General features: G+C 68.1%; 53 protein-coding genes (2 of these 53 cut by a window edge). 33 read left to right on the forward strand and 20 right to left on the reverse strand.

Going from position 1 to position 56,095, the window contains the following annotated elements; genetic code table 11:
* From HEP74_RS08115 to HEP74_RS08125, 3 genes are all read left to right on the forward strand, one after another.
* Positions 1-63 carry the end of an FdhF/YdeP family oxidoreductase gene (locus tag HEP74_RS08115; RefSeq protein ID WP_185815991.1) on the forward strand. It extends 2,286 nt beyond the left edge of the window, so only the last 63 of its 2,349 coding nucleotides appear in the window; its start codon lies off the left edge, out of view; it ends in the stop codon at positions 61-63.
* Positions 53-301: a hypothetical protein gene (locus tag HEP74_RS08120; RefSeq protein WP_185815992.1), complete on the forward strand. Its 249-nt coding sequence runs from the start codon at positions 53-55 to the stop codon at positions 299-301. The genes HEP74_RS08115 and HEP74_RS08120 overlap by 11 nt, the downstream gene beginning before the upstream one ends.
* Positions 302-376: 75 nt before the next feature.
* Complete coding sequence (locus tag HEP74_RS08125) at positions 377-1,657, forward strand: MFS transporter (RefSeq protein ID WP_185815993.1); 1,281 nt, start codon at positions 377-379, stop codon at positions 1,655-1,657.
* Positions 1,658-1,672: 15 nt separating this feature from the next.
* On the opposite strand, the gene HEP74_RS08130 is transcribed toward HEP74_RS08125, so the two are convergent.
* The 3 genes from HEP74_RS08130 to HEP74_RS08140 all read right to left on the reverse strand — a co-directional run bounded on the left by HEP74_RS08130 (position 1,673) and on the right by HEP74_RS08140 (position 5,866).
* A complete protein-coding gene (locus tag HEP74_RS08130; protein WP_185815994.1) occupies positions 1,673-2,977 on the reverse strand; it encodes a diguanylate cyclase in 1,305 nt (434 codons plus the stop codon).
* Between the two features lie 105 nt (positions 2,978-3,082).
* Positions 3,083-4,387: an NAD(P)/FAD-dependent oxidoreductase gene (locus HEP74_RS08135; RefSeq protein ID WP_185815995.1), complete on the reverse strand. Its 1,305-nt coding sequence runs from the start codon at positions 4,385-4,387 to the stop codon at positions 3,083-3,085.
* Positions 4,388-4,486: 99 nt separating this feature from the next.
* Positions 4,487-5,866, reverse strand: a complete 1,380-nt coding sequence (locus HEP74_RS08140; RefSeq protein ID WP_185815996.1) for a glutamine synthetase family protein — start codon at positions 5,864-5,866, stop codon at positions 4,487-4,489.
* Between the two features lie 258 nt (positions 5,867-6,124).
* On the opposite strand from HEP74_RS08140, the gene HEP74_RS08145 reads away from it, so the two are divergent.
* The 12 genes from HEP74_RS08145 (at position 6,125) to HEP74_RS08200 (ending at position 22,364) form a co-directional block, all read left to right on the forward strand.
* Positions 6,125-6,880 (forward strand): gamma-glutamyl-gamma-aminobutyrate hydrolase family protein, encoded by a 756-nt coding sequence (locus HEP74_RS08145; RefSeq protein WP_185815997.1) that lies wholly within the window; start codon positions 6,125-6,127, stop codon positions 6,878-6,880.
* A gap of 13 nt (positions 6,881-6,893) precedes the next feature.
* Positions 6,894-8,273 (forward strand): glutamine synthetase family protein, encoded by a 1,380-nt coding sequence (locus tag HEP74_RS08150; RefSeq protein ID WP_185815998.1) that lies wholly within the window; start codon positions 6,894-6,896, stop codon positions 8,271-8,273.
* A 729-nt stretch (positions 8,274-9,002) separates the two neighbouring features.
* Positions 9,003-10,367, forward strand: a complete 1,365-nt coding sequence (locus tag HEP74_RS08155) for an aspartate aminotransferase family protein (RefSeq protein WP_185815999.1) — start codon at positions 9,003-9,005, stop codon at positions 10,365-10,367.
* A gap of 98 nt (positions 10,368-10,465) precedes the next feature.
* Complete coding sequence (locus tag HEP74_RS08160; RefSeq protein ID WP_185816000.1) at positions 10,466-11,590, forward strand: polyamine ABC transporter substrate-binding protein; 1,125 nt, start codon at positions 10,466-10,468, stop codon at positions 11,588-11,590.
* Positions 11,591-11,749: 159 nt separating this feature from the next.
* Positions 11,750-12,880: an extracellular solute-binding protein gene (locus HEP74_RS08165; protein ID WP_185816001.1), complete on the forward strand. Its 1,131-nt coding sequence runs from the start codon at positions 11,750-11,752 to the stop codon at positions 12,878-12,880.
* A 534-nt stretch (positions 12,881-13,414) separates the two neighbouring features.
* Positions 13,415-14,629 carry an HlyD family secretion protein gene (locus tag HEP74_RS08170; RefSeq protein WP_185816002.1) on the forward strand — a complete coding sequence of 405 codons (1,215 nt, stop codon included), beginning with the start codon at positions 13,415-13,417 and terminating at the stop codon, positions 14,627-14,629.
* Positions 14,626-16,209: a DHA2 family efflux MFS transporter permease subunit gene (locus tag HEP74_RS08175; protein ID WP_185816003.1), complete on the forward strand. Its 1,584-nt coding sequence runs from the start codon at positions 14,626-14,628 to the stop codon at positions 16,207-16,209. Before HEP74_RS08170 ends, HEP74_RS08175 begins: the two co-directional genes overlap by 4 nt.
* Positions 16,210-16,216: 7 nt before the next feature.
* Positions 16,217-17,731 carry an efflux transporter outer membrane subunit gene (locus HEP74_RS08180; RefSeq protein WP_185816004.1) on the forward strand — a complete coding sequence of 505 codons (1,515 nt, stop codon included), beginning with the start codon at positions 16,217-16,219 and terminating at the stop codon, positions 17,729-17,731.
* Positions 17,732-17,845: 114 nt separating this feature from the next.
* Positions 17,846-19,006: an ABC transporter ATP-binding protein gene (locus HEP74_RS08185; protein WP_185816005.1), complete on the forward strand. Its 1,161-nt coding sequence runs from the start codon at positions 17,846-17,848 to the stop codon at positions 19,004-19,006.
* Complete coding sequence (locus HEP74_RS08190; protein WP_185816006.1) at positions 19,003-19,962, forward strand: ABC transporter permease subunit; 960 nt, start codon at positions 19,003-19,005, stop codon at positions 19,960-19,962. Before HEP74_RS08185 ends, HEP74_RS08190 begins: the two co-directional genes overlap by 4 nt.
* Positions 19,959-20,804 (forward strand): ABC transporter permease subunit, encoded by an 846-nt coding sequence (locus HEP74_RS08195; RefSeq protein ID WP_185816007.1) that lies wholly within the window; start codon positions 19,959-19,961, stop codon positions 20,802-20,804. Before HEP74_RS08190 ends, HEP74_RS08195 begins: the two co-directional genes overlap by 4 nt.
* Before the next feature lie 195 nt (positions 20,805-20,999).
* Complete coding sequence (locus HEP74_RS08200; protein ID WP_185816008.1) at positions 21,000-22,364, forward strand: NAD-dependent succinate-semialdehyde dehydrogenase; 1,365 nt, start codon at positions 21,000-21,002, stop codon at positions 22,362-22,364.
* A gap of 204 nt (positions 22,365-22,568) precedes the next feature.
* On the opposite strand, the gene HEP74_RS08205 is transcribed toward HEP74_RS08200, so the two are convergent.
* The 11 genes from HEP74_RS08205 to HEP74_RS08255 form a co-directional block, all read right to left on the reverse strand.
* Positions 22,569-23,561 carry a magnesium and cobalt transport protein CorA gene (locus HEP74_RS08205; protein ID WP_185816009.1) on the reverse strand — a complete coding sequence of 331 codons (993 nt, stop codon included), beginning with the start codon at positions 23,559-23,561 and terminating at the stop codon, positions 22,569-22,571.
* A gap of 25 nt (positions 23,562-23,586) precedes the next feature.
* A complete protein-coding gene (locus HEP74_RS08210) occupies positions 23,587-24,891 on the reverse strand; it encodes a DUF4105 domain-containing protein (protein WP_524540776.1) in 1,305 nt (434 codons plus the stop codon).
* Positions 24,888-25,769, reverse strand: a complete 882-nt coding sequence (locus HEP74_RS08215; protein WP_184410344.1) for a CorC family transporter — start codon at positions 25,767-25,769, stop codon at positions 24,888-24,890. Before HEP74_RS08215 ends, HEP74_RS08210 begins: the two co-directional genes overlap by 4 nt.
* Positions 25,770-25,881: 112 nt before the next feature.
* Positions 25,882-26,484 carry a hypothetical protein gene (locus tag HEP74_RS08220; protein ID WP_185816010.1) on the reverse strand — a complete coding sequence of 201 codons (603 nt, stop codon included), beginning with the start codon at positions 26,482-26,484 and terminating at the stop codon, positions 25,882-25,884.
* A 58-nt stretch (positions 26,485-26,542) separates the two neighbouring features.
* Positions 26,543-27,013, reverse strand: coding sequence for a hypothetical protein (locus tag HEP74_RS08225; RefSeq protein ID WP_185816011.1), 471 nt, complete (start codon positions 27,011-27,013; stop codon positions 26,543-26,545).
* Between the two features lie 49 nt (positions 27,014-27,062).
* The gene (gene ybeY, locus HEP74_RS08230) at positions 27,063-27,548 is read right to left on the reverse strand and encodes an rRNA maturation RNase YbeY (RefSeq protein WP_185816012.1); all 486 of its coding nucleotides are present in this window, start codon (positions 27,546-27,548) and stop codon (positions 27,063-27,065) included.
* Positions 27,549-27,603: 55 nt separating this feature from the next.
* A complete protein-coding gene (locus HEP74_RS08235) occupies positions 27,604-27,741 on the reverse strand; it encodes a hypothetical protein (protein ID WP_185816013.1) in 138 nt (45 codons plus the stop codon).
* 25 nt (positions 27,742-27,766) lie between these two features.
* Entirely contained in the window at positions 27,767-28,753 is a 987-nt protein-coding gene (locus HEP74_RS08240; RefSeq protein WP_185816014.1) for a PhoH family protein, read from the reverse strand.
* Between the two features lie 135 nt (positions 28,754-28,888).
* Complete coding sequence (gene miaB / locus HEP74_RS08245) at positions 28,889-30,343, reverse strand: tRNA (N6-isopentenyl adenosine(37)-C2)-methylthiotransferase MiaB (protein WP_185816015.1); 1,455 nt, start codon at positions 30,341-30,343, stop codon at positions 28,889-28,891.
* Between the two features lie 188 nt (positions 30,344-30,531).
* Positions 30,532-31,602 carry a DUF4344 domain-containing metallopeptidase gene (locus tag HEP74_RS08250; protein ID WP_185816016.1) on the reverse strand — a complete coding sequence of 357 codons (1,071 nt, stop codon included), beginning with the start codon at positions 31,600-31,602 and terminating at the stop codon, positions 30,532-30,534.
* A 98-nt stretch (positions 31,603-31,700) separates the two neighbouring features.
* Positions 31,701-32,321, reverse strand: a complete 621-nt coding sequence (locus HEP74_RS08255; protein WP_185816017.1) for a glutathione S-transferase family protein — start codon at positions 32,319-32,321, stop codon at positions 31,701-31,703.
* 75 nt (positions 32,322-32,396) lie between these two features.
* Here HEP74_RS08255 and HEP74_RS08260 point away from each other — a divergent pair, with 75 nt between their 5' ends.
* From HEP74_RS08260 to HEP74_RS08295, 8 genes are all read left to right on the forward strand, one after another.
* Entirely contained in the window at positions 32,397-33,362 is a 966-nt protein-coding gene (locus HEP74_RS08260; protein WP_185816018.1) for a helix-turn-helix transcriptional regulator, read from the forward strand.
* Positions 33,363-33,465: 103 nt separating this feature from the next.
* Positions 33,466-34,422 (forward strand): lytic transglycosylase domain-containing protein, encoded by a 957-nt coding sequence (locus HEP74_RS08265; RefSeq protein ID WP_185816019.1) that lies wholly within the window; start codon positions 33,466-33,468, stop codon positions 34,420-34,422.
* A gap of 137 nt (positions 34,423-34,559) precedes the next feature.
* Positions 34,560-35,183, forward strand: a complete 624-nt coding sequence (gene petA, locus HEP74_RS08270; RefSeq protein ID WP_009598116.1) for a ubiquinol-cytochrome c reductase iron-sulfur subunit — start codon at positions 34,560-34,562, stop codon at positions 35,181-35,183.
* Between the two features lie 3 nt (positions 35,184-35,186).
* Complete coding sequence (locus tag HEP74_RS08275; RefSeq protein WP_185816020.1) at positions 35,187-36,449, forward strand: cytochrome b; 1,263 nt, start codon at positions 35,187-35,189, stop codon at positions 36,447-36,449.
* Positions 36,442-36,594, forward strand: a complete 153-nt coding sequence (locus tag HEP74_RS08280) for a hypothetical protein (RefSeq protein WP_185816021.1) — start codon at positions 36,442-36,444, stop codon at positions 36,592-36,594. The genes HEP74_RS08275 and HEP74_RS08280 overlap by 8 nt, the downstream gene beginning before the upstream one ends.
* An 11-nt stretch (positions 36,595-36,605) precedes the next feature.
* Positions 36,606-37,337 (forward strand): cytochrome c1, encoded by a 732-nt coding sequence (locus HEP74_RS08285; RefSeq protein ID WP_524540791.1) that lies wholly within the window; start codon positions 36,606-36,608, stop codon positions 37,335-37,337.
* Positions 37,338-37,507: 170 nt separating this feature from the next.
* Positions 37,508-38,143 carry a glutathione S-transferase N-terminal domain-containing protein gene (locus HEP74_RS08290; RefSeq protein WP_009598113.1) on the forward strand — a complete coding sequence of 212 codons (636 nt, stop codon included), beginning with the start codon at positions 37,508-37,510 and terminating at the stop codon, positions 38,141-38,143.
* Positions 38,144-38,222: 79 nt separating this feature from the next.
* The gene (locus HEP74_RS08295; RefSeq protein ID WP_185816023.1) at positions 38,223-38,657 is read left to right on the forward strand and encodes a ClpXP protease specificity-enhancing factor; all 435 of its coding nucleotides are present in this window, start codon (positions 38,223-38,225) and stop codon (positions 38,655-38,657) included.
* Between the two features lie 258 nt (positions 38,658-38,915).
* Here the strand turns inward: HEP74_RS08295 and HEP74_RS08300 are convergent, their stop codons facing one another.
* From HEP74_RS08300 to HEP74_RS08315, 4 genes are all read right to left on the reverse strand, one after another.
* Complete coding sequence (locus HEP74_RS08300; RefSeq protein ID WP_184410328.1) at positions 38,916-39,260, reverse strand: DUF3301 domain-containing protein; 345 nt, start codon at positions 39,258-39,260, stop codon at positions 38,916-38,918.
* 260 nt (positions 39,261-39,520) lie between these two features.
* Positions 39,521-40,612, reverse strand: a complete 1,092-nt coding sequence (locus HEP74_RS08305; protein WP_185816024.1) for a DUF2272 domain-containing protein — start codon at positions 40,610-40,612, stop codon at positions 39,521-39,523.
* A gap of 65 nt (positions 40,613-40,677) precedes the next feature.
* Entirely contained in the window at positions 40,678-41,556 is an 879-nt protein-coding gene (nadC, locus tag HEP74_RS08310; protein ID WP_185816025.1) for a carboxylating nicotinate-nucleotide diphosphorylase, read from the reverse strand.
* Positions 41,553-41,822: a Trm112 family protein gene (locus tag HEP74_RS08315; RefSeq protein ID WP_039005221.1), complete on the reverse strand. Its 270-nt coding sequence runs from the start codon at positions 41,820-41,822 to the stop codon at positions 41,553-41,555. Before HEP74_RS08315 ends, nadC begins: the two co-directional genes overlap by 4 nt.
* Positions 41,823-41,880: 58 nt before the next feature.
* On the opposite strand from HEP74_RS08315, the gene purE reads away from it, so the two are divergent.
* Positions 41,881-42,384: a 5-(carboxyamino)imidazole ribonucleotide mutase gene (gene purE, locus HEP74_RS08320; protein WP_185816026.1), complete on the forward strand. Its 504-nt coding sequence runs from the start codon at positions 41,881-41,883 to the stop codon at positions 42,382-42,384.
* Positions 42,381-43,529, forward strand: a complete 1,149-nt coding sequence (locus tag HEP74_RS08325; protein ID WP_185816027.1) for a 5-(carboxyamino)imidazole ribonucleotide synthase — start codon at positions 42,381-42,383, stop codon at positions 43,527-43,529. Before purE ends, HEP74_RS08325 begins: the two co-directional genes overlap by 4 nt.
* A gap of 139 nt (positions 43,530-43,668) precedes the next feature.
* Here HEP74_RS08325 and HEP74_RS08330 read toward each other — a convergent pair whose 3' ends face one another.
* The gene (locus tag HEP74_RS08330; RefSeq protein WP_185816028.1) at positions 43,669-44,247 is read right to left on the reverse strand and encodes a superoxide dismutase; all 579 of its coding nucleotides are present in this window, start codon (positions 44,245-44,247) and stop codon (positions 43,669-43,671) included.
* Positions 44,248-44,375: 128 nt separating this feature from the next.
* On the opposite strand from HEP74_RS08330, the gene grxD reads away from it, so the two are divergent.
* The 6 genes from grxD to ppnN all read left to right on the forward strand — a co-directional run bounded on the left by grxD (position 44,376) and on the right by ppnN (position 54,205).
* Positions 44,376-44,696, forward strand: coding sequence for a Grx4 family monothiol glutaredoxin (gene grxD / locus HEP74_RS08335; protein ID WP_179565437.1), 321 nt, complete (start codon positions 44,376-44,378; stop codon positions 44,694-44,696).
* A gap of 89 nt (positions 44,697-44,785) precedes the next feature.
* A complete protein-coding gene (locus HEP74_RS08340; RefSeq protein ID WP_255427964.1) occupies positions 44,786-45,433 on the forward strand; it encodes an SDR family NAD(P)-dependent oxidoreductase in 648 nt (215 codons plus the stop codon).
* Complete coding sequence (locus HEP74_RS08345; protein ID WP_185816030.1) at positions 45,430-46,029, forward strand: MarC family protein; 600 nt, start codon at positions 45,430-45,432, stop codon at positions 46,027-46,029. Before HEP74_RS08340 ends, HEP74_RS08345 begins: the two co-directional genes overlap by 4 nt.
* 319 nt (positions 46,030-46,348) lie before the next feature.
* On the forward strand, positions 46,349-48,730 hold the full coding sequence (locus HEP74_RS08350; RefSeq protein WP_185816031.1) for a TonB-dependent receptor: 2,382 nt from the start codon (positions 46,349-46,351) through the stop codon (positions 48,728-48,730).
* A gap of 763 nt (positions 48,731-49,493) precedes the next feature.
* A complete protein-coding gene (locus HEP74_RS08355) occupies positions 49,494-52,706 on the forward strand; it encodes a TonB-dependent receptor (protein WP_185816032.1) in 3,213 nt (1,070 codons plus the stop codon).
* A gap of 110 nt (positions 52,707-52,816) precedes the next feature.
* On the forward strand, positions 52,817-54,205 hold the full coding sequence (ppnN, locus tag HEP74_RS08360) for a nucleotide 5'-monophosphate nucleosidase PpnN (protein WP_185816033.1): 1,389 nt from the start codon (positions 52,817-52,819) through the stop codon (positions 54,203-54,205).
* Here the strand turns inward: ppnN and HEP74_RS08365 are convergent.
* A complete protein-coding gene (locus tag HEP74_RS08365; RefSeq protein WP_185816034.1) occupies positions 54,195-55,229 on the reverse strand; it encodes a sensor histidine kinase in 1,035 nt (344 codons plus the stop codon). The genes ppnN and HEP74_RS08365 overlap by 11 nt on opposite strands.
* 156 nt (positions 55,230-55,385) lie before the next feature.
* On the opposite strand from HEP74_RS08365, the gene HEP74_RS08370 reads away from it, so the two are divergent.
* Both HEP74_RS08370 and pilV read left to right on the forward strand, forming a co-directional pair.
* Positions 55,386-55,955 (forward strand): GspH/FimT family pseudopilin, encoded by a 570-nt coding sequence (locus HEP74_RS08370; RefSeq protein WP_185816035.1) that lies wholly within the window; start codon positions 55,386-55,388, stop codon positions 55,953-55,955.
* 14 nt (positions 55,956-55,969) lie between these two features.
* On the forward strand, positions 55,970-56,095 hold the start of the coding sequence (gene pilV, locus HEP74_RS08375) for a type IV pilus modification protein PilV (protein ID WP_185816036.1). Its footprint extends 339 nt past the window's final position; 126 of the gene's 465 nt are visible here — the first part of the coding sequence; the start codon lies at positions 55,970-55,972; the stop codon falls past the right edge of the window.

Raw genomic sequence — 56,095 nt, forward strand, 5'->3', positions numbered from 1 at the left:
CCGCACCTGGCCGACGCCGCCGACGCGGCCCCGCGCGACATCGGCGTGGCGCTTGTCCGCTGATCCAGCGCTGACCCAGGCGCTGTTCGAGGCATTGGCGCCGGAGCCGGAGGGGGTCGCCCTGGCGCGGCTGTGCAAGCGCCTCGGCGTGCGCATGAGCGTGCTGCTGCGCACCCTGGCCTGGCTGGGCGAGGCCACCCTGGACGGGCGTGCGGGACCGGGCTGGATCCGGGTGGAGACGCGCGGCGAGCGCGAGGTGGCGGTGCTGACCGCCGCCGGCCGCGCGCAACTGCCGCGCTGAACGCCATGCGGCGTGGCGCTGCGGCGCCGCGGCCGATCTGCCAGAATCGGGCGGTTTTCCATCGATGCCGCTTCCATGACCGCTGCCGCGCTTCCCGCTTCGCCCGTCAATTCGCCGCGCCGCGTGCTGTTGGCCAGCCTGGTCGGCACCACCATCGAGTTCTTCGATTTCTACATCTACGCCACCGCCGCGGTGCTGGTGTTCCCGAAGCTGTTCTTCCCCGAGGGCGACGCCGACGCGGCGCGGCTGCAGTCGCTGGCCACGTTCGCGGTGGCGTTCGTGGCGCGGCCGGTCGGCTCGGCACTGTTCGGCCATTTCGGCGACCGCATCGGGCGCAAGGCGACGCTGGTGGCGGCGCTGCTGACCATGGGCCTGTCCACGGTGGTGATCGGCCTGTTGCCCGGCTACGCCAGCATCGGCATGTGGGCGCCGGCGCTGCTGGCGCTGTGCCGCTTCGGCCAGGGCCTGGGCCTGGGCGGCGAATGGGGCGGGGCGGTGTTGCTGGCCACCGAGAACGCGCCGCCGGGCAAGCGCGCCTGGTATGGCATGTTCCCGCAACTGGGCGCGCCGCTGGGTTTCCTGCTGTCCTCCGGGATCTTCCTGCTGCTCGGCGCGGTGCTCGACGATGCGCAGTTCATGCGCTGGGGCTGGCGCATCCCGTTCGTGGCCAGTGCGCTGCTGGTGGTGACCGGGCTGTGGGTGCGCCTGCGCATCCACGAAACCCCGGATTTCCAGAAGGCGCTGGAACGCAACGTGCGGGTGGCGCTGCCGATGTGGACGGTGCTGTCGCGGCACGCCGGCGCGCTGCTGCTCGGCACCTTGGGCGTGTTCGCGACCTTCATGCTGTTCTATCTGATGACGGTGTTCGCGCTGGGCTACGGCACCGCGGTGCTCGGCTATGGCCGCGAGCAGTTCCTGCTGCTGCAGATGGTCGGCATCCTGTTCTTCGCCGCCGGAATTCCGCTGTCGGCGCACTACGGCGACCGCTTCGGCACGCACCGCGCGATGATCGCGGCCGGCGTCGTCATCGTCCTGTTCGGGCTGGGCTTCGCGCCGCTGTTCAGCGCCGCGCATCCCTGGCAGCTGCTGGCGTTCCTGTCGCTGGGTTCGTTCTTCATGGGCCTGACCTACGGGCCGTGCGGCACCTTGCTGGCCGAGCTGTATCCGGTGCAGGTGCGTTACACCGGCGCCTCGATGTCGTTCAACCTGGCCGGCATCATCGGTGCGGCGCCGGCGCCGTACGTGGCCAGCTGGCTGGCCAAGCACTATGGCCTGCCATGGGTCGGCTACTACCTCAGTGCCGGCGCGGCGCTGAGCCTGCTGGCGCTGCTGGTGATCGGCGCCAGGCGCCGCTGAGGCGCACGCGCGCGTTCAGGCGGCGTGCTCGACCCGGTTGCGGCCGCCGGCCTTGGCCAGGTACAGGTGCTTGTCGGCCTCGGCCAGCAGCGGATGCAGCGCATCGCGGCGCGCGTCGCTGCTGCACACGCCGATGCTGATGGTGATGCGCAGGGTCTGCCCACCCGCCTGCACCTGCAGCGTATCGATGCGCTGGCGCAGGGTCTCGAAATAGGCGCCGGCCGCCGCCGTGTCCAGGCCCGGCACCAGCATGCAGAATTCCTCGCCGCCGAAGCGCGCCACCAGGTCCTGCGGGCGCGCATGCGCGGCCACCGTCGTCGCCACCGCGCGCAGCGCGTCGTCGCCGGCCTCGTGGCCCCAGCTGTCGTTGATGTGCTTGAAGTGGTCGATGTCGAGCATCGCCACGCTGACCGTGTCGCTGCGCGCCAGCCATTGCGGCAGCAGGCGCTGGCTCTGTTCCAGGAAATGCCGGCGGTTGGGCAGGCCGGTGAGGAAGTCGCGCGTGGCCAGGTCCTGCAGCGTGCCGATCAGTTCCAGCTGGTCCACGTTCTGCGATACGCGGCAGAAGAATTCCTCGCGCGAAAAGGGTTTACGCAGGAAATCGTTGGCGCCGTTCTTGAGGAAGCGCGGCACCAGCGACGGGTCGCCGTTGCCGGACAGGCCGATCACCGCCAGCTTGTCGCGGGCGCGGATCGCGCGCAGCCGGCGGGTGAATTCCACGCCTTCCATGCCCGGCATTTCCTGGTCCACCACCGCCAGGCGGATCGCCGGATTGGCTTCCACCGCCTTCAGTCCGGCAGCGCCGTCGGCGGCTTCCACCACCTGGTAGCCGTACATCGACAGCAGGCTCGCGGCGTAGGCGCGGGCCGAGCGCGAATCGTCCACCACCAGCGCGGCGATGCTGCGGTTGCGCGCCAGCCGCTGCACCAGCCAGGCCAGGTAATCGATGCTGCCCGGCGCGTTCTTCAATACGAAGTCGATGATCTGCTGGGTCAGCACGCGCTTGCGCAGGCTTTCGTCGTAGACCCCGCTGACCACCACCGTGGGCAGGCCGCGGGCGACGAAGAAATCCACCACCGTGTCGCGGTCGCCGTCGGCCAGCACCAGCCCGGTCAGGGCAAGGAACCAGGAGCCGCCGTCGTCCAGCGCGTGCGCCGCTTCGGCCAGGGTCGAAACCACGGTGACCGGCAGTTCCACCCGCTGCTCGATCGCCTCGCGCAGCAGGCCGGTGAACGTGCGCGAATTCTCCACCAGCAGGATGCGCTGCTGCGTAGCCGCGCTTTCGCTGGCGATCGGGTAGGCCGGCAACGGTTGCAGCATGCGAGCCGCGCAAGGCGCCCTTGGGGAGTAGACCTCAGTTAGCGGCCGTGCCGCCGGCAACTTTAGGCCGTCCGGCGGCGGGCGCACGCCGCCGGTGCGGCGCGCTCACCACAGCGCGTCGCGCAGCTTGTACCAGGACATCGCCGCCACCAGCAGCGGCGTGCGCAGCGCACGGCCGCCGGGGAACGGCGCGTGCGGAATCCTGGCGAACAGGTCCAGGCGCTGCGACTGCCCGGCGATGGCCGCGGCGATGGCGTCGCCGGCCAGGCCGGTGGCGGCCACGCCATGGCCGGAAAAGCCCTGCGCGAAGTACACGTTCGGGGTCAGCCGGCCCCAGTGCGGGGCGCGGTTGCGGGTGATGTCGACATAGCCGCCCCACACGTAGTCCAACTCGACCTGGCGCAGCTGCGGGAACACCCGGCGCATGCGCCGGGTCATCACCCCGCGCAGGCCCGGCGGCGGCAGCGAGGAGTAGCTGGCGCGGCCGCCGAACAGCAGGCGGTGGTCGCGGCTGAGGCGGAAATAGTCCAGCGCCCAGTTCACGTCGGCCACCGCCATGTCGTTGCCGATCAGCTCGTGGGCCAGCGCCGCGCCCAACGGCGCGCTGGCGCCGATGTAGGTGCCGACCGGCATGATCCGCGACTCCAGCTCCGGCGCGATGCCGCGCAGCCAGGCGTTGCCGGCCAGCACCGCGAAATCGGCCTGCACCTCGCCATGCGCGCTGCGCAGGATCGGCTGCGCGCCGCGTACCAGCGCGGTCACCGGCGAGTGCTCGTAGATGCGCACGCCGGCGGCCAGCGCCGCGCGTGCCAGCCCGTGCGCGTATTCGAGCGGATGCAGATGGCCGCTGGCCGGGTCGTACATCGCGCCCAGGTAACGCTCGCTGCGCAGGTGTTGGCGCAACTGGTCGCGGTCCCACCACTGCAGCGGATAGTCGTAGCGCTGCGCCATCTCGACGATACCGGCCTGCAACGCACGCACCTGGCGCGGCTTGATCGCCACGTGCGCATGACCGTCGCGCCAGTCGCAGGCGATGGCGTGGCGCTCGATGCGGTCGCGCAGCAGCCGCATGCCGTCGCGCGAGAAATCGAACAGCAGCCGCGCCTCGGCGTGGCCGAGCAGCGTTTCCAGCGTGTGCTGCTCGCAACCGTAGCCGACGATGGCCTGGCCGCCGTTGCGCCCGGACGCGCCCCAGCCCACGCGCTGCGCTTCCACGATCGCGACCTGGTAACCGGCCTCGGCCAGCGCCAGCGCCGCGCTCAACCCGGTATAGCCGGCGCCAAGGATGCACACGTCGGTCCGCACCTGGCCGCGCAGCGGCGGCTGCGGCGGCAGCGGGGTGGCGCTGTCGGTGTACCAGGAGCCGGGAATCGGGAGTCGGGAATCGGGAATCGTGGAAGAGCGGGTCATGGTGGCGAGTTGTGCGGAAGGGGGATCATGGGGTCAGCCTCCGGATGCTTGGCGTTTGCTTTTTCGATTCCCCATTCCCGATTCCCCATTCCCGGCTTTTCACACCGTGCGCAAATACCACCGGTAATCCAGATCGCTCACCTGCGCATGGAAATCCAGCATCTCGCGGTGTTTCTGCTGGCCGTAGACGTGGCGAAAGCGGGTGCCGAACCGGTCGGCGACGAAGTCGCTGGCGAGGAAGCCGGCGATCGCGCCGCGCCAGTCCGGATGGCGGATCTCGGTCTGTTCGTAGGCGTTGCCCTGCACCGGCGGGCCGGGGTCGAAGCCATGTTGCAGGCCGTGTTCGATGCCGGCCAGCACCGCCGCGGCGACCAGGTACGGATTGGCGTCGGCGCCGGCGATGCGGTGTTCGATGCGGGTATTGGCCGGATCGCTGTACGGCACCCGCATCGCCACGGTGCGGTTGTTGAAGCCCCAGCTGTCGTTGAGCGGCACGAACGCATTGGGCACGAAGCGGCGGTAGCTGTTGGCGTGCGGGGCGAACAGCAGCAGGCAGTCGTCGGCGCTGCGCTGCAGGCCGCCGATGGCGTGGCGCAGCGCGTCGGCCGGCGCCTGCGCGGTGCCGGCGAAGACGTTGTCGCCGGCTTCGTCGAGCAGGCTCACGTGCAGGTGCAGGCCGCTGCCGGACTGCGCGGCGAATGGCTTGGCCATGAAGCTGGCGAGCAGGCCCTGCTGCTGCGCGATCGCCTTGATCGCGCGCTTGAGCATCAGCGCGTCGTCGCAGGCGGCCAGCGCGTCGCCGCGGTGCTTGAGGTTGATCTCGAACTGGCCGGGCGCGTACTCGGCGACCGCGGTATCGGCGGGAATGCCCTGCGCGCGGCAGGCCTGCGCGACCGCGTCGGTGAAGCCGCGCTGGTCGTCCAGCTCCTGCATGTAATAGACCTGGGTGCTGTCGTTGCGCAGCCCGGTGTGCGCCTGCAGCGGCGGCTGCGGCCGGCCGTTGGCGTCGGCGCGCGGATCGAACAGGTAGAACTCCAGTTCCACCGCGATCACCGGGGTCAGCCCGCGCGCGCGCAGCCGCGCCAGCACCCGTGCCAGCACTTCGCGCGGCGCGAACTCCAGCGGGCTGCCAGCGTCGTCTTGCATCGCCAGCAGCAGCTGCGCCGAGGGCACCGGTGCCCACGGCACCGGCTGCAGCGTGCCGGGGACCGGGAAGCACAGCCGGTCCTCGTCGCCGATGTCGTAGCCCAGGCCGGTTTCCTCGACCGTATTGCCGGTGATGTCGGTGGCGATCAGCGACATCGGCAGGCACACGCCATCGCGATAGACCTTTTCCAGCGCGTCGCGGGTGATGCGCTTGCCGCGCAGCAGGCCATTGCTGTCCGGCAGCAGCAGGTCGATCTGTTCGCAGCCGGGGATGCGCTGCAGGGCTTGGGCGGCGTCCGGGGGCAGGGGCGGAGCGTCGTGGGTGCGGGTCATGAGGGCGGCCTGCGGGAGTGCGACGAGCTTAGCAGAGCCGGGTTCGCGTCAAGAATACTCAACAGGCGCGATGCGCCGGACGGGGAGTGCATGACGCGCGCTGTGTGGGCGTACCTGCTACTTCGTCCTGTAATAAAGCGCGCTGTGCCCGATGCGGCGCAGCCGGCATGCGCTCGTCGGTCGCTGTGCACCGTCGCGACGTGTTGTAAAAATAAAACGCCCGGGGTAACTTGCGGCGACGCCACACGAGTTCTTCGCATGGCTGTATCGCCACTGGTCGGCCTGTCGACCGATCGCAAGCTCATCGGCCAGCATCCGTTCCTGGCCGCTGGCGAAAAGTATCTGCGCGCCGCGGTCGATGGCGCCGGGGTGACGCCGGTGCTGCTGCCGTCGCTGCAGCCGCCGGTCGCGCCGTGCGACTGGCTGGCGCGGCTGGACGGCTTGCTGCTGACCGGTGCGGTCAGCAACATCGAACCGCATCACTACGGCGACGAACCCAGCTGGCTCGGCAATCCGCACGATCCGGCGCGCGACGCCAACATGCTGGATCTGATCCCGCAGGCGATCGCGCTCGGCCTGCCGATCCTGGCGATCTGCCGCGGCTTCCAGGAAGTCAACGTGGCCCTGGGCGGCAGCCTGCACCAGAAAGTGCATGCGGTGCCCGGGCTGTCCGATCATCGCGAGGACACCCAGGCGGCGCTGGATCTGCAGTACGCGCCGGTGCACGAGGTGACCCTGAGCGAGGGCGGCTGGCTGGCGGAAATCGCCGGCAGGGAGCGGGTGCGGGTCAACTCGCTGCACGGGCAGGGCGTGGCCCGGCTCGGCGGCGACCTGATCGTGGAGGCGCGCGCGCCGGACGGATTGATCGAGGCGTTCCGCGGTATCGGTCCCGGCTTCCTGCTGGGCGTACAGTGGCATCCGGAATGGCGCGTGCTCGACGACCCGTTCTATCTGGGCATCTTCCAATCCTTCGGCGATGCCTGTCGCCACTACGCGGCTCGCCGCACGCACTGAATCGAATTCCCCCATGGCCAGACCGCGCTCGCGCAAGAACACCCCCGAACAGCAGGAAAGCTCGCTGCGCCGTTGGCTGAAAGATCGCCACATCACCGAGGTCGAATGCCTGGTGCCGGACATCACCGGTAATGCGCGCGGCAAGATCATTCCCGCCGCCAAGTTCTCCCACGACTACGGCACGCGCCTGCCCGAGGGCATCTTCGCCACCACCGTCACCGGCGAGTATCCCGACGACTATTACGACCTGACCTCGCCGTCGGACTCGGACATGCAACTGCGCCCGGACCCGGACACGGTGCGGATGGTGCCGTGGGCCACCGACCCGACCGCGCAGGTGATCCACGACTGCTACACCAAGGACGGCCAGCCGCACGACCTGGCGCCGCGCAACGTGCTGCGCGGCGTGCTGCAGGCCTATGCGGAGCTCGGCCTGAAGCCGGTGGTCGCCCCGGAGCTGGAATTCTTCCTGGTGCAGAAGAACACCGATCCGGACTTCCCGCTGCTGCCGCCGGCCGGCCGTTCGGGGCGGCCGGAGACGGCGCGGCAGTCGTACTCGATCGACGCGGTCAACGAGTTCGATCCGATCCTGGATCTGATGTACGACTACTGCGACGCGATGGAACTGGACGTGGACACCTTGATCCACGAATCCGGCGCGGCGCAGCTGGAGGTCAACTTCACCCATTCCGATGCGCTGTCGCGCGCCGACCAGGTGTTCCTGTTCAAGCGCACGATGCGCGAGGCGGCGATGCGCCACGGCGTCTACGCCACGTTCCTAGCCAAGCCGATGGAGAACGAGCCGGGCAGTGCGATGCACATCCATCAGAGCCTGGTCGACAAGAACGGCAAGAACGTGTTCAGCGGACGCCGCGCCGGCGAGTACAGCCGCACCTTCGGGCATTACCTGGCCGGCCTGCAGAAGTACGTGCCGATGGCGATGGCGGTGCTGGCGCCGAACGTCAATTCCTACCGCCGGCTGATGTTCGGCGAGGTGTCGCCGAGCAATGTGCTGTGGGGCTTCGACAACCGCACCTGTGGGCTGCGGGTGCCGATCGACACGATCGAGAACATGCGGGTGGAGAGCCGCTTCGCCGGTTCCGACGCCAATCCGTATCTGGCGATGGCGGCGACGCTGGCCTGCGGGTTGCTGGGCATCCGCGAGAAGCTGGAGCCGACCGCGCCGATCAGCGGCAACGGCAAGGAGATGGGCTATCAGTTGCCGCGTTCGCTGGGCGAGGCGCTGGACGAGCTGGAGCGGTGCACGCCGCTGCAGGAGATGCTGGGACCGCGCTTCGTGCGCGCCTACATTTCGGTCAAGCGCAAGGAATACGAGACGTTCTTCCGGGTGATCAGTTCGTGGGAGCGGGAGTTCTTGTTGTTGAACGTGTGAGTTCGCTCTTGCTTGCGATGGCGTATCGAGAAGGCATGCAATTGCATGCTGTTGCTGTTGCTGTTGCTTTGCTTTTGATCTACCGGGTCCCCTCAGCGCGGCAGACCCGGCGGGCGAATACCCGAAGGGCGGCGCGCAGGATGCGCGACGTTTTTCGTTGGCACATGGATGTGCCATCGAAAAATGCCCGTCGGGGCTGCGGACCCGGAGCGCGTAGCGCGGAGGGCGCGCTGCGGGGTGTGCTTTCTTTTGGTTACTTTTCTTTGCACAAGCAAAGAAAAGTGACCCGCGCCAGCGGAAGCTGTTGCTCTCGCTTTGCTTGTAGGGCTTAAGCAGTAGCAACGCAGGAGCAGGAGCAGGAGCAAAGCTTTCGCCTTACGGCGAGTCACTTTTCTTTGCTCGCGCAAAGAAAAGTAACCAAAAGAAAGCGCGCCCTGCCTTGCGCCTTCCGCGCTGCGCGCTCCAGGTCCGCGTCCATAGCGGGGATTCGCGGAAGGGGCATCCTGCCCCTGCCGCGAACGGCGCACATCCATGTGCGCCGCCCCTCGGGGTTTTTCCCCGCCATGGCCGCCGCTGCGGAAGGGAACCCGGTAAGTCAAAAGCAATTGCAAAGGCAACAGCCAAAGCCAAAGCCAAAGCGACAGCAAGAGCAGGAATAGCAAGAGCAAGAAGAGCAGCAGCCACAACAACAGCGGTAGCAACAGGCACAGCCACGAGCATGGAGTGGACATGGATCGGATAGAGACGCGGGCCCTGCAGGATCTGGATGCGGCGCATCACCTGCACCCGTTCAACGACAACGCCGCGCTTGCACAGAAAGGCACGCGCATCCTTACCCGCGGCGACGGCGCCTATGTCTGGGATGCCGACGGCAACAAGCTGCTCGACGCCTTCGCCGGGCTGTGGTGCGTCAACGTCGGCTACGGGCGCAAGGAACTCGGCCAGGCCGCCGCGCGGCAGATGGAACAGCTGGCGTACTACAACAGCTTCTTCCAGTGCACCACCGAACCGACCATCCGCCTCGCCGCCAAACTCGCCGAACTCACCCCCGGCGACCTCGACCATGCCTTCTTCACCAACTCCGGCTCCGAGGCCAACGACACCATCCTGCGCCTGGTGCGGCACTTCTGGGCCGTGCAGGACCAGCCGCAGAAGAGCATCTTCATCGGCCGCCACGACGGCTACCACGGCACCACCATGGCTGGCGCCAGTCTCGGCGGCATGAAGGGCATGCACCGCCAGGGCGGGCTGCCCATTCCCGACATCCACCATATCGACCCGCCATACCCGTTCGGCGACGGCGGCGACATGGACCCGGAGGAATACGGCCTGCTGGCCGCGCGCCGGCTCGAGGACAAGATCCTGGAACTGGGGCCGCAGCGCGTGGCCGCGTTCATCGGCGAGCCGATCATGGGCGCGATCGGCGTCTACATCCCGCCGCGCAGCTACTGGCCGGAGATCGAACGCATCTGCCGCCGCTACGACGTGCTGCTGGTCGCCGACGAAGTGATCTGCGGTTTCGGCCGCACCGGCGAATGGTTCGGCGCGCAGCACTTCGGCTTCCAGCCGGACGTGATGACCATCGCCAAGGGCATCACCTCCGGCTACATCCCGCTCGGCGCGGCGATGTTCGGCAAGCGTGTGGCCACGGTGCTGAAGGAGCAGGGCGGCGAACTGGCGCACGGTTGCACCTATTCGGGGCATCCGGTGTGCGCGGCGGTGGCGCTGGAGAACCTGCGCCTGCTGCAGGACGAGGGCATCGTCGAACGCGCGCGCAGCGAGATCGCGCCGTACCTGGCGCAGCGCTGGGCCGAGCTGGGCGAGCACCGGCTGGTCGGCGAGGCGCGCATCGTCGGCATGATCGGCGCGCTGGAACTGGTGCCGGACAAGCCGCGCCGGCACTATTTCCCCGACCGCGGCAAGGTCGGCGCGCTGTGCCGCGACCATGCGCTGCGCCGTGGCCTGATCCTGCGCGCGACCAACGATGCGATGCTGCTGTCGCCGCCGCTGATCCTCAGCCGCGCCCAGGTCGACGAACTGTTCGACAAGACCTGGCTGGCGCTGGAGGACACCGCGCAGGCGCTGGGCAAATAGCCCGGCGCTGGTTAGTCTGGGCCGGCCAGTCTGGACCCCTCCGCGCGACGCCGCGGCGTGTATCTTCGATCTTCCCCATGGACCTGCGGAGACCTGCAATGAAGCTGCGACTGCTCACCCTTTCCCTTTCCGCGGCGCTGCTCGCCTCCTGTGGCGGTTCCGGCGGCGGCGAAGGCGGCAAGCCCGCGGCGGGCGAGGATCAGGTCCTCAACGTCTACAACTATTCGGACTACATCGCCGAGAACACCGTGCCCGCGTTCGAGAAGGCCAGCGGGGTCAAGGTCACCTACGACGTGTTCGACAGCGACGAGATGGTCGAGACCAAGTTGCTGGCCGGCGGCAGCGGCTACGACGTGGTGGTGCCGACGCTGAACTTCTTCGGCCGGCAGATCCAGGCCGGCGTGTTCCTGCCGCTGGACAAGAGCAAGATCCCGAACCTGGCCAACCTGGACCCGGAGATCATGCAGCGCATCGCGCAGCAGGATCCGGGCAACAAGTACGGCGTGCCGTACATGGTCGGCACCACCGGCATCGGCTACAACGTGGACAAGGTCAAAGCCGCGTTCGGCAGCACCGACATCGCCAACAGCTGGGACCTGGTGTTCAAGCCGGAAAACATCGCCAAGCTCAAGGATTGCGGCGTCACCATCCTCGACACGCCGTCGGACCTGATCCCGATCGCGCTGCACTACCAGGGCGAGGATCCGCACACCACCGATACCGCCAAGATCGAGAAGGCCGCGGCGCTGATCAAGAGCATCCGCCCGTACGTGCAGAACTTCCACTCCTCGCAGTACGTGACCTCGCTGGCCAACGGCAGCACCTGCCTGGCGGTGGGCTGGTCGGGCGACATCATCCAGGCGCGCGACCGCGCCGAGGAAGCCAAGAACGGCGTGAAGGTGGCCTATTCGATCCCGAAGGAAGGCGCGCCGCAGTGGTTCGACATGCTGGCGATCCCGAAGGATGCCAAGCATCCGGAGAACGCCTACAAATTCATCAACTACCTGCTGACGCCGGACGTGGCCGCGGCCAATTCCAACTTCATCCACTACGCCAATCCGGTGCCGAAGGCGACGCCGCTGGTGGATGCGGCGATCCGCAACGACCCGACCATCTACCCGCCGCCGGAGGTGGCGGCGAAGATGTTCACTTATTCGATCAACCCGCCCGAGGTGGACAAGCTGTATACCCGCCTGTGGACGGAGATCAAGACCGGCCGCTGAGCCGGTCGCGTCCGTGGTCCATGGCGCGGCGCTTCGGCGCGGCGCCTGCACGCAGTACGGCCGCGCCGCGCGCGGCCGCCAAAGGGGAGGACCACCGGGACGCGCGCCAGCGCGGCGTTCCGCCAACCGCTGCCCGCAACGGGCGGCATGGAGACGACGATGAAGCGGCGAGCGATAGCGGGGATGGTGGCGGTGCTGGGCCTGGCGGGCTGCGGCGGATCGGGCCAGGGGGACGGCGCGACGGATGCGGCCGACGCCGGCGAAGCGAAGCAGTTGAACGTCTACAACTGGTCGGACTACATCGCCGAAGGCACCGTGCCCGGCTTCGAGCGGCATAGCGGTGTCCACGTCACCTACGACGTGTTCGACAGCAACGAGGTGCTGGAAGCCAAGCTGCTGGCCGGCGGCAGCGGCTACGACGTGGTGGTGCCGTCGCTGAGTTTCCTCGGCAGGCAGATCCAGGCCGGCGTGTTCCTGCCGCTGGACAAGCGCAAGATCCCCAACCTGGCCAATCTGGACCCGGCGATGATGCAGCGCATCGCGCAACAGGATCCGGGCAACACCTACGCGGTGCCGTACCTGTGGGGCACCACCGGCATCGGCTACAACGTCGACAAGATCCAGGCCGCGTTCGGCACGACTGATGTGGTCGCCAGCTGGGACTTGGTGTTCAAGCCGGAGAACCTGGCCAAGCTCAAGGACTGCGGGGTGACCTTCCTCGACACCGCCTCGGAGATCGTGCCGACCGTGCTGCACTACCTGGGCGAGGACCCGAACAGCACCGACCCGAAGGTGATCGAGAAGGCCGCGGCCAAGCTCAAGGAAATCCGCCCGTACATCCAGAATTTCCATTCCTCGCAGTACATCGACGCGCTGGCCAAGGGCAGCACCTGCCTGGTGGTGGGCTGGTCCGGCGACATCCTGCAGGCGCGCGACCGCGCCGAGGAAGCCAAGAACGGCGTGCACATCGCCTATTCGATTCCGAAGGAGGGCGCGCTGCAGTTCTTCGACATGCTGGCCATTCCCAAGGACGCCAAGCATCCGGAGCAGGCCTACCAGTTCATCAACTACCTGCTGACCCCGGAAGTGGCCGCGGCCAACACCAACTTCGTCAGCTATCCGAATGCGGTGCCCAAGTCGCTGCCGCTGATCGATGCGGCGATCAGCGGCGACCGCACCATCTACCCACCGGCGGAGGTGCAGGCCAAGCTGTTCGCGTTGGCGGTGATGCCGCCGGAAGTGGACCGCCAGTACACGCGGTTGTGGACGGAGTTGAAGACTGGGCGCTGAGCGGCGTCGCAGCGAGTGATTCCCCTCTCCCGTCGGGAGAGGGGTAGGGGTGAGGGTACGGCGGGCCGAGAAGGCACGGAGATGCACGCTGTTGCCGTCAGGAAATCACGCGGTCGGATGCCATGGCCGGTACCCGGACCCTCATCCGCCCTTCGGGCACCTTCCCCCGAAAAGGGGGCCATGGTCCCGATGGGAGAAGGGAGGTGATGTTCCCCTCTCCCCCCGGGAGAGGGGTAGGGGTGAGGGTACGGCGCAAGCGCAAGGCCTGAACACCACGCTGCGCTCGATGCGCCCGCCCGCACACCATCGGCCATCGCTGTGTGGGCAAGGATCGGCATGGGGAGCCGCTCACGGCATACGCCTGAACGTCGCTGCCGACCGGCACTCACACAATCTGGACCCACCGGTACAGATACTTGTAAAGTCCGCCGTACGCCACCGTCTGGTAGGCGCGCCGCCTGGCAGTGCATCGCTGTCCCTGCACCGTCAAGCGCACCGGCGAGGATGGTCCCCACCCCCCAGGAACCTGCGACTTTGAGCACCCACGACCCAGATCCCACGCAGACGCAACGGCAGGCGGCTTCGGACGAGGCGCGTGCCGCGCCCGCCCAGGACGATGGCAAGGACGGCGGCAAGCAAGCCGACAAGCCGTCGCCGCTGAAGAATCCCAAGGTGAAATGGACGCTGCTGCTGATCGGCCTGGTTGTGCTGATCGGCCTGGTGGCGTGGCTGGTCTACTACCTGACCACCGGCCGCTACCTGCAGGAAACCAACAACGCCTATCTGCAGGCCGATGCGGTGGCGGTGGCGCCGCGGGTCAACGGCTACGTGACCGGCGTGTTCGTCGGCGACAACCAGACGGTCAAGGCCGGGCAGCCGCTGCTGCAGATCGACGAGCGCACCTACCGCGCCACCCAGCAGCAGGCGCAGGCGGTGGTCGCGGTGCGCCAGGCCGATATCGCCGCTGCCGAGGCCGGTCTGCAGGCGCAGCGCGCGACCCTGCTGCAGGCGCGCACCCAGGTCACCTCGGCCGCGGCCAGCCTGCGCTTCGCCCAGGGCGAGGCCAAGCGCTTCGCGCCGCTGGCCGCGTCCGGCGCCGATACCCACGAGCACTACGAGAGCATCGTCCACGACCGCGACCGCGCCCAGGCCCAGTACGACGCGGCCAAGGCGCAGGTGGTCGCTGCCGAGAGCCAGGTGCAGGGCGCCGGCGCGCAGCTGGACCAGGCCCGCGCCGGTCTGCAGCAGGCGCAGGCCGACGCCGACCAGGCGCAGGTGGCGATGGAGGACACGCGGCTGACCGCGCGCATCGACGGCCGCATCGGCGACAAGACCGTGCAGGTCGGCCAGTTCGTTGCCGCCGGCACCCGGCTGATGAGCGTGGTGCCGGTCGATGCGCTGTACCTGAGCGCCAATTTCAAGGAAACCCAGGTCGGGCTGATGCGGCCCGGGCAGCCGGCGCGGATCGAGGTCGATGCGCTGTCTGGGGTCGAACTGGACGGCGTGGTCGAGAGCATCGCGCCCGGCACCGGCTCGCAGTTCGCGCTGCTGCCGCCGGAGAACGCCACCGGCAACTTCACCAAGGTGGTGCAGCGGGTGCCGGTGCGGATCCGGCTCAAGGCCGGCACGGAGGCGCGCAAGGTGCTGGTGCCGGGCATGTCGGCGACGGTCACGGTGGATACGCGCGCGGCCAAGGACGCCAAGGAGCGGGTCGAGCAGGAAGGCGAGCAGGGCGAGGGCAGGCCGTGAACGAGGCCGCCGCTGCGCCGGCGGCGGGTGCCGGCGCACAGCAGAAGGCCGACGCCGGCGCGTGGCTGGCGGTCGCCGCCGGCACCATCGGCTCGTTCATGGCGACGCTGGACATCTCCATCGTCAACGCCGCGCTGCCCACCATCCAGGGCGAGGTCGGCGCCAGCGGCACCGAGGGCACCTGGATCTCCACCGCCTATCTGGTCGCCGAGATCGTGATGATCCCGCTGACCGGCTGGTTCGTGCGCACCCTGGGATTGCGCAACTTCCTGCTGATCTGCGCGCTGCTGTTCACCTTCTTCTCGGTGGTGTGCGGCCTGTCCAACAGCCTGACCATGATGATCCTGGGCCGCGTCGGCCAGGGCTTCGCCGGCGGCGCGCTGATCCCCACCGCGCTGACCATCGTCGCCACGCGCCTGCCGCCGGCGCAGCAGACCATGGGCACCGCGCTGTTCGGCATGACCGTGATCCTGGGACCGGTGATCGGGCCGCTGCTCGGCGGCTGGCTGACCGAGAACGTCAGCTGGCACTACGCGTTCTTCATCAACGTGCCGATCTGCGCCGGGCTGGTGGCGCTGTTGCTGCTCGGCCTGCCGCACGAGCGGATGAACCTGCGCGGGTTGCTCGACGCCGACTGGCTCGGCATCTTCGGGCTCACCGCCGGACTCGGCGCGCTGACCGTGGTGCTGGAGGAAGGCCAGCGCGAGCGTTGGTTCGAATCCTCCGAGATCGTGCTGCTGAGCCTGCTCTCGCTGGTCGGCTTCGTCGCCCTGGGCGCTTCGCAGTTCTTCAGCCGGCAGCCGGTGATCCGCCTGTCGATCCTGCTGCAGCGCAGCTTCAGTGCGGTGTTCGTGATGGTGATGGCGGTGGGCATGATCCTGTTCGGGGTCATGTACATGATCCCGCAGTTCCTGGCCACGATCTCCGGCTACAACACCGAGCAGTCCGGCTACGTGGTGCTGCTGTCCGGCCTGCCCACGGTGCTGTTGATGCCGCTGATGCCGAAGATGCTGATGCGCGTGGACGTGCGCATCCTGGTGATCGGCGGACTCAGCTGCTTCGCCGTCGCCTGCTTCGTCAACATGAGTCTCAGCGCCGATTCGGTCGGCATGCATTTCGTGATCGGCCAGTTGCTGCAGGGCTGCGGCCTGGCGCTGGCGATGATGTCGCTGAACCAGGCCGCCATCTCCTCGGTGCCGCCGGAGCTGGCCGGCGACGCGTCCGGGCTGTTCAATGCGGCGCGCAACATGGGCGGCTCGATCGGCCTGGCGCTGATCTCCACCTTCCAGGAGCGGCGCATGGTGTTCCACACGCAGATGATCGGCAGCGGCACCAGCGCCAATTCACCGCTGGCGCAGGATTACCTGCACGGCCTGGCCGCGCAGCTGCAGTCCGCTTCCGGCGCCGGCGCGGCGCTGCAGTCGGTGGCGCAGCTGGCGCGCATGGTGCAGCAGCAGGCGCTGGTGATGACCTACAACGACCTGTTCTGGATCTTCGGGGTGATCGTGGTATGCACGATTCCGCTGGGGTTGCTGCTCAAACCGCTGCCCAAGGGCAGTGCTCCGCTTGCGATGCATTGAGGATTCCATGGCTCAGCGTTTTTCCCGTGTGCTCGTCCCCGCCGCGCTGCCGCTGCTGCTGTCGGCGTGCGTGCTCGGCCCGAACTACGTGAAGCCGCCGCCGGTGGCCGCGGCGGCGCAGGCGCAGCCGCAGCTGCATCGCGCCGATGCGGTCGCCGCCGCGGCCGGCGTGGTGCCGGCGGCGCCGCCGCAGCGCTGGTGGGAGGCGCTGCAGGATCCGCAATTGAACAGTCTGGTCGAGCAGGCGCTGCAGAACAGCCCGAATCTGCGCGCCGCGCAGGCCAAGCTGCGCGCCTCGCGCGCGCTTGTGCAGCAGCGCCACGCCGAACAGCTGCCCAGCGTCGGCGCCAATGCCGCCTATCTCAACGCCAGGGCGCCGGACGCGCTGGTCGACGGCCTGGGCAGCGTCGCCGCCGGCAGCGGCCAGCAGCTGTCCATCGATCCGCATGCGCAGCTGTACAGCGTCGGCTTCGATGCGAGCTGGGAGCTGGATTTCTTCGGCCGCCGCCGCCGCGCCAGCGAAGGCGCACTGGCCGACGCGCAGGCCGACGAGGCCGAGCTGGCCGACACCCAGGTGCAACTGGCCGCCGAAGTGGGGCAGGCCTACCTGGGCTATCGCAGCACCCGCGAGCGCATCGCCATCGCCCAGCGCAATCTGGAGGCGGCGCGGCAGACCCTGCAGCTGACCCGGCAGCGCCGCGAGCGCGGCGCCGACGCCGACCTGCAGGTGGAACGCGCGCAGGCGCAGCTGCAGCAGCAGGAAGCGGTGTTGCCGGACCTGCAGGCGCAGGCGAAGGAGGCGCTGGACCAGTTGGCGCTGATGATCGGCCGCGAGCCGGGCGCGCTCGATGCCGCGCTGGCCGCGGACCGTCCATTGCCGAAGCTGCCGGCGGTGGTGCCGGTGGACGATGCAGGATCGTTGATCCGCCGCCGCCCCGACGTGCGCCGTGCCGAACGCCAGCTGGCGTCTTCTTCGGCGCAGATCGGGCAGGCGCTGAGCGCGTATTTCCCACAGGTGACCCTGCTCGGCAACATCGGCATGGCTGCGACCTCGCCGGGCGACCTCGGCAGCGATGCGATCAACAGCGTGGTCGCACCGTTCCTGCGCTGGTCGATCTTCGATTTCGGCGCGACCAAGGCCAAGGTCGCGCAGGCACGCGCCGGCAACGCCGCGCGCCTGGCCGCCTACGAAGGCACGGTGCTGGCGGCATTGCAGGACGCCAACAGCGCGCTGGCCCGGTTCGGCGCCGCGCGCCAGCAGGCGCTGGCCGCGGCCAAGGCCGAAGCCTCGGCGGACCGTTCCGCGGCGCTGCTGCAGCAGCGCTACGCGGCCGGCGCCTCGTCGCTGATCGATGCGCTGGACGTACAGCGCCAGCAGGCCTCGGCGCAGGACAGCGCAGTGCAGGCGCGCACCCAGGTGCTGCTGCGCTACGTGGCGCTGCAGAAGAGCCTGGGCCTGGGCTGGGCGCCGCCGCCAACGCAGACGCCGGCACCGGCACCGGCACCGGCACCGGCGCAATAAACGCCTGCGCCGCGGTATCGCCGATGCGGCAGCCGCGGCTACACTGAGGTCGGCCGCGCAATCCCGGCAGCATCGGCGAACGCGCGCCGCGGTGTCTTCCACGGGGAGCAACAGATGGCGTTGAGCGAAGCGAGATCCGACCTGCCGCCTGCCGCGATCGCGGCTGCGGCGGCGCCGCCGGCCAAGGGCAGCGGTTACCTGTCCATCGCCGGCCTGCGCAAGGAATTCGACGGTTTCGTCGCGCTCGACGACGTCGACCTGGATATCCGCAAGGGCGAGATCTTCGCGCTGCTCGGCGGCTCGGGCAGCGGCAAGTCCACGCTGCTGCGCTGCCTGGGCGGGTTCGAACAGCCCAGCCGCGGCCGCATCGTGCTCGACGGCCAGCCGCTGGACGGCCTGCCGCCATACGAGCGCCCGCTCAACATGATGTTCCAGTCCTACGCGCTGTTCCCGCACATGACCGTGGAGCAGAACATCGCCTTCGGCCTGAAGCAGGACGGCCTGTCGCGCGCGGCCATCGCCAAGCGCGTCGGCGAGATGCTGGAGCTGGTGCAACTGGGCAAGCTCGGCAAGCGCAAGCCGCACCAGCTTTCCGGCGGCCAGCAGCAGCGCGTGGCGCTGGCGCGTTCGCTGGCCAAGGGGCCGAAACTGCTGCTGCTGGACGAGCCGATGGGCGCGCTGGACAAGAAGCTGCGCTCGCAGATGCAGCTGGAGCTGGTCGGCATCATCGAAACCTCCGGGGTGACCTGCGTGATGGTCACCCACGACCAGGAGGAGGCGATGACCATGGCCACCCGCATCGCGCTGATGGATGCCGGCTGGATCCAGCAGGTCGGCACCCCGGACGAGATCTACGAGCAGCCGGCCAACCGCTTCGCCGCCGAGTTCATCGGTTCGGTGAACCTGATCGACGCGGTCATCGACGAGGACCTGCCGGACTACGTGACCCTGCGCACCGGCGCGTTTGCCGACAGCATCTACGTCGGCCACGGCATCACCGGCATCACCGGGCAGCCGGTGTCGTTCGCGGTGCGCCCGGAGAAGCTGGGCATCGGCAAGGACGCACCGGCGCAGGCGCACAACAAGGCGCAGGGCACGATCGAGGACATCGCCTATTTCGGCAGCCATTCGGTCTACCACGTGCGCCTGCCCAGCGGCTTCAAGCTGATGGCCAACTTCGCCAACCGGCAGCGCTGGGCCAGCGACAACCTGACCTGGGGCGATGCGGTGTGGGTGTGGTGGGGCGACAACGACGGCGTGGTGCTGACCGCATGAGCGCGCCTGCCGCTGCCGCGCCTGCCGCGCCGCCACGGCGCACGCTGCTGCAGCGCCTGCGCCAGCGGCACCTGCCGGGCGCGCGCTGGCTGGTGATCGCCGCGCCGTATCTGTGGCTGCTGCTGTTCTTCGCGATCCCGTTCCTGATCGTGCTGCGCATCTCCTTCGCCGAGCAGGCGATCAGCAGCCCGCCGTACAGTTCGCTGCTGGACTACAAGGACGGTGTGCTGACGCTGAAGTTCACCCTGCAGAACTACCTGGCGCTGGTGCGCGACAACCAATACATCGAAGCCTACTGGGGCTCGATCAAGATCGCCGGGATCTCCACTCTGTTGACCCTGTTGATCGGCTATCCGATGGCCTATGTGATTGCGCGCCTATCGCCGTCGGCGCGCAACATCGCGATGATGCTGGTGGTGCTGCCGTCGTGGACCTCGTTCCTGATCCGCGTCTACGCCTGGATCGGCATCCTCGACAGCAACGGCGTGCTCAACCGCGCGCTGCTGGCGCTGGGGCTGATCGAGCAGCCGCTGCGCATCCTGTACACGCCGATCGCCGCCTATATCGGCATCGTCTACTGCTATCTGCCGTTCATGGTGCTGCCGCTGTACGCCACGCTGGTGAAACAGGACCACCGCCTGCTCGAGGCCGCCTACGACCTGGGCGCGCGGCCATGGAAGGCGTTCGCGACCATCACCTTGCCCATGTCGCGCCCGGGCATCGTCGCCGGCTGCATGCTGGTGATGATCCCGGCGGTGGGCGAGTTCGTGATCCCGGAAATGCTCGGTGGGCCGGACACGCTGATGATCGGCCGGGTGCTGTGGGGCGAGTTCTTCAACAACCGCGACTGGCCGGCGGCGTCGGCGGTGGCGATCGCGATGCTGCTGTTGCTGATGGTGCCGATCCTGATTTTCAACCGCTACCAGCAACGCCAGCTTGCAGGCGGCCAGGCATGAGCGCGCTGCGCGGCGGGCGCGTGCTGCGCTGGACGGTGCTGACCGGCGGCTTCGCCTTCCTGTACCTGCCGATCCTGCTGTTGATGGTGTACTCGTTCAATTCCTCCAAGCTGGCCACGGTGTGGGCGGGGTTCTCCACCAAGTGGTACGGCGAACTGCTGCGCGACCGGCAGATCCTGCAGGCGGCGTGGATCAGCCTGAAGGTGGCGTTCTGGACCGCGACCGCATCGATGGTGATCGGCACGCTGGCGGCGATGGTGATGACCCGCTTCCGCCGCTTCCCCAGCAAGAGCCTGTTCGGCGCGTTGGTGACCGCGCCGCTGGTGATGCCGGAGGTGATCATCGGCCTGTCGATCATGATGATGCTGGTGTCGATGGGCGGGCTGATCGGCATCCCGCCCAAGGGCGTCACCGCGATCTGGGCCGCGCACGTCACCTTCACCCTGTCCTTCGTCACCGTGGTGGTGTCCTCGCGCCTGCAGGAGCTGGATCGTTCGCTGGAAGAGGCGGCGATGGACCTGGGCGCGAACCGGCTCAAGGTGTTCTTCCTGATCACCTTGCCGATCATCGCCCCGGCGCTGGTGTCCGGCTGGCTGCTGGCGTTCACCCTGTCGCTGGACGACGTGGTGATCGCCAACTTCGTCGCCGGGCCCAACTCGACCACGCTGCCGATGACCGTGTTCTCCTCGGTGCGGATGGGGCTGAAGCCGAAGATCAACGCACTGGCCACGCTGATGGTGCTGGCGGTGTCGATCGCGGCCTTCATCGGCTGGTGGCTGATGGCGCGCAGCGAGAAGCGCCGCCAGCGCGACATCCAGCTGGCGCTGCAGCAGGGCGGTTAGCGGGTGCCGCTTTTCTGTAGGAGCGGCTTCAGCCGCGACCGGGCGTTCCGGTAACACCCGGTCGCGGCTGAAGCCGCTCCTACAAAGGCTGCCGCCATCGCAGAACGCTGTGGTCCATCGCCTCGGCGCCATCGCCACGCCGCCGCAACCTTCGCGGCGCTAGGCTGGGCGGACTTTTTCCAGGAGTCCGTCGCGATGCCTTACGACACCGTCAATCCCGCCACCGGCCAGGTCGACTACAGCCTGGAGCTGATGGATGCCGCCGCCGTCGAGCAGCGCCTGGCCGCGTCCGCGCAGGCCTTCCCCGCGTGGGCAGAAACCCCGCTGCAGCAGCGCGGCGCGCTGTTGCGGCAGGTCGGCGTGCAGTTGCGCGCGCGCCGCGAGGAGATCCAGCGGCTGATGACTGCGGAGATGGGCAAGCTGCGCAAGGAGGCGCTGGCCGAGATCGACAAGTGCGCCGATGCCTGCGACTACTACGCCGAGCACGCCGCCGATTACCTGCGCGAGCAGCCGATCGCCACCGATGCGCAGCGCAGCTACGTGCGCTACGAGCCGCTGGGCTGCGTGCTGGCGGTGATGCCGTGGAACTTCCCGCTGTGGCAGGTGTTCCGCTTCCTGGCGCCGGCGCTGATGGCCGGCAACGTGGCGCTGCTCAAGCACGCCAGCAACGTGCCGCGTTGCGCCGATGCGATCCACGCCGCGCTGGCTGCCGCCGGTGTGCCGGCCGGCGTGTTCGACGTGCTGCACATCGACAACGACCAAGCCGCCGAGGTGCTGCGCGACGCGCGCATCGCCGCGGTGACCCTGACCGGCAGCGAGCGTGCCGGCCGCTCGATCGCCGCCAACGCCGGCGATCAGCTGAAGAAGTGCGTGATGGAACTCGGCGGCAGCGATGCCTTCGTGGTGCTGGACGACGCCGATCTGGACACCACGGTAGCCGCGGCGGTGAAGTCGCGCTTCGACAACGCCGGGCAGACCTGCATCGCGGCCAAGCGCTTCGTGGTGGTCGACGCCATCGCCGACGCCTTCGTGCGCCGCTTCGTTGCCGCCGCGGCCGAGCGCCGCCTCGGCGATCCGCAGGACGAAGCGACCACGCTGGCGCCGCTGGCGCGGCAGGACCTGCGCGACGAACTGCACAAGCAGGTGCAGGCCAGCATCGCCAAGGGCGCCACGCCGCTGCTCGGCGCCGCGCCCGATACGTCCACCCACGCCGGCTATCCGGCCTCGATCCTGGACCATGTGGTGCCAGGCATGCCGGCCTACGACGAAGAGTTGTTCGGCCCGGTCGCCGCGATCCTGCGCGTGGCCGACGAGGCCGAAGCGGTCCGCGTGGCCAACGACACCAGCTTCGGCCTGGGCGGCAGCGTGTGGAGCGCCGACCGCGCCCGCGGCGAGCGCGTCGCGCGCCAGCTGCAATGCGGCGCGGCCTTCGTCAACGCCATCGTCAAGAGCGACGTGCGCCTGCCGTTCGGCGGCATCAAGCGCTCCGGCTTCGGCCGCGAACTGGCCGAGCACGGCATTCATGAGTTCATGAATATCAAGTCGGTGTATGTGGGTTGAAAGCGGGATTCGGGAGTCGGGATGACCAGCCATTCGGCTGTGGAAAAGCGGGGATTCGTAACAGCGGATCCCGCTGGCTGAGCGAAACAGCGTCTTTCCAACGCTCCTATCGCAGCGCTTCAAACCTGGATCACCACGCCCTCTCTCAGATGGCCAGCTCAGCCGCTTTTGCGAATCCCAACATCCCCAATCCCGAATCCCGGCTCAAAGCCACCTTGCCCGCTTGAACGCCACATACAACCCCAGGCACACCGCAGCCACGCCGCCGATCATCAGCGGATAGGCCCAATGCCATTCCAGTTCCGGCATCTGCTTGAAGTTCATGCCGTACCAGCTGGTGATCAGGGTTGGCGCGGCCAGCAAGGCGGCCCAGGCGCCGAGGCGCTTGACCGTCTCGCCCTGGGCCAGGGTCACCAGCGACAGGTTCACGCTCAGCGCGGTGCCGAGCATCTCGCGCAAGGTGTCGATCGCTTCGTTGGTGCGCACCGCGTGGTCGAGCACGTCGCGCACGTACAGCCGCACTTCGTCGGGGATCAGCGGGCCGGGATTGCGCTTGAGGTGGGACAGCACGTCCTGCAGCGGCGCCACGCCCAGGCGCATCTGGTTGAGTTCGCGCTTGAGTTCGTACAGGCGGATCGCGGTGTCGCGCCGGTAGGCTTCGGCGAAGATGTCCTTTTCCAGGCGCTCCAGGCTTTGCCGGAATTCGTCCAGGATCGGCTGGTAGTTGTCGACGATGTAGTCCAGTACCGCGTACAGCGCGTAGGACGGGCCCAACTGCATCAGCGCCGCTTCGCGCTCCAGCCGCTCGCGCACCGGCGCGTACGGCAGCGAGGCGCCGTGGCGCACGGTCAGCAGGAAGCGCGCCCCGAGGAAGGCGTGGGTCTCGCCGTAGACGATGCGCTCGTCGATCACCTGCGCGGTGTGCACGGCCAGGAACAGCGAATTGCCGTAGGCCTCGACCTTGGGCCGCTGGTGCGCCATGCGCGTGTCTTCGATCGCCAGGTCGTGCAGCTGGAATTCTTCCTGCAGCTTCTGCAGCACGTGGTCGGCGGGTTCGTACATGCCGACCCAGACGAAGCCGTCGGGCGCGGCCAGCACGTCGCTGATCTGTTCCAGGGCGATGTCGTTGCGGCGGCCGTGGCCGTCGTAGTGCACGCAGTTGATGACGCAGGCGGGATTGGCGGGGACGGTGGCCATGGGCAGCAATGGTGTGCGGGCGGGATCAGCGCTGCAAGCGGCGCCGCGTGAACGCCCAGGCCAGCGCGGCGTGCACCGGCAGCAGCAGGGCGATCCACTGCAGGTTGAATTGCGGCTGCAGCATCGACAGCCAGTGGATCAGCAAGGCCGCGCCGGCCAATGCCACCACGGTCCACAGCGCGATGCCGAACCAGCGCCCGGGCTGGCGGCCGCGCAGCTGCGCGATGGCGCCGCCGACCAGCAGCAGGCACAGCGGATCGAGCAGCAGCAGGTTGCGATTGGCCCAGGCCGCACGGTGGTCGCTGAAGCCCCACAGGTACAGCAGCACGCCGCCGCCGAGCGCGCACAGCAGCCAGAACGGCAGCGCCAGCGCCGCCAGCCAGCGCGGCCGCCGCGCCAGCGCGACCACGCCGACCGCGACCAGCAGCCCGGCCAGCAGCCATGGCCACCAGTGCCGCGCCTGTTCACGCGGTTCCGGCGCCAGCCGCTGTGGCAGCAATTGTTGCCGTGCCTGCACCAGCGGGCGCCCGGCGCGGTTGCGTACTTCGCCCAGGCTCTCGGCCAGGCGCATCGGCACGAACGCCTCTTCCCAGCGCGACAGCGGCTTGTCGGCGAACGGCCCCAGGCCCAGGTCGAAGCCCAGCCACATCCACGGCGCCGGCGAGGCCAGGCGCACCGATTCGCTGCGATAGGTGTTGCCGCGCGAACGCCCCGACAGCTGCGCGTGCAGCGTGCCGTCCAGCGCGCGGTCCAGCGCATCGCGGACCATCGTGGCGCAGTTGGCGGTGTAGTAGTCGTAGCGGTAGCGCGCGTTTTCCGGCCGCGCGCGCCAGGCCAGCGCCTGCTGCAGCGCGCGCGCCTGCGCCGGCTCCATGTCCAGCCACTGGATGTCCACGCCGCGGCCGGCGTCGCGGTACTGCGCCAGGTCCTCCTGCAGCGGCAGGGCGACCAGGTAATACCTCATGTCGCCGGCGGCGAAGCGGCTGACGAAGTCAGGTTCGCTGGGGTCGAAGAAACCGAAGTTGTACGAGGTGGCCTGGCCGCTGCGCGGATCCACCACCACGATCGCATCGTGACCGAAGCGTTCGAAGAACACCTCGCCCGGCTGCATCGTGGCCACGCCGATGCGCGGCGCCGGTGCCGACGCGTCGTCGCCGGGCGCAGCTACAACAGGCGCAGCGGCGGAGGCGGGCGCCAATGCCGGCGGCGCGGCCAGGTCCGCGTCGCCGGCCTGCGCGAACGCCAGCGCCGCGCAGCAGGTCAGCAGCGTGCCCAGCAGCCATTGCGGCCAGCCGCGTGCCGGCCCGCGCGACAGCGCACGCGCGATCAAGCGTCTTCCTGCGGGTCGGGCGGCAGGATGGTGACGTGGAAGGCCTGCACCCGGCGCGCGTCGGCGCGCGCCACGCGGAACGCGAAGCGTCCCAGGGTCAGTTCCTCGCCGGTTTCCGGCAGGTGGCCGATGGCCTCGGTGACCAGGCCGCCGACGGTGTCGTAGTCGTCGTCGGAGAAGTCGGCGCCGAAGCGTTCGTTGAAATCCTCGATCGGGGTCAGCGCATCGACCACGTACTGGCCGTCGGCCTGCGCGGCGATCAGCGAGGCTTCGTCCTCGGCGTCGTCGTGCTCGTCGTCGATCTCGCCGACGATCTGCTCCAGCACGTCCTCGATGGTGACCAGCCCGGCGACGCCGCCGTATTCGTCGACCACGATCGCCATGTGGTTGCGCGAGAGCCGGAACTCCTTGAGCAGCACGTTGAGCTTCTTCGACTCGGGGATCAGCACCGCCGGGCGCAGCAGCTCGCGCACCGTGCCGGGACCGTGGTCGGCGACCACGCCGCGCAGCAGGTCCTTGGCCAGCAGGATGCCGAGGATGTCGTCCTTGTTCTCGCCATGCACCGGGAAGCGCGAATGGCCGGATTCGACCACCTGCTTCATCAGGTCGAGAAAGCGCGCTTCCGCCGACAGCGACACCATCTGCGAACGCGAGACCATCACATCGCCGACGGTGAGTTCGGACACCGACAGCGCGCCTTCCATCATGCGCAGGGTGTCGGCGGCGATCAGCCCGTCGTGCTGGGCGTCGCGCAGCACCTCGACCAGGTCGTCGCGGGTGTGCGGGTCGCCGGAGAAGACCGAGCTCAGGCGTTCCAGCCAGCCGCGGCGTTTTTCGTGGGTTTCCGGAGGGGAGCTACTAGAGTCGTCTTCTGACATGTTCTATGGATACGGCACCCGGTCTGCCGGGCGATGTGCGCAAGTCTAGCAGGGCCAATGGGACAGAGCCGCGACGCCGGCGGCGCTCGCGGCGGCACCCGCGGGGACGGGTTCAGCCGCCGCTGGCGGGCGTGCGCAGCGGGTCCGGCGCCGGCGGCGCGTCCGGGTCCTCCGGCAGGTCCAGGCTGTAGCTGCAACCGGCCAGGGTCTGGCCCGGATGCGACTTCACCGTGGACAGGCTGAGGATGATCGATTCGATCATCGGCTCGCCGGTCTTCGGATCGGCCACGTCGCGGCTGACCAGCTCGCGGCCGAACATCGCCTTGTCCGGCGTGTCCACCGCCGCTTCCAGCTGCAACTGCTTGGCCAGCGGGCGCGGATCGGGCAGGTCCAGGATCGCCATCACGCTGGCGCCGGCGACGGCGATGCGCGTGGTGCTGTGGCCGAACACCTGGATCGGCCGCACCAGTTCGTATTCGCTCATGAACGGGTTGGATTGCGGCAGCGGCCGCCAGCCCTGCGCGACGGCTTTCAGTGGATCGGCCAGCAGCGGCCCCAGCGCGGCGAAGTCGGCCACGCGCTGGCGGCATTCGAGCAGCGCCGGCAGGTCGATGGCGGGTGCAGGGGCGGGTGCGGGCGCAGGAGCGGCAGCAGCAGCGGCCGCAGCGGGCAGCGCGGCCGCGAGCGCGAACAGAAGCAACGATGGACGGATCAACGCGCTGGACCTCGGGCGGAAAAGCGGGGAGTCGCGGCGCAGCGGCCGCGCGGCAACGTTAGCGCCCGCGCCAGCGCTTGACCAGCCAGTGCCGCATGCTGGACACGGTGAGCAGCGCGCTGACCAGGTACAGCACGGACAGCGCAGCGAGCGTGCCGCCGCTGTCGAACTGGGTGTTCAAGTGGCGGCAGCACAGCCACGCGCCGATCGACAGCGGACACAGCAGCGCGACCCGTCCGGCCTGGGCGGCGACGCGCACAGGGCCGCCGACCCGCCCTTGCCGCCGGCGCAGGTAGAACCAGCGCCAGGCGCTGGGCGTGGTCGCCAGCACCAGCAGGGCGAGTGCGCCCAACCAGGGCAACAACGGCTCGGGCAGGCTACCGCTGCCGGCGAACAGCGGCGCCGGACGGATCAGGCCCAGATAGAGGTAGGCGGCCAGGCCGGCGCCCCACAGCACCACGGCGATGCGCTGCAGTCGCGCCGCGGCTTGGCCGGTTTGGTCCTGTGCGGGTTGTCCTGATTCGAGCATCCGTGTCCACCTCGACCGCTGTCGAAAAACGCGCCGCGTGCGGCAGGCCTCAGCGTTCCCCGGCGTAGGGGTCGCCCACGCCCAGGTCGGCCAGGATCTCACGCTCCAGTTGCTCCATCGCGTCGGCCTCCTTGTCGTCCTCGTGGTCCCAGCCCAGCAGGTGCAGCACGCCATGCACGGTCAGATGCGCGTAATGGGCGTTGAGCGGCTTGCCCTGTTCGGCGGCCTCGCGCGCCACCACCGGCGCGCAGATCACCAGGTCGCCGAGCAGCGGCAGCTTGACCCCCTTGGGCAGGCCTTCGGGCAGCTCGGCGGGGAAGCTGAGCACGTTCGTGGCGTAGTCCTTGCCGCGGTAGTGGTGGTTGAGCGAGCGGCCTTCCTTGTCGTCGACCAGGCGGATCGCCAGGTCGGCTTCGCGGATGCGGCCCTTCAGCGCGGCGGCCACCCATTTGCGGAAGCTCGCCGCCGCCGGCAACCCGGCGCGGGGCAGGGCGTAGCTGACGCCGACGTCGAGGTGGACCGGACCTTTGGTCATGGCGATACCGGCAATCAGAGCGGACAGGAGCCGACAGTATCGCGCGTGCGGCGCGTCACCGCGACTTCCAGACGGTGGCGTAGGCGATCTCGATCACGTCGTTTGCGTCGGCATGATGTTCGATGCCGGCATCCTTGGCCGAGCCATGGGAGTTGAAGCTCATGCGGGTGCTGGCTTGGCGGAGCAGTGCCACGGTGTTCTATTCGGCCAGCGCCGGATCATGCGGCCGGACCGGTCGCCTTGTCGGTGAAATCGCGCTTTTCGTAGGCGGTGACGATGCGCGCCACCAGCGGGTGGCGCACCACGTCGCGTGCCTCGAAGAAGGTGAAGCTGACGCCCTCGACCTCGTGCAGCACTTCGATCGCGTCGCGCAGGCCGGACTTGACGTGCTTGGGCAGGTCGATCTGGGTCAGGTCGCCGGTGACCACCGCGGTGGAGCCGAAGCCCAAGCGGGTCAGGAACATCTTCATCTGCTCGATGGTGGTGTTCTGCGCCTCGTCCAGGATCACGTAGGCGTCGTTGAGCGTGCGCCCGCGCATGTAGGCCAGCGGTGCGATCTCGATGACGTTCTTTTCCAGCAGCTTGATCACCTTCTCCACGCCGAGCATCTCGTACAGCGCGTCGTACAGCGGGCGCAGATAGGGATCCACTTTCTGGCTCAGGTCGCCGGGCAGGAAGCCGAGCTTCTCGCCGGCCTCCACCGCCGGGCGCACCAGGATCAGCCGCTGCACGCGCGATTCGTTCAGCGCCTCGACCGCGCTGGCCACTGCCAGGAAGGTCTTGCCGGTGCCGGCCGGGCCGACGCCGAAGTTGATGTCGTGGCTGGCGATCTGGTGCAGGTACTTGGCCTGGTTGGCGCCGCGGCCGCGCACGGTGCCGCGCTTGACCTTGATCGCCACTTCCTGCGGTTCGTAGGCGCGCTGCGCGACGCGGTCGACATTGGCCTGGTTGAGCCGCAGGTGGATGGCCTGGTCGTCGAACACCACGCTGTCGGCCTCGGCATACAGGGCCTGCAGCAAAATCTCGGCGGCGGCGACCGCGCTGGAAGGGCCAGTAATCCGGAACACGTTGCCGCGGTTGGAGATCTCCACGCCCAGGCGCAGTTCGATCTGGCGCAGGTGCGCGTCGAACGGCCCGGCCAGATTGGCCAGGCGTTCGGTGTCGGCGGGTTCCAGGGTGAAATCGCGTTGCGTGGGAATGGTCATTCGATGCGGACGCGGCGGGCGCGTGGCTACCGGCGTCGTTCAGGACAGGGAAGCGAAGCGTAGCGCGCGTGGTGGTGAAGGACCAGTCGCGTCCCGCGCGGACGAAGCGGCGCGCGCTGGTGGCGCGCGCTGCGCTCAGCCGGCGTCGACGAGCAGGCGCCCGCGCAAGGAATTGCTCAGCGCCTCGGTGATCGCCACCTCGACGAACTGGCCGACCAGGCGCGGATGCCCGGGGAAGTTCACCGAGCGCATGTTCTCGGTCTTGCCGGTCAGCTCGGCCGGGCTCTTTTTCGACGGGCCTTCGACCAGCACCGTCTGCACGCTGCCGACCATGTCGCGCGAAATCTGCAGCGAGTGCGCGTTGATGTGCGCCTGCAGCCGCGCCAGCCGCGCGTGCTTCACCGCGTCGGGCGTGCTGTCTTCCAGGTCCGCCGCCGGCGTGCCCGGGCGGCGCGAGTAGATGAAGGAGAAGCTCTGGTCGAAGCCCACGTCCTCGATCAGCTTCATGGTCTTGTCGAAGTCGGCGTCGGTCTCGCCGGGGAAGCCGACGATGAAGTCCGAACTGATCGAGATGTCCGGGCGCACCGCGCGCAGCTTGCGGATCTTCTGCTTGAATTCCAGCGCGGTGTAGCCGCGCTTCATCGCGCTGAGGATGCGGTCGCTGCCGGCCTGCACCGGCAAATGCAGGTAGTTGGCCAGCTGCGGCACGTCGCGATACGCATCGACCAGCGAGTCGCTGAACTCCAGCGGATGCGAGGTGGTGAAGCGGATGCGGCCGATGCCGTCGATCTGCGCGATGCTGCGGATCAGCAGGCCCAGGTCGGCGTACTGCGGCTCTTCCCCGGCCTCGGCGTCGGCGTACGGCCCGCGGTAGGCGTTGACGTTCTGGCCGAGCAGGTTGATCTCGCGCACGCCCTGCGCGGCCAGCTGCGCCACTTCCACCAGCACGTCCTCGAACGGCCGGCTGATCTCCTCGCCGCGGGTATAGGGCACCACGCAGAACGAGCAGTACTTGGAGCAGCCTTCCATGATCGACACGAATGCCGACGGGCCGTCGGCGCGCGGTTCCGGCAGGCGGTCGAACTTCTCGACCTCGGGGAAGCTGATGTCCACCTGCGACTTGCCCGATTCGCGCCGCGCGCGGATCAGCTCCGGCAGCCGGTGCAGGGTCTGCGGGCCGAACACCAGGTCCACGTAGGGCGCGCGCTTGACGATCGCCTCGCCCTCCTGCGACGCCACGCAGCCGCCGACGCCGATGATCACCGGCTTGCCGCCGGCCTTCAGCGCCTTCCAGCGGCCGAGCTGGCTGAACACCTTCTCCTGCGCCTTCTCGCGGATCGAGCAGGTGTTGACCAGCACCACGTCGGCTTCTTCGGGGTTGTCGGTCAGTTCCAGGCCCTCGGCGGCGGCGAGCACGTCGGCCATCTTGGCCGAGTCGTACTCGTTCATCTGGCAACCGTGGGTCTTGATGTACAGCTTGCCGCGCACCACCGCCGGCGCCGTCGGCCGGGTGGCAGGCAGCGGCAGCAGGGCAGGGGCGCTCGCGGCGGGAGCCGCGAGTGGCGAAACGGGGGCTGGCGTCCCGGGCATGGCGCTTACTCCAGACGGGTTGCGGGCGCGGCCGGCGATGGCCGCGATCAGCCGCGCATTGTATCGGCAACCGACACTGCCGCGGCGGGCGGCGGCGAACCGGCGCCGCGCAAGGCGTTTCGCGGCGGGACGGCCCGCCGCCGTCCCCGCGCCGGCACCGCGAGCGTCGCGCTGCCGCGGGAGGCGCCTCAGCGCACGTAAGGCGACTCGGCGTTCTCTTCCTGCTTGCGCTTCGCCTCGTCGTAGCGCTTCTGCGCTTCTTCGCCGCTCATCTGGTACTTGGGGGCGATGTGCGGCAGCAGCAGCTTGGCCCAGGCGGTAGTGATGCGGCTGCTCTCGGTGGGGCAGCGCTGGGCGCGATCCTCGGGCAGCATGCCGCTGGTCACCAGACGCAGGTACTTGCCCGGGTCGCGTCCGTACAGCATGCACATCAGGTTGTAGAAGCGCTGCTGGCCGAGCGAGTGCTCATCGGCGAAGTCGGCCGCGCCATACTGTTCCTTGGTGTTGAGCACGAAGAACAGCCCGGCCAGCCGCAGGTTCTCGGCCAGGTCGCCGGGCGACTCGTTGGGCGCCATGAACATCAGCATCAGCGAAGAGGCGAGCTGGTCGGCCGAATCCTCCTCGCGGCCGGTGCTGGGCAGGCTCAGCATGTCGATCAGCGCATGGCCGAATTCGTGCAGCATGATGAAACGGGTGTTCGCCAGCAGGAAACGTGCGCTGAAACTGTCGTCCTGGTTCTGCTCGCCCAGGCTGGCGCCGATCTTGGTCAGCATCTCCACCATTTCGTAGCACAGCACCAGCTCGTGCTTGGTCGGCGAATAGAAGGCGTTGGTCTGCTTGCACTCGGCGGTGATCAGGTGCAGCGGGCCGGGCAGCATCAACAGCCCGTCCATCGCGTTGACCTCGGGCAGGCGGTGCAGGATGTCGATCTTGACCGCGAAGTCGTACGCGTCCTGCAGCGCCGGATCGCGCGGCGGCACGTATTCGTAGGTGAACTTGACGCCCTCGGCCTTCGGCTCCTCGGCCGTCGCGTCCTTTGCCGCCTCCGGCTGCGGACCCTGCTGCGCATCGACCGCCTTGCCGGCTGCGGCGTCGGCGACCGCATCGGCGGAGGCGCCCTTGGCTGCGGGCTTGGCCGGCGGGGGCAGCGTCGCGGGCACGGCGGCGGCGGACTGTTGCCCCTTCCATGCGGTATAGGCCCAACCGCCGCCTACGGCGCACAGCGCCACGATCAAGATCGCGATGAGAGTCTTTTGCATGCGTTTCCTTCCTTGGTGACGGTGGCGGCCGGCGCTTCCCGGCTGAGCTGCGGCGAGATGGTACGGTGCCGATTGCCCGCTGGGAAGATGCCGCCGCGTCAGGCGCTGTCGGCGTCGATCGCCTGCGCGCGCTGCACCGCCGGCCGCGCCGCCATGCGTTCGACGTAGGCGCGGGTCGGCGCCGGCGGATCGACCAGGCCGAAGCCGATCATCCAGCCCAGCGCGCTGCCCCACAGCACGTCGGCCGCGGTACAGCGGTCGCCGAGCAGGTAGTTGCCGCGCGCCAGCTGGTCGTCGACCACGCCCATCACCGTGTCGCAGTCGGCGTACGGCGACATCGCCCGCGGCGGCGCTTCGCGCTTGAGCGCGCGGTCGATGATCGCCGGTTCGAACGCCGAGCCGTAGAACGCCAGCCAGCGCAGGTAGGGGCCGCGGCGCGGATCGCCCATCGCCGGGGCCAGTCCGGCTTCCGGGTATAGATCGGCCAGATATTGGTAGATCGCCACCTGCTCGGTGACCACCGCGCCGGCGTGGTCGATCGCCGGCACCTTGCCCATCGGGTTGATCGCCAGGTACTCCGGCGCCAACTGTTCGCCGCTGTCGAAGTCGATGCGTTCCAGCGCGTAATCGGCGCCCAGCTCCTCGAGCAGGATCAGCACGCCCTTGGAGCGGGATTTGGTGTTGTGGTACAGGGTCACATGGCGGTCGGCGATGGGCATGGCGGCTCTCCTCGTTGATCGAGCGCCCATGCTAGGCGCTATTGCGGACGGATTCTGTCCGCAATACCGTGCGCCATGGCTTCCCCCGCCTCCCGCACCTTGCGCCTGATCGGCTTGCTGCAGACCCGCCGGGTCTGGGCCGGTGCGGAGCTGGCCGAGCGCCTGGGCGTGGACCGGCGCAGCCTGCGCCGCGACATCGAGCGCCTGCGCGCCCTGGGCTACGCGGTGCAGGCCTCGTCCGGGGTCGGCGGCGGCTACCGGCTGGCGGCCGGGGCGCAGATGCTGCCGTTGCTGTTCGAGGACGACGAGGCGGTGACGGTCGCGGTGGCGCTGCGCGCGGCCGCGGCCAGCATGGGCGGCCTGGAGGACACCGCGCTGCGGGTGCTGGCCAAGCTCGACCCGCTGCTGCCGGCGCGGGTGCGGCAGCGCGCCGGGGCATTGCAGGCGGTCACCTTGTCGCTGGGCCAGGAGCCGGCGGCGGACACCCAGGTGCTGATCGGAATCGCCAGCGCCTGCCGCGATCGGCGCCTGCTCGGCTTCGGCTACTGCGACCATGCCGGACGCAGCAGCCAGCGCCTGATCGAGCCGCTGCGCCTGGTCAACTACGGGCGCCGCTGGTACCTGCTGGGCTGGGACCGCGACCGCGCCGACTGGCGCACGTTCCGCGCCGAGCGCATCGTGCCGCCGCTGCAGCCGGGCGAGACGATCGCGCTGCGCCTGCCGCCGCGCGATCCGGCGGCGATGGTGCGCGACGCGATCCAGCACAGCCCGCTGCCGCAGCAATTCGGGCTGAGCGTGCGCCTGCGCGGCAGCATGGCCGACCTGGGTCCGCGCATTCCGTCCTGGTGCGGAACCCTGCAGGCCGAGCAGGACGGTCATTGCCGGCTGACCATGCTGGCCGACACGCTGCCCTGGCTGGCGGCGCAACTGCTCACCCTGGGCGTGCCGTTCGCAGCGCTGCAGGCCGACGCGGCGGTGACCGCCGGGCTGCGCAGCGCGCTGGCCGACCTGCTGGCGCAGCTGCCGGCCACCGCCGAATGAGCCGGCCAGGCGCGAGGCGGGCCGGGTGGCGAAACGGGCGACCGGTCCCGCCGCCGCCGCCGCGCACTTGGCAAGCGCCGGCGAAGTTGGGACACTCGCCGCCATGAAGGGGATGGTGGGGCTTCTGGGGCTTGCAATCGCAACGCTGTCGGCAATGCCGGCCAGTGCGGGCACCCTATACAAGTGCATCGGCGGCGATGGCGTGCCCAGCTACGTCAGCAAGCGCGTGGCCGGTGCCAGCTGCAGCGTGGTCGGCAGCTATGCGCCCGACCGCCGCGCCGCACGCCCTGCGCCCGCAGTTGCCGCGGTCTCCGCCGAACGTGCGGCCAACCGCGGTGTCGTCACCCTGGCCGCGGCGCAGTCCGGCGCCCCGGCCACCATCATCAGCACGCCGGTCGCGGCCCCGGCGCCGGTCGCCGCCAGCGTGGCGCCGAAGAGCGTGGCGCCCGTGCCTGCGATGACCGGGACCGCGCCGCGGCGGGTGGTCAGCGGCCAGGTCTATTCCTATATGAAGGACGGGGTGCGCCACTACACCAGCGCGCGGCCGACCCAGGTCGCCAGCCTCGGCGCGGTTCGCACCATCCGCTACAGCTTCATCGAGACCTGCTACGCCTGCGCCAACCCTGGGCTGAACTTCGGTGCGGTGCGGCTGAACACCACCGCCTACCAGAGCGAGATCGCCGCCGCCGCGCGCGAGTACGGGGTCGACGAGGCGGTGGTGCGCGCGATCATCCACGCCGAGTCGGCCTACAACCCGATGGCGCTGAGCCGCGCCGGCGCGCAGGGCCTGATGCAGCTGATGCCGCCGACCGCGCGCCGCTTCGGGGTCAGCGATTCGTTCGATGCGTCGCAGAACATCCGCGGCGGCGTGCAGTACCTGGCCTGGCTGCTGAAGCGCTTCAACGGCAACCTGACCCTGGCCGCCGCCGGCTACAACGCCGGCGAAGGCGCGGTAGACAAACACGGCGGGGTGCCGCCGTACAGCGAGACCCAGCGCTACGTGCAGCGCGTCGGCCTGCTCGCCGACCGCTACCGCGGCGTGCTGGCGACGGCGCATTGATGCATTCTCTTGCCGTCGCGACGATGCATTGTCTGCGCGTTAAGGGTTCCGCTACACTGCAGTGGATTTTATGCGGTTCGACCCCCACCGAACCGCTGGCAGCCTAATGCTACCCAATCAAAAAATCGGAGTGCCGGATGGCCAACGATGGGGTCAACGATTCTGTTAATGCAGGACGCCGCCGCTTTCTCACCGCCACCACGGCGGTGGTGGGCGCGGTGGGTGCGGGTTTCGTCGCGGTTCCTTTCATCAAGTCCTGGAACCCCAGCGCAAAGGCCAAACTGGCCGGTGCGCCGGTCACCGCGGACATCAGCGCATTGCAGGAAGGCCAGCGCCTGATCATGGAGTGGCGCGGTCAGCCGATCTGGATCGTCAAGCGCTCCAAGGCGATCCTGGACGCGTTGCCGACGCTGGATGGGCGGCTCAAGGACCCCAAGTCCGAGGTCACCGACCAGCAGCCGGCCTACATCAAGGGCGAGGGCCGTTCGATCAAGCCCGACATCTCGGTGCTGGTCGGGCTGTGCACGCACCTGGGCTGTTCGCCGGAGATGGTCGCCGAGATCCGCCCCGAACCCTACGATCCGGAGTGGAAGGGCGGCTATTTCTGCCCCTGCCACAAGTCGCGCTTCGACATGGCCGGCCGTGTGTTCCAGGGCGTGCCCGCCCCGATCAACCTGCTGGTGCCCCCGCATCATTACCAGGACGACAACACGCTGATCATCGGCGTCGATCCCAGTTCGTCCGCGAAGGGGGCAGCGTAAGCCATGGCCGACAATCTCCTTACCCGCACCGCGGGCAACGTGTTCGACTGGGTCAACGAGCGCGCGCCGGGGCTGATGCCGTTCTACCGCAAGCATGTCGGCGAGTACTACGCGCCGAAGAACTTCAACATCTGGTACTACTTCGGTTCGCTGGCGATGGTGGTGCTGGTCAACCAGATCGTCACCGGCATCTTCCTGACGATGCACTACAAGACCAGCGCGGCCGAGGCGTTCAACTCGGTCGAGTACATCATGCGCGACGTCGAGTGGGGCTGGCTGATCCGCTACATGCACTCCACCGGCGCCTCGCTGTTCTTCATCGTGGTGTACCTGCACATGTTCCGCGGCCTGCTCTACGGCAGCTACAAGAAGCCGCGCGAGCTGGTGTGGATCCTCGGCATGCTGATCTACCTGGTGCTGATGGCCGAAGCGTTCATGGGCTACGTGCTGCCATGGGGGCAGATGTCGTTCTGGGGCGCCAAGGTGATCATCTCGCTGTTCGGCGCGATCCCGGTGATCGGCAACGGCCTGACAGAGTGGATCATGGGCGACTACCTGCCGTCCGATGCCACGCTCAACCGCTTCTTCGCGCTGCACGTGATCGCGCTGCCGCTGGTGCTGTTGCTGCTGGTGGTGCTGCACCTGGGCGCGCTGCACGAAGTCGGCTCCAACAACCCCGACGGCGTGGAGATCAAGAAGGGGCCCAAGGGCAACCGCTGGGATCCGAACAAGCCGGCCGACGGCATTCCGTTCCACCCGTACTACACGGTCAAGGACTTGGTCGGGGTCGGCTTCCTGCTGCTGATCGGCGCCTTCATCATCTTCTTCGTGCCCGCGTTCGGCGGCCTGTTCCTGGAGCACGACAACTTCACCGAGGCCAACCGCCTGGTCACGCCCGAACACATCAAGCCGGTGTGGTACTACACGCCGTACTACGCGATGTTGCGGGTGGTGCCGAACAAGCTCGGCGGCGTGCTGGTGATGTTCTCGGCGATCGCGATCCTGTTCCTGGTGCCGTGGCTGGACCGCGCCAAGGTCAAGTCGATCCGCTACCGCGGCTGGATATCCAGGGTGATGCTGGGCGTGCTGGCGGTGTGCTTCGTGTGGCTCGGGGTGATCGGCTCCGGTCCCGGTACCGATGCCAGCGAGACCATCATCGGCCGCGTGCTGACCGTGCTGTACTTCGGATTCTTCCTGACCATGCCGGTCTGGACCACGTTGGACCGGACCAAGCCGGTGCCGGAGCGGGTGACCACCCATGACTAAGCCCGTGATTGCCGTGCTGGCCTGCTCCGCGAGCGTCTCGTTGTTGTCCGCCATGAGCTACCTGCTGCCGTTGGGGCAGATCGTGTTCTGGGGCCGGCAGGCGCTCGGCTCCTTGTTCGGTGCGATGGCGGAGGGATCCCTATGAGCAAGCGCCTGATGTCCGTCCTGGCCTGCTTCGCCTCCGCGCTGCTGTTGTCCGCCTCGGCGCTGGCCGCCGAGGGCGGCGCTACCCAGCAGGCCGGCAACGACCTCGGCGACCGCGCCTCGCTGCAGCGCGGCGCCAAGCTGTTCATGAACTACTGCTCCGGCTGCCATTCGCTGAAATACCTGCGCTACTCGCGCATGGCCGAGGACCTGGGCCTGAGCGAGGACGAGGTGATGGCCAACCTCAACTTCACCGGCGCCAAGGTCGGCGAGCACATCGAGGCGGCGATGCCGCACGATGCGGCGACCAAGTGGTTCGGCAAGGCCCCGCCGGACCTGAGCCTGATCGCGCGCGTGCGCGGCACCGACTGGGTCTATACCTACCTCAAGTCGTTCTATCTGGACCAGTCGCGCCCGTTGGGCTGGAACAACAAGCTGTTCGCCAACGCCTCCATGCCCAATCCGCTGTGGGAGCTGCAGGGCCTGCAGCAGCCGATCTACGGCAAGGCCGAGCAGCCCGGCGTGGACAAGCCGGTGGAACGGCTGCAGCTGTCTTCGCCGGGCAGGGAGACGCCGGCGCAGTTTGACCAGACGGTCCGCGACATCAGCAACTTCCTCGAATACGCCGGCGAACCGGCCGCGCTGAAGCGGCAGAGCCTGGGAGTGTGGGTGGTGCTGTTCCTGGCGCTGCTGACCTTCCTCGCCTATCTGCTGAAGAAGGAATACTGGAAGGACGTGCATTGAGCGTCGGCCGCAATGCCGGCGCGTTGTCTGCATCGTTGCTGACCTGATCCCCTGTTCATCCTATTGGCTTTTGCGAGCGAGGGTTGCACACTCAGGGGCCGTGATGACCGTCAGCAGGGTGTTGGCGGCATCGATGCGGCCGGCGGATTCCGGTCGTCGGAGAGCCTTGAATGGCGGCGAGTGTGCGTATGCGAAATACCTTGACGTTGTTTTCTTCCACGGATGACGTGCTGTGCCACCGCGTCCGTCTGGTGCTCGCCGCAAAGGGCGTGACCTACGATTTCGTGGCGGTGGATCCGCAGAATCCTCCCGAAGACCTGATCGATCTCAATCCCTACCACTCGGTGCCGACGCTGGTCGAGCGCGAGCTGGTGCTGTACGCCGCCTCCGTGGTCAGCGAATACCTGGACGAGCGCTATCCGCATCCGCCGCTGATGCCGGTCGATCCGTTGTCGCGCGCGCGCCTGCGCCTGGCCATGCTGCGCATCGAGCACGACTGGGTGCCGCAGGTGCAGGCGATCCAGCTCGGCAACAAGGCCCAGGCCGAGGCCGGGCGCAAGCGGCTCAAGGAGCTGCTGACCGCGTCTGTGCCGCTGTTCAAGGCCAGCAAGTTCTTCCTCAATCCGGAAATGAGCCTGGCCGATTGCGCGATGGCGCCGATCATCTGGCGCCTGCAGGCGCTGGACATTCCGCTGCCCAAGGACGGCAAGGCGATCGAGGACTACGGCAACCGCATCTTCCGCAATCCCGGTTTCATCCGCAGCCTGACGGATCAGGAAAAGAAGCTGCGCGACCTGCCGGCCTGATGTTCCGGCCGCGCGTGGCGCATCCGGTTTTTCCCGCGTTGCGCCGGCGCCATTGCGTGCCGGCGCGTAGAATTGGCGCATGACCGACGATATTTCCCGCATGACCAGCCATCGCCCGTACCTGTTGCGGGCGCTGGTGGAGTGGATCAACGACAACGGCATGACCCCGCACATCCTGGTGGATGCGGGCTTGCCCAACGTGCAGGTGCCGCCGAGCGCGGTCAAGGACGGCCGGGTGGTGCTCAACATCGCCGAGCGCGCGGTGGTGCGGTTGCAGATCGACAACGACGGGGTCAGCTTCACCGCCCGCTTCGGCGGCGTCAGCTATCCGGTGCAGGTGCCGATGGCCGCGGTGCTGGCGGTGTACGCGCGCGAGACCGGGCAGGGCATGGCGCTGCCGGACGATATCCACGGCGCCACCGAGCCACCGGGCGACGACACCCCGCCGCCGCGTCCCAGCGGTTCCGACGATGGCAGCGGCGGCAAGCGCCCGCATCTGCGCGTGGTGAAGTAACGACGACGTGGGGTCCGCGCCGGCGCGAATGTTGCCGGCGTTACAGTTCGATTCGCTGTTGGCGTCGATGCCCGGCGGGTCGCGTCCAGCGTCAGGCGCTGCACACCATGCGCCGCTGTTCCCGCGCGCCAATCCCAGCTTGGATCGAGGCCCTGTAGGAGCGCCTTCAGGCGCGACCGACATCCATGCAAAACATCGTTGTCCGCCCTGCGAGAGAGCCCTTGCAGGGTGCGTCTTCGCGAACGACGACCCAGCGCCTCACTCGCGCGGCGCACGTCCTTCGTGCAGCGCCGTCACCGTGGCCACCGAGGGGCCGGTGAAGGCGATCAGCTGGTCGCCGAGCAGCACCAGGCGGCCGCTGTGGCGATCGACGCCATCGTAGGAATAATCGAAGCGGAAGGTCCGCTCGAAACCCAGCCAGCCGCTTGGCAGGCGCCGCAGGCGCAGACCGGTGCCGTGCACGCTCTGGTCTAGCCACTGCACATCGGCGGCCTTGCAGGCATTGCGGCCGAGGCTTTCGGCGCGTTCGGCGGCGGCGCGCGACGCGTTCCAGAACGCGAACACCGCGGCGCCGGCAATCATCAACAGGATCAGGCTAGGCATGCGTCACTGTAGCGAGACGCGGGGTGGAGCGGCAATGCTTGGGTCGGGACTCGGGACTCGGGATTCGGGATTCGGGATTCGAGGCCGGGGCCGGAATTCGAAGAAGCGCCGATTGCGAGCGCGAAGTTTTCGTGTGTGGCTCATGGCCTCTTGTAGGAGCGACTTCAGTCGCGACAGGCCTCACCGACAAAGCCCGCCGCAACCGATGACCCGAGGCGAGTCGGCATGGATCCTGAAGGCCGCAAACAGTCGATAGAACGCTACTGTCCCGGCTGCGGTTCGGTCGCTTGCGGTTGCGGCACGGGCGTCGCCGGCGCAGCGGCCGGTGCAGCTGGCGCCGCGTCGGATGCCGCCGGTGGCACCATCGGCGCAGTGGCCGGCAGCGGGACCTGCGGCGCGGCCGGATCCACGGCGGGAACGACGCCCGGCATCACTGGTGGCTGCAACTGCGCCTGCGGTTGCAACTTCAGCAGCGCCGCCCAGTCCTGGCGATTGAAGTCGCATAGCTCTTCGTGGCCGGGCGTGCACTCCAGGCCGGCACCGTCGTCGCCGACCTGGTCCTGCGCCAGCGGCGCCTCCAGTTGCAGGCGGCCGGCGCGGTCCAGCGGCAGCTTGCGCATGGTCACCGCGTTGAGCACGTTGCCGCCGATCAGGTACAGCGTGTGGTCGCCGCCGACGTTGGCCGCGATCACGATGTCGCAATGCGATTCCCACGGCAGCGCGCCGCCGCGTGCCAGCGCCTCGCGCAGCCCGGTCGCGCCCAGCGGCTGCTTGCGCCCGCGCAGGAAGCACAGCAGGTCGCCCGGCGCGGGTTTGTCCTGCTGCGGGTCGGCATAGCGGTAGGGCAGGCCGTCGGCACCGGCCTGGTAGGCGGCGCGGATGTAGTCGATGTGCCGCACCGAGGTATGGAAGCCGCTGACGCCGGCGCGCACCATCACCCAGGACACGAACGCCGCCGACCACGGGTTGTCGACGATGAACGCGCGGCAGTCCGCTTGCCGGTAGCGCGAACCGTCCAACTGCTGGCAACTGGCGGCGCCGTCGCTGCCGCCCATCGCGCCCAGCGTGCCGCTGTCGCGCCAATAGGCGGCCACACGCTGCCAGGCCTCGATGCCATGATCGGCGAGGTAGCTGCGCTCGGCCTCGGTCACGCGCAAGCCGGCGAGCCGGCCATCGCTGTCGATGAACGGCCGCCACCACAGGCGATGCTCGTTGCAGGCGGTGCGCACGATGGCGACGGCGGCGGGCGTCAGGCCGAAGCGCGGCGGCAGGTCGCACACCTCCGCGGCGGCCGCGCGGCCGGCGGGAAACAGGGCGGCGGCACACAACAACGCGAACCAGGGGCGGGCCATCGGCGAACTCGGTGAATAGGGGATGTCGTGCAGCGTCGCAGAGCGGCGTGGCCGCGGCCGTGAAGTCAGTGCGGCGGCGGTCCCAGCTTCAATGACAGATCTACCGCCTGTACGTGCTTGGTCAGCGCGCCGATGGAGATGCAGTCCACGCCGTCGGCGGCGATCGCGCGCACGCCGTCCAGATCGACGCCGCCGGAGACTTCCAGCGGAATCGCGCGATGGAACGGCGCCGCCGCGGCGATTGCCACCGCTTCTCGGCGCTGCGCCGCGTCGAAATCGTCGATCAGGATGCGGTCGCAGCCGACCGTCAAGGCTTCGCGCAGTTGCGCCAGCGTCTCCACCTCGACCACCAGCGGCAGGTCCGGCCACTGCACGCGCGCGGCCTGCACGGCCGCCGTCAGCGAGCCGGCGGCGTGGATGTGGTTTTCCTTCAGCATCACCGTGTCGTACAGGCCGACGCGGTGGTTGCTGCCGCCGCCGCAGCGCACCGCGTACTTCTGCGCCAGTCGCAGGCCGGGCAGGGTCTTGCGCGTGTCGAGGATGCGCGCGCCGGTGCCGGCGACCGCGGCCACATAGGCGGCGGTGGCGGTGGCGGTGGCGGACAGGGTCTGCAGGAAGTTCAGCGAGGCGCGCTCGGCGCTGACCAGCGCGCGGCTGCGCCCGTGCAGCAGCGCCAGCACCGTGCCGGCGACGACGCGGTCGCCTTCGGCGATGCGCCAGTCGATCCGCACCTGCGGGTCGAGTGCGCGGTGGCAGGCGTCGAACCAGGGCCGGCCGGCGATCACCGCGTCCTGCTTGCACAGCAGGTAGGCGCTGTCGGCGCGATCGGGCAGCAACGCGGCGGTGACGTCGCCGTTGCCGATGTCCTCGGCCAGCGCGCGCGCCACGTCGGCGTCGATCGATGCCTGCGCTGGCGGCTGCAGCGGCGCCGCGGCGCCGCTCATTTGCCGGGGAAGTCGGCGAGCTGGGCGGTGCCGATCGCTTCTTCGGCCAACAGCACCGGGATGCCGTCGTCGACGCGGAACAGCTGCTTGCGGTCGCGGGTGATCAGCGCCTCGCGCAGCGCTTGCGCCTGCGGACTGCCGTCGGCGCGCTGCACGCCGCCGGCGGCGATGGCGCGGTTCAGCGCCTCCAGCCCGCGCGCATCCAGCAGGGCCAGCGGTTGGCGGGTGTCGGGCGAGCACAGCAGGTCGAGCAGTTTGCGATCCATCCGGTCTTCGTCTTGCGTGGAAGACGGCTAGAATACGTCTTTAAGGCAGGGGACGGCCATGACCTCCAAGCAAACCGCGCCGCTCGTCGGCATCGTGATGGGTTCCCGCTCCGACTGGGAGACCATGCAGCATGCGGCGCAGAAACTCGATGCGCTGGGCGTGCCCTATGAAGTGAAGGTGGTGTCTGCGCACCGCACCCCGGACGTGCTGTTCGCCTATGCCGAAGCGGCCTCCAGCCGCGGCCTGCGCGCGATCGTGGCCGGCGCCGGCGGCGCGGCGCATCTGCCGGGCATGCTCGCGGCCAAGACCGCGGTGCCGGTGCTCGGCGTGCCGGTGCAGTCCAAGGCGCTGAACGGTCTGGATTCGCTACTGTCGATCGTGCAGATGCCGGCCGGCATCCCGGTGGCCACATTCGCGATCGGCAACGCCGGTGCGGCCAATGCCGCGCTGTTCGCCGCGGCGATGCTCGCCGCCGAGCACGCCGACATCGCCACCGCGCTGGACGATTTCCGCCAGCGCCAGACCGACGAGGTGATGGCCAAGGACGACCCGCGCCAATGAGCACCACTGTCGGAATCCTGGGCGGTGGCCAGCTGGCGCGGATGATGGCCGTGGCCGGCGCGCCGCTGGGCCTGCGCTTCGTGATGCTGGATACGGTGGCCGACGCCTGCGCCGGGCAGGTCGCGCCGCTGCAGGTCGGCGACTACCGCGACGAGGCGGCGCTGGCCGCGTTCGCGGCCAAGGTCGACGTGGCCACCTTCGATTTCGAGAACGTGCCGGCGGCCAGCGCCGAATGGCTTGCCGGGCAGGTGCCGGTGTTCCCGAACCCGCGCGCGCTGGCGGTGGCGCAGGACCGCCTGGCCGAGAAGACCCTGTTCCGCGAACTGGGTATCCCGGTGCCCGATTTCGCCGCGATCGACAGCCGCGCCGAACTGGACGCGGCGCTGGCGCAGATCGGCACCCCGTGCATTCTGAAGACCCGGCGCCTGGGCTACGACGGCAAGGGCCAGTTCCGGATCAAGTCCGCGGCCGACGCCGATGCGGCCTGGGCCGCGCTGGGCGCGCAGGCGGCTAGCGTGGGCCTGATCGTGGAAGCCTTCGTGCCGTTCCAACGCGAGATCAGCGTGGTCGCGGTGCGCGGCCGCGACGGCGAGTTCCGCACCTGGCCGCTGACCGAGAACTGGCATGTGCAGGGCGTGCTGTCGGCCAGCCTGGCACCGGCGCAGGCCGATGCCGCGCTGGCGCAGGCCGCCATCGCCCACGCGCAGGCGCTGGCCGAGCGGCTGCAGTACGTGGGCGTGTTCGCGCTGGAGCTGTTCTGCCACGACGGCGAACTGCTCGCCAACGAGATGGCGCCGCGGGTGCACAACTCTGGCCACTGGACCATCGAAGGCGCCGAGACCTCGCAGTTCCAGAACCACCTGCGTGCGGTGCTGGGCCTGCCGCTGGGCTCCACGCGCATGCTCGGCCATGCCTGCATGCTCAACTGGATCGGGCAGATGCCTGACGCCGCGCCGGTGCTGGCGCAGCCGGGCGGGCATTGGCACGACTACGGCAAGGAAGCGCGCGAGGGCCGCAAGGTCGGCCACGCCACGCTGCGCGAGGACTCGCCGGCGGCCCTGGCGCAGGCGCTGCAGACGGTTGGCGCGCAATTGCAGCGCGGCGACCAGGTCGCGCCGGTGATCGAGAGGCTGCGCGAAGGCTGAGCGGACTGGGAATGCCGCGCCCGGACTGCGCCTGGGGGCGGCCCGAAAGGGTGGCAACGCCCACGCGGCTACGTGTCAGCCGTCATTCGACCAATCCACGCGGCCGCAGGCCGGTCATCCCCAATCCCCAATCCCGGCCTCACCGCAGATTTGCCGCCACGAACTCCCAGTTCACCAGCTTCCAGAACGCTTCCAGGTAGCGCGTCCGGTCGCCGCGGTAATCGATGTAGTAGGCGTGCTCCCACAGGTCGCAGGCCAGCAGCGGGAGGTCCTCGCCGGTCAGCGGCGAGCCGGCGTTGACGGTAGCGAGCAACGCCAGCGTGGCGTCCGGGCGCTGCACCAGCCAGACCCAACCCGAACCGAACACGGCCAGCGCCATGCGTGCGAACTCGGCCTTGAAGCGGGCGACGTCGCCGAAGCTCTTGGCGATGCGCTCGGCCAGCTCGCCGCCCGGCTCGCCGCCGCCGCGCGGGCGCAGCCCGCGCCAGTAGAACTCGTGGTTCCAGACCTCGGCCGCGTGCTGGAACAGGCGGCCCTGGGTGCGGCGCACCAGATCCTGCAACGGCAGGTCGGCGAATTCGCTGCCGGCGATCTGCGCATTGAGGCGTTCCACCAGCGCGCGCTGGTGCTGGCCATGGTGCTGGTCCAGGGTCTCGGCGGACAGGTGCGGCGCCAGCGCCGCGCGGTCGTACGGCAGGGGAGCGAGTTCGATGGCCATGGATCCTCGGGAGCGGTTTCGGGAGCGCGTTTCGGTACTGCCGTGCGCAGGGCTTACACTATGCGGCTACGCGAAAGTCTAGCCGACCGCCGAGGTCCGTTTTTTCGCCCCAGCAGGAGAAATCCCCCATGCAGGTGATGGAGCGCATCCAGGCCGACGTCGAACACCACCCCATCGTGTTGTTCATGAAGGGCACGCCGCAGTACCCGATGTGCGGCTTTTCCAGTCGCGCGCTGCAGGCCTTGTTGGCCGCCGGCGCCGACCGGCTGCACACCGTCAACGTGCTCGACGAGCCCGAGATCCGCGCCAATCTGCCGCGCTATTCGAACTGGCCGACGTTCCCGCAACTGTTCATCCACGGCGAACTGATCGGCGGCTGCGACATCACCATGGAGCTGTTCGAATCCGGCGAGTTGCAGCGCATCGTGGCCGAGGCCTACCAGCCGTGACAGCGGAGGCGACGCCGCATGCGGGCGCGCTGGCGCAGCGTGTGGTGCTGGTGTGCGGCGCCGCCGGCGGGCTGGGCAGCGCCGCGGCCATGGCCTGCGCCCAGGCCGGCGCCACGGTGGTGCTGCTCGGGCACAAGCCGGCGCGCCTGAACCGGGTCTACGACGCGATCGCCGCCGTCGGCGCGCAACCGCTGCTGTATCCGCTGGACCTGCTCGGCGCCACGCCGGAAGACTATGCGACGCTGGCCGAACGGGTGCAGGCCGAGCTCGGGCGGCTGGACGGACTGCTGCACTGCGCCGCCGATTTCGTCGGCCTGACCCCGTTCGAACACGCCGACCCGGCGCAGTTCGCGCGCGCCATCCACGTCAACTTGACCGCCCCGGGCTGGCTGACCCAGGCCTGCCTGCCGCTGCTGAAGCAGGCGCCCGACGCGGCGATCGTGTTCGCGCTCGATGACCCGGCGCGTGTCGGCCAGGCCTACTGGGGCGGCTACGGCGTGGCCCAGCATGGCCGCCGCGGCCTGCTGGCGACCCTGCACGGCGAACTGGCCGCATCGACGGTGCGCGTGGCCGGGTTGCAACCCGGACCGATGCGCACCGCGCTGCGCGCACGCGCCTACACCCACCAGGAAGACTTCGAAGCGGTCGATCCGGCGCACTACGCCGCCGCCTGCGTGCAACTGCTGTCGTCCGCCGGCGCCGCGCACCGCGGCGCGATCTGGAATCCCCTGGCATGACCATCCTGTCGGCAGCCCTGCTGCTGTTCCTGATCCTCGATCCGCTGGGCAACATCCCGGTGTTCCTCAGCGTGCTCAAGCCGCTGCCGGCCAAGCGCCAGCGCGTGGTGTTGGCGCGCGAACTGCTGATCGCGCTGGGCGTGCTGATGGCGTTCCTGTGGGGCGGCAAGTACGCGCTGGAAGTGATGCACCTGCGCCAGGAATCGGTGGCGATCGCCGGCGGCATCGTGCTGTTCCTGATCGGCATCCGCATGATCTTCCCGCGCCCGGAAGGGTTGATGGGCGAGATTCCCGACGGCGAGCCGTTCATCGTGCCGCTGGCGATTCCGCTGGTGGCCGGGCCGTCGGGCATGGCCGCGGTGATGCTGATGGGCAGCAACGAACCCACCCGCCTGGGCGAATGGAGCCTGGCGCTGATCCTGGCCTGGATCGGCACCTCGGCGCTGCTGTTTGCCGGCACGCTGCTGTACAAGCTGCTCGGCATGCGCGTGCTGATCGCGGTCGAACGGCTGATGGGCATGCTGCTGGTGGCGATCTCGGTGCAGATGTTCCTGGACGGCCTAGGCGTCTATCTGAAGCTGCCGGTCGCCGGCTGAGCGGGCGACGCCGCCGCTCCCACGGCGTGTGTTCGCGCCGCGGTCCGCTGCGCCTGTGCCACGCCTGTCGATGCGCGCCAGTGCTGCGACATGCTGGGCGTTTGCGGCAATTCGATGACATGTGCGGCGCTTTTTTGTGCCGCCGTGTGTCGGTGCGTGGCGCCAGATTAAGTTCCTGTAAACGCCCGAGGCATACGCGGGCGAAATAGCCCGCCTACCGTAGCGCCTTCCGAAGCGGTGGGCGCGCGTGCGCCGTGTCCATGCCAATCGCGCCACCGCTCTCTGCCGCTCCCACGTTAGCCACAGAGGCGTTCGCCCGATGAAGTCCCGTTCCGCACACCGTATTTCCACTCTTTGCCTGGCGCTGGCGACCGCGCTTTCGGCGCATCCGGCCCTGGCCCAGGACGCCGGCGCCGACACTGCGGAGCAGCGTGTCACCGCCTCCAGTACTTCCAACACCACCGCCGCCTACGAGACCAAGCGCGTGCAGCAGCTGGACAAGGTCAACGTCAATGCCGACAAGAGCAGCTACGTGCTCGGCGGCGGCAACATGACCGTGCAGACCGCCAGCAAGGCGATTTCCACGGTGACCCGCGAGGCCATCGCGCAGGCGTCCGGCGGCAGCAACTTCACCCAGATGATCGATGCAATCCCGGGCGTGGACGCCGCCACCAGCGACGTGACAGGACTCAACAATGGCAACTACAGCCTGCGCGGCTTCGACTCCTCCGCGATCGGCATCACCGTCAATGGCGCGCCGGTGACCGACAGCGGCAGCTACTCGGTCTACGCCACCGAATACGGAGATGCCGAGAACTACAACGACATCACCGTCACCCAGGGCACGCCCAACGTGGACCAGCCGGAAATGGGCGCCACCGGCGGCCAGATCGCCTGGTCGACGATCGACCCGAGCCACACGTTCGGCGTGGACTTCACCCAGAGCTTCGGCAGCAACGACTATCGGCGCACCTTCGTGCGCGTGAACACCGGCGATACCGGCGCAGTGCGTTCGTGGGTGTCGTTCTCGACCAACAGCGCCGACAAGTGGAAGGGCAACGGCGACATGTCGGTCAACAAGATCGACGGCAAGAGCGTGTGGGACATCAGCCCCGGCAACTCGATCAGCGCCTCGTTCCAGTACAACCGCCAGTCCAATTACTCCTACAACACCGCCAGCAAGGCGCAGCTGGCCAGCGATTACGATTACGACTACAACGACACCTGGGGCGGCGGCAGCACGTCGGCCGACCAGTCCTACTGGAAGCTGCGGCGCAATCCGTACAAGAGCCTGCTGGCCAGCCTGGACGGCGAGTTCACCCTGAGCGACAGCCTGCGCCTGTCGGTGGTGCCGTACGTGTGGTGGGGCGACGGCGGCGGTTCCAGCGCCGCGTCGGTATATCCGTCCACCAGCAGCGGCAACGTCTATGGCTACTCCAGCGGCGTGAGCGGCAGTCGCGACGTCGACTACACCTATTCCTACTCCAGCACGGTGCGTCCGGGCGTGGTCGCCAAGTTCTTCCAGGACATCGGCATGGACCACAACCTGGTCTATGGCCTGTGGTACGACCGTTCGCGCAAGAGCCAGAACAACAGCATCGTCAAGACCGACCAGAGCACCGGCCAGGCCTGCGACATCTGGGCCGACAGCGACGATTGCTTCCTGACCTACGCCGATGGCCAGGTGCAGCAGAGCTACCGTACCTACACCGTCACCGACGTGCAGAAGTACTTCATCCAGGACAACTGGACCCCGGCCGACGACTGGGCGGTCAACTACGGCGTGTCCTGGATCCATGCCACGCGTAAGGGCCACAACTACCAGTGGCCGGATACCGCCAAGGAGATCGGCGTGGACTTCGACAACAGCTACAGCAAACTGCTGCCGGCCTTCGGCATCAAGTACGCGCCGGATAGCCGCAACCAGTTCTACTACGGCGTGGCCAAGACCTTCCGCGTACCGGCGACCAATTCGATTTCGGTGAACCTGTCGGCCGCGCAGGAGATTCCGGAGCCGGAATCGGCCTGGACCCACGACTTGGGCTGGCGCTACTACGGCGACCGCTTCTCGCTGTCGGCCATGCTGTACCAGAGCAACTACAGCAACAAGCAGATGTCCAGCTACGACCAGGCCACGGCGCTGACCACCTACATCTCGATCGGCAAGGTGCGCATGCGCGGCTTCAACAGCGAGGCCAGCTACAACATCACCGACAATCTCAAACTGTACGGCTCCTACACCTACACCCAGGCCAAGATCCTGAGCGACACCCTGGCGGTGGGCACGTCCAAGGGCATCTACGACTATGCGGTCGGTGGCAAGCAGCTGGCCAATACGCCGAAGAACCTGGCCAACCTGCGCCTGAGCTACAGCATCGGCGACTTCTGGGTCGCGCTGAAGGGCCGTTACTCCGGTTCGCGTTACGGCGACTACATGAACACCGAACGGGTAGGGGGCTACACCACCTTTGGCGCCGACGCCGGTTACGCGTTCGCCGACTGGGGCTGGCTGAAGAAGCCGTCGATCAAGCTCAATCTGTACAACCTGACCGACAAGCAGGCGGTCACTTGGGCCAGCACCACGCAGGTGTTGGCGGCTTCCGGCGCCAGCGAGTATCCGGACGTGGTGTCCACCGGCACCCCGTACTACTCCGTGTTGGAGCCGCGCGCGTTCGCGGTAACCTTCGGCGGTTCGTTCTGAGGAACGGCCGAGCCCCATACCGGGGCTGGAAACGGAAAGCAGTGCAAACGGCCGGGGCCTAGCCCCGGCCGTTTGCGTTTTTTGCGGGCTTGCTCCGCCGTCAGGCCGTGCCAAGCCCGCCACGGGACTGTTGCAGTGTGCGGATATCTGCATCGAATCCTTGTCGGGTCGTTGCCCATGGCTGCCCTCGCCAAGCCGTTTCCGGATCGGTCGGGTACCTGGGTGAGGGGCGCTCGCAGCACCATGCGGCGTGCCGGAGTGCGAGCCGCCACCGTCTCGGTTGCGGAGCCGGGCGGGCGACCGTTAGCCCGGCCACCAGTCATGGGACAGGCGAGATACGCGAGCGCCTGCGTATCACCGCCAGGCGGTCCGGAAACGGCGCTGATTGCTGTGTCCGCTCCCCTCGTGAGCCGACGATTCGAGCAAATCCTGCGCAGCCGACGCTACCGGCCAAACCATCGAGTATCTGCACTACCTGAGCCGGCGATGCGGGCCCCGAGGCATGCGCGGCGGTGTCACCCAGTGTCCTGCACCGACATGGGAACTGCGATCCATGTCGTGTCATGTCCGTCTATGCTGGTTTGTCACGTTTCGGCAACAAATCGGCCCTATGGTGTTAAACTCACGTTAACCCTTGCGGGGGATCCAGCAAGGGGGCACGAACCTCATTCCGCTGCCGTGCGTCGACCAAGGACGGCTAGCTATGCGCATTTCGTCAACTTCCATCGAGGCTATTGCAATGACTCAACCCCGCCGTCTCCGGATGTCCAAGCTCACCCTTGGCCTCGTTGCTGCGCTTGCCGCCGCCCCTGTGTTCGCCCAGAGCACCTCCGCCGGCGTCGGCGGTTTGGTCACCCACGATGGCCAGCCTGTGGTCGGCGCCGAAGTGACCATCACCCACGCCGAATCGGGCACGGTCAGCCGCGCCACCACGGACGCCAGCGGCCGCTACAACGCGCGCGGCCTGCGCGTCGGTGGCCCGTACACCATCACCATCACCAAGCCCGGCGAAGGCACCAAGACCGAAGACGGTGTGTACCTGAGCGTGAATCAGACCGCCAGCGTCAACGCCGCGCTGAGCGGCGACGTGACGACGCTGCAGACGGTGAACGCGGTTGCGGTCGCCGGCGGTTCCGACATGTTCAGCGCCACCAAGATGGGCGCGGGCACCAACGTCGGCCGCGAGCAGATCGAGTCGCTGCCGTCGGTCAACGGCAATATCCAGGACTACATGCGCCTGGATCCGCGCGTGGCCTTCGTCGATCGCGCGTCCGGCACCATCAGCGCCGGCGGCCTGAACCCGCGTTACAACTCGATCAATATCGACGGCGTCTCGGCCAGCGACACGTTCGGCCTGGAAGGCAACAACATGACCACCCGGCGCCAGCCGGTGTCGATGGAAGCCATCGAAGCGCTGGACGTCAACCTGTCCAACTACGACGTCAGCATCGCCAGCGCCGCCGGCGCCACCGTCAATGCGGTGACCAAGTCCGGTACCAACGAGTTCCATGGTTCGGTCTACGGCTACATGCGCGATGGCGACTGGTTCGGCGACAACCCGGACGGCAGCAAGTTCAACGGCTTCACCAAGGAAAAGACCTACGGCGCCACCTTCGGCGGCCCGATCGTCAAGGACAAGCTGTTCTTCTTCGCCAACTACGAAAAGTTCCAGCAGGACGCGCCTGGCCTCGACCTGGGCAGCACCGCGCTGGGCAAGGCCAACGCCAAGTACACCCTGGCGGACGTGGCGCGTGCGCAGCAGATCGCGCAAAACTACGGCTTCGACGCCGGTTCGCTCGACAGCAACGGCAATACCGATCTCGAGGAATACGCGCTCAAGCTCGACTGGAACATCAACGACAACCACCGCGCCAGCTTCCGCTACAGCAAGCTCGACCAGAGCAAGCTGCGCATCAACGGCGCCAGCAGCACCAGCCAGGCCTCGCTGAGCTCGTACTGGTACCAGCACGAGAAGACCGTCGAGAGCTACGTCGGCCAGCTGTTCAGTGACTGGTCCGAGAACTTCTCCACGGAGTTCAAGGCGTCTTACCGCGATTACTCCGCGATCCGCGTGGTGCCGACCGACGCCCCCAGCGTCGCGATCTACTTCGACGGCACCGTCGCCGCGCCGACCGGCGACGTGCTGTTCCTCGGCACCGAAACCAACTCGCAGGGCAACATCCTCACCACCAAGACCTGGAACTACTACGGCGCCGGCACCCTGACCCTCGGCAACCACGACCTGAAGTTCGGCGTCGACTACACCACCAACGACGTCTACAACCTGTTCGGCCGCAACAGCTGGGGCGTGTACACGTTCCTGGGCCTGGACAACTTCGCCAATGGCCGCTGGAGTTCCTACCAGCTCAACAGCGAGCGCACCCCGGGTTCGATCGCGGCCGACTACAAGAACGACAATCTCGGCCTGTTCATCCAGGACACCTGGTATGTCAACAACAACCTGACCCTGACCCTGGGCCTGCGCGGCGACCGCCCGGGCGTCAGTCCGGATCCGACCTATAACGCGGCCGCCCAGGCGTACTTCGGCTACGACAACAGCAAGGTGTTCGGCGGCGATTTCCTGATCCAGCCGCGCTTCGGCTTCAACTACACGTTCGACACCGACCGTCCGACCCAGTTGCGCGGTGGCGTGGGCCTGTTCCAGGGCGATGCGCCGCAGGTGTGGATCGGCAACAGCTACTCCAATACCGGGTTCAACTACAACGCCTACAGCTATACCGCCTATAACCCGGCGTTGCCGTTCAGCCCGAACAAGGACACGCAGCCGATTCCGACCGCGCCGGGTTCCGCCACCCAGGGCGTCAGCTTCGTCGGCAACGATTTCAAGCTGCCGTCGCTGTACAAGGCCAACCTCGCGCTCGACCACGAAACCCCGTGGTACGGCATCGTGGCGTCGGCCGAGTTGCTGGTGACCAAGGTCAAGAACGGCCTGTACTACAAGAGCCTGAACATCGGTCGGGTGAACAACCCGGGCGAGGACCCGGCCCCGGCCTACTACGGCCCGGATGGCCGTGCGCTGTACTGGAACCCGTCGCAGACCGGCCGCGCGTGGGCCGCCGGCAACAACCGCTACAACCGCAACGGCGCCTACAGCGACGTCTTCCTGATCGAGAACACCGACAAGGGCAAGACCCAGCAGTTCACCGTGTCGCTGTCCAAGCCGTTCAGCGAAGGCGGCGACTGGTCGTGGAACCTGGGCTACACCTATACCCACGCCACCGAAGTCGGTTCGCTGACCAGCTCCACCGCCAGCTCCGGCTGGGGCTATCAGTACGCCTTCAACGCCAACTCGGAAACCGAGAACACGTCGCGCTACGAGATCAAGGACCGTATCTCCGGTTCGCTGAACTGGAAGCACAAGTTCTTCAGCGACTATGAAACCCGCGTGGGCCTGGTGTACGAAGGCCGCAGCGGCCGTCCGTACAGCTACGTGTACAACGGCGACGCCAATGGCGACAGCCGTTCGACCAACGACCTGTTCTACGTGCCGAAGGGTCCGGGCGACGTGCTGTTCGGTAACCTCAGCAGCACCGGCGCGTTCACCGCCAACCCGGCGCTGGAGAAGCAGTTCTTCGATTGGCTGGCGCAGAATCCGCAGCTGGCCAAGTACGCGGGCAGCTACGCGCCGGCCAATGGCTTCCGGTCTTCCTGGATCAACACCTTCGACGTGCACATCAGCCAGCAGCTGCCGGGCTTCTTCAAGGGCCACAAGTCCGAGGTGTGGCTGGACATCCAGAATGTCGGCAACCTGCTGAACAAGAAGTGGGGCCAGATCTACGACTACGGCTTCTTCGCAGATGCGCGCGTGGCGAACCTGCAGGGCATCTACAACGGCAAGTACGTGTACAACACCCTGTACACCGACCAGCCGTCCGCCGCCAATGCCGATGCCGACGGTTTCAACACCGGCGTTTCGCAGTGGTCGCTGAACCTGGGCTTCCGTTACGAGTTCTGATCCGCTCGCAACCGCAGCGGTACAAGCGAACGGCCGGGGCAACCCGGCCGTTTTCTTTTGCGGGGGCTGACGCTAAAGTCGCCGTTGACGACAACGACAAGAATTCCGATATGACGACGAGCAATACGGCCGCGCGGGCGCTGCCGGTAGTGGACGCGCGGATCTACCCGCGCGGCGGCCTGGACATCCTCTCGCGCGCCGAAGTGGTGCGCCTGCGCGATGCCTCCAGCGGCGGCCTGCACGAACTGCTGCGGCGCTGCGCGCTGGCGGTGCTGACCAGCGGCAGCGCGTCCGACGATCCGCGCGCCGCGCGCGACCTGTATCCCGACTTCGACATACAGGTGGTCCAGCGCGACCGCGGCGCGCGCATCGACCTGTTCAATGCGCCGGCGATGGCCTTCGTGGACGGGGAGATCATCAACGGCGTGGCCGAACTGCTGTTCGCCGTGGTCCGCGACCTGGCCTACATGGCCATCGAACTCGGCCCGGACTCCGCCGCCGACCTCGAATCCAGCGAAGGCATCACCAGCGCCGTGTTCGGGCAGCTGCGCAACGCGCGCATCCTGCAACCGGCCGATCCGAACCTGGTGGTGTGCTGGGGCGGTCATTCGATTTCGCGCGACGAGTACCTGTACACCAAACAGGTCGGCTACGAGTTGGGCCTGCGCGGTCTGGACATCTGCACCGGCTGCGGTCCGGGTGCGATGAAGGGGCCGATGAAGGGCGCCACCATCGCCCATGCCAAGCAGCGCAAGCACGACAACCGCTACATCGGCGTCACCGAGCCGGGCATCATCGCCGCCGAGTCGCCGAACCCGATCGTCAACCACCTGGTGATCATGCCGGACATCGAGAAGCGCCTGGAGGCCTTCGTCCGCATCGGCCACGGCATCATCGTGTTCCCCGGCGGCGTCGGTACCGCCGAAGAGATCCTGTACCTGCTCGGCATCCTGCTGCGCGACGAGAACCGCGGCCTGCCGTTCCCGCTGATCCTGACCGGCCCGACCATCGCCGCGCCGTACTTCGAGCAGATCGACCGCTTCCTGCGCCTGACCCTGGGCGAGGCCGCCACCTCGCGCTACCAGATCATCGTCGGCGATCCGATCGCGGTGGCGCGCAAGATGGCCGAGGGCATCCAGGAAGTGCGCATGCACCGCAAGGAGCAGAAGGACGCGTTCTACTTCAACTGGTCGGTGGACATCCCGCTGGAATACCAGCGTCCGTTCGTGCCCACCCACGAGGCGATGGCCGCGCTCGACCTGCACCACGGGCGCCCGCCGCACGCACTGGCGGCGGACCTGCGCCGCGCCTTCTCCGGCATCGTCGCCGGCAACGTCAAGGAAGACGGCATGCGCCGCATCGAGGAGTACGGCCCGTTCGAGATCCACGGCGACGCGGACATGATGCAGGCCCTGGACGAACTGCTGCGCGCCTTCGTCGAGCAGCGCCGGATGAAGATTTCCGGGGAGTATCGGCCTTGTTATCGGGTCATGGCCTGAGTTCAATCCGGATCGTCGCCACGAACAGCGCGTTGTCCTCCAGGCCCGTGCTCAGGACGCCGCCCTGCATGCTTTCCAGGCGCGTGCGCAATGCCGACAAACCGACCCGGTGGCCACGACCCAGATGAGGCGTGGAACCGGCCGGGGGCAGCGTATTGCTGACCTCGATCTTCAGTCGGTTGTGAGTTTCGCCGATGGCGATGCGGATCTCGCCGCCATCGGGCGAGCATTCGATCCCATGATGCACTGCATTCTCGACCAGGGGTTGCAACGAAAGCCGCGGGACCCTGGCCTGCGGCAAGGGCGACGGTAGCTCCCAGTGCACGCGCAGGCGCGGTCCAAAACGAATGGCTTCGATGTCGAGGTAGCGCCTCGCCAGGTCGATTTCGTCGTCGAGGCTGACCAGGTCGGGCGTTGCCAGCGCGGCGCGGAACAGATCGGATAGATCCATCAGCAATTGTTCGACTTGCTGCGGTTGGCGATGCACCAGCATCACCGCGGTATTGAGCGTATTGAACAGGAAGTGCGGCTGCACGCGCGCGGTGAGCGCGTCGATTTCCGCCTGCTTGGCGCGTTCGACCAGTTGCTTGATGCGGATATGGTTGTTCAGTGCGGCCATGCCGAGCAGGCCGATCAGCAATGCGATGCCGGACAGCTGTAGCGAGAGCGTCAGCCATGCTGCGGTCGACAACTGCCAGTAGTCGCCGAACGCAGACAGGATCACCCAGCTGATCAACCAGGTCAGCAACTGCATCAGGCCAAGCGTCGCGGCAGTGATCAGCAGGATGCCTCTCCCGGCCAGGCTGCGGCGCAGCATCAGCAGACTAGCCAGGGTCAGCAATGCCACCCATTGGATGCCGAGCGATGCCAGGCCGAAATAGACCCAGCGGTTCCCCCCCGGGCCCTGGCTTGGGGTTAGCGCCAGGATGGCGGCGATGCATTCGCCGGCCATGACGATCCAGATCAGGGTGGATGGCTGCTTGAGCACCTGCAACTGGTCGTTCGAGTACGCGGGGGAGGGCATCGAGGGCGGGCGGAAGAGGGTAGACGCGCATCATGCCGGCAACGACGCCGGCCCGCACGATCCGTCCAGCCCCCGATATCCGCCATCCGTCGGCAATGGCTGGCGCGGCGGCGGTACACCCGTTAGCGTTCGCTTGGGGAAATTTGGGGAAACGATATGTGCGTTCCTGAGCAGCGTCGCCTTGCCGTATCGGGGCAGCGCGGGTTCACGCTGGTAGAGCTGATGGTCACGGTCGCGGTGTTGGCGATCATCATGGCATTGGCATTTCCGAGCTTCACCATGCTGATCCGTAGCAACCGGTTGACCAGCACCGCCAATGAGTTGGTCGCCGCCTTGCAGGCATCGCGCTCGGAGGCGGTCCGCCTGAACGGAGGGGTCAGTCTGTGCCGCAGCGACGACGGCAGCACCTGCGCCAGCGGCGGCGACTGGACCCATCTGCTGACGGTGACGCGCGACGGCACCGTGTTGCGGGCCACGACGCTGCGCACCGGCCTGTCTGTTTCCAGTTCGGCACTGGATGCGCTGGGTGACAAGGTTACGTTCAACGCCGACGGCATCGCTCGCGACAGCAGCGGTACGCCGCTGGCAATGGACATCACTGTCTGCATGCCGGTCACCAGTCCTTCCGACAACGTGCGCACTGTGTCTATGAGCGGGGGCAGTCGGGTTTCCATCGCGCGTAGTTCGAACGGCGGCCAATGTTCGGCCCAGCAGACCGCTCTTTGACAAGCAGAGGCGCTATGAAACGGTTTCACAGTGACAGGAACATTGCCGGCGTCACCCTCATCGAGGTGATGATTTCCGTGCTGATACTCGGAATCGGCATGCTCGGCGTTGCCGCGATGCAGACGACCGCGCTACGCAAC

The sequence above is a fragment of the Xanthomonas sp. SS genome (genome assembly GCF_014236835.1).
GTDB lineage: Bacteria > Pseudomonadota > Gammaproteobacteria > Xanthomonadales > Xanthomonadaceae > Xanthomonas_A.

Bases quoted from the DNA above. Each gene is read 5' to 3' on its own strand.
- HEP74_RS08355 (WP_185816032.1), top strand. From the start codon at position 49,494: ATGTCCAAGCTCACCCTTGGCCTCGTTGCTGCGCTTGCCGCCGCCCCT.
- HEP74_RS08345 (WP_185816030.1), top strand. From the start codon at position 45,430: ATGACCATCCTGTCGGCAGCCCTGCTGCTGTTCCTGATCCTCGATCCG.
- HEP74_RS08125 (WP_185815993.1), top strand. From the start codon at position 377: ATGACCGCTGCCGCGCTTCCCGCTTCGCCCGTCAATTCGCCGCGCCGC.
- HEP74_RS08135 (WP_185815995.1), bottom strand. From the start codon at position 4,387: ATGACCCGCTCTTCCACGATTCCCGATTCCCGACTCCCGATTCCCGGC.
- HEP74_RS08145 (WP_185815997.1), top strand. From the start codon at position 6,125: ATGGCTGTATCGCCACTGGTCGGCCTGTCGACCGATCGCAAGCTCATC.
- HEP74_RS08205 (WP_185816009.1), bottom strand. From the start codon at position 23,561: ATGGCCACCGTCCCCGCCAATCCCGCCTGCGTCATCAACTGCGTGCAC.
- HEP74_RS08295 (WP_185816023.1), top strand. From the start codon at position 38,223: ATGACCGACGATATTTCCCGCATGACCAGCCATCGCCCGTACCTGTTG.
- HEP74_RS08325 (WP_185816027.1), top strand. From the start codon at position 42,381: ATGAGCACCACTGTCGGAATCCTGGGCGGTGGCCAGCTGGCGCGGATG.
- HEP74_RS08255 (WP_185816017.1), bottom strand. From the start codon at position 32,321: ATGCCCATCGCCGACCGCCATGTGACCCTGTACCACAACACCAAATCC.
- petA (WP_009598116.1), top strand. From the start codon at position 34,560: ATGGCCAACGATGGGGTCAACGATTCTGTTAATGCAGGACGCCGCCGC.
- HEP74_RS08240 (WP_185816014.1), bottom strand. From the start codon at position 28,753: ATGACCATTCCCACGCAACGCGATTTCACCCTGGAACCCGCCGACACC.
- HEP74_RS08195 (WP_185816007.1), top strand. From the start codon at position 19,959: ATGAGCGCGCTGCGCGGCGGGCGCGTGCTGCGCTGGACGGTGCTGACC.
- HEP74_RS08130 (WP_185815994.1), bottom strand. From the start codon at position 2,977: ATGCTGCAACCGTTGCCGGCCTACCCGATCGCCAGCGAAAGCGCGGCT.
- ppnN (WP_185816033.1), top strand. From the start codon at position 52,817: ATGACGACGAGCAATACGGCCGCGCGGGCGCTGCCGGTAGTGGACGCG.
- HEP74_RS08365 (WP_185816034.1), bottom strand. From the start codon at position 55,229: ATGCCCTCCCCCGCGTACTCGAACGACCAGTTGCAGGTGCTCAAGCAG.
- HEP74_RS08155 (WP_185815999.1), top strand. From the start codon at position 9,003: ATGGATCGGATAGAGACGCGGGCCCTGCAGGATCTGGATGCGGCGCAT.
- HEP74_RS08165 (WP_185816001.1), top strand. From the start codon at position 11,750: ATGAAGCGGCGAGCGATAGCGGGGATGGTGGCGGTGCTGGGCCTGGCG.
- purE (WP_185816026.1), top strand. From the start codon at position 41,881: ATGACCTCCAAGCAAACCGCGCCGCTCGTCGGCATCGTGATGGGTTCC.
- HEP74_RS08330 (WP_185816028.1), bottom strand. From the start codon at position 44,247: ATGGCCATCGAACTCGCTCCCCTGCCGTACGACCGCGCGGCGCTGGCG.
- HEP74_RS08275 (WP_185816020.1), top strand. From the start codon at position 35,187: ATGGCCGACAATCTCCTTACCCGCACCGCGGGCAACGTGTTCGACTGG.
- HEP74_RS08190 (WP_185816006.1), top strand. From the start codon at position 19,003: ATGAGCGCGCCTGCCGCTGCCGCGCCTGCCGCGCCGCCACGGCGCACG.
- HEP74_RS08350 (WP_185816031.1), top strand. From the start codon at position 46,349: ATGAAGTCCCGTTCCGCACACCGTATTTCCACTCTTTGCCTGGCGCTG.
- HEP74_RS08185 (WP_185816005.1), top strand. From the start codon at position 17,846: ATGGCGTTGAGCGAAGCGAGATCCGACCTGCCGCCTGCCGCGATCGCG.
- grxD (WP_179565437.1), top strand. From the start codon at position 44,376: ATGCAGGTGATGGAGCGCATCCAGGCCGACGTCGAACACCACCCCATC.
- HEP74_RS08265 (WP_185816019.1), top strand. From the start codon at position 33,466: ATGAAGGGGATGGTGGGGCTTCTGGGGCTTGCAATCGCAACGCTGTCG.
- HEP74_RS08160 (WP_185816000.1), top strand. From the start codon at position 10,466: ATGAAGCTGCGACTGCTCACCCTTTCCCTTTCCGCGGCGCTGCTCGCC.
- nadC (WP_185816025.1), bottom strand. From the start codon at position 41,556: ATGAGCGGCGCCGCGGCGCCGCTGCAGCCGCCAGCGCAGGCATCGATC.
- HEP74_RS08280 (WP_185816021.1), top strand. From the start codon at position 36,442: ATGACTAAGCCCGTGATTGCCGTGCTGGCCTGCTCCGCGAGCGTCTCG.
- HEP74_RS08150 (WP_185815998.1), top strand. From the start codon at position 6,894: ATGGCCAGACCGCGCTCGCGCAAGAACACCCCCGAACAGCAGGAAAGC.
- HEP74_RS08285 (WP_524540791.1), top strand. From the start codon at position 36,606: ATGTCCGTCCTGGCCTGCTTCGCCTCCGCGCTGCTGTTGTCCGCCTCG.
- HEP74_RS08370 (WP_185816035.1), top strand. From the start codon at position 55,386: ATGTGCGTTCCTGAGCAGCGTCGCCTTGCCGTATCGGGGCAGCGCGGG.
- HEP74_RS08200 (WP_185816008.1), top strand. From the start codon at position 21,000: ATGCCTTACGACACCGTCAATCCCGCCACCGGCCAGGTCGACTACAGC.
- HEP74_RS08260 (WP_185816018.1), top strand. From the start codon at position 32,397: ATGGCTTCCCCCGCCTCCCGCACCTTGCGCCTGATCGGCTTGCTGCAG.
- HEP74_RS08300 (WP_184410328.1), bottom strand. From the start codon at position 39,260: ATGCCTAGCCTGATCCTGTTGATGATTGCCGGCGCCGCGGTGTTCGCG.
- ybeY (WP_185816012.1), bottom strand. From the start codon at position 27,548: ATGACCAAAGGTCCGGTCCACCTCGACGTCGGCGTCAGCTACGCCCTG.
- HEP74_RS08140 (WP_185815996.1), bottom strand. From the start codon at position 5,866: ATGACCCGCACCCACGACGCTCCGCCCCTGCCCCCGGACGCCGCCCAA.
- HEP74_RS08315 (WP_039005221.1), bottom strand. From the start codon at position 41,822: ATGGATCGCAAACTGCTCGACCTGCTGTGCTCGCCCGACACCCGCCAA.
- HEP74_RS08290 (WP_009598113.1), top strand. From the start codon at position 37,508: ATGGCGGCGAGTGTGCGTATGCGAAATACCTTGACGTTGTTTTCTTCC.
- HEP74_RS08305 (WP_185816024.1), bottom strand. From the start codon at position 40,612: ATGGCCCGCCCCTGGTTCGCGTTGTTGTGTGCCGCCGCCCTGTTTCCC.
- HEP74_RS08250 (WP_185816016.1), bottom strand. From the start codon at position 31,602: ATGCAAAAGACTCTCATCGCGATCTTGATCGTGGCGCTGTGCGCCGTA.
- miaB (WP_185816015.1), bottom strand. From the start codon at position 30,343: ATGCCCGGGACGCCAGCCCCCGTTTCGCCACTCGCGGCTCCCGCCGCG.
- HEP74_RS08225 (WP_185816011.1), bottom strand. From the start codon at position 27,013: ATGCTCGAATCAGGACAACCCGCACAGGACCAAACCGGCCAAGCCGCG.
- HEP74_RS08180 (WP_185816004.1), top strand. From the start codon at position 16,217: ATGGCTCAGCGTTTTTCCCGTGTGCTCGTCCCCGCCGCGCTGCCGCTG.
- HEP74_RS08340 (WP_255427964.1), top strand. From the start codon at position 44,786: ATGGCCTGCGCCCAGGCCGGCGCCACGGTGGTGCTGCTCGGGCACAAG.
- HEP74_RS08215 (WP_184410344.1), bottom strand. From the start codon at position 25,769: ATGTCAGAAGACGACTCTAGTAGCTCCCCTCCGGAAACCCACGAAAAA.